This is a genomic window from Psychrobacillus antarcticus (assembly GCF_029533155.1).
GTDB classification, from domain to species: Bacteria; Bacillota; Bacilli; order Bacillales_A; family Planococcaceae; genus Psychrobacillus; species Psychrobacillus antarcticus.
This window is the reverse complement of sequence record NZ_JAIZDB010000003.1, coordinates 57,672-115,342: the sequence shown is the minus strand read 5'-3', so window position 1 is coordinate 115,342 and position 57,671 is coordinate 57,672. Positions and strand designations below refer to the sequence as shown.

The window sequence follows — 57,671 nt, the reverse complement described above, 5'->3', positions numbered from 1 at the left end:
GTAGTACATTATGAATTCATAAAGGAGTATGTATGTTAACTACTAAACAATTAAAGGACATCGAAGCATTACAAAATGAATGTGAAATACATGACAATATTCAACTTAAGCTAAATTGGGATATGTTAAAAAGTCGTTCTGACGATAAGTATGATTTTTTGCTCTATGACAAGGATGAACTAATCGCTTTTATAGGCTTATACCCGTTTGGAACGACTGTTGAGGTTTGTGGCATGGTAAAACCAAATGAACGTAGAAAACATCATTTCACCAAGCTATTTGAACAGGCTATGGCTGAAGCAAGATTACAGGACTTCCATAAAATTTTGTTAAATGCTCCAGCTGGTTCTGAGGAAGGAAAAGCATTTTTGAAAGCCAAAAAAGCGGTTTATAGCTTTTCTGAACATCAAATGAAGTGGGAACAAACAGATTTAGAAGAAGTTACGGGCTTCTCTTTACGGATAGCCGAGCAAAAGGATCTTCCATTACGAATTCGCTTAAATATAGAATCATTTGGGTTAAATGAACAAAGTTCTATAGAAATAGAAAACAGATTAGATGCTGAAATGGACAATAGCGTCTATATTATTGATGTGCCAGGAGAATCTGTAGGTAAAATTAGAGTAAAAGTAGAGGATAACGAAGCTTGGATCTATGGATTTAGTATACTTCCCCACTTCCGCGGAAAAGGTATTGGACGGAAAGTACTGCAGGATATAGTTAAGAAATATTCAACTCGAGGTCATTCTCTCCACTTAGAAGTCGAAACAGAAAATGTACATGCACTAGGTTTATACAAATCGATCGGATTTCAAATTGTACATGCACAAGATTACTACATATATTAATAACAATACCCCTGGTGTAACTTTAGTTCAGTTACACCAGGGGTATTGTTTTACCTCTTCCAATCACTTGCTAGCATTCCATAAACGACGTGATCCACAAAATGGTCATATAGCCACTCCGCTTGTCTTACACGACCTTCTTCCCTGAAACCTAATCTTTCTGGAATAGCTCTACTTTTCTGGTTTCCTACTGCTGCACGAATTTCTACACGATTTAATTGTAAATCTACTAATGCATAATTCACAAATGCTTCTACTGATTTAGTCATTAATCCTAATCCGACATAATCATTCCCTAGCCAATAGCCTATGCTGGTTGATTGGTTATTCCAATCAATTTTATGGAACCCAATTACACCAGCAAGACTCCCATCATACCAAATCCCAGCTTGAAAACCGTTATTCTCACTAAATTGCTTCATGGTCGATTGGATGAAATTCTTCGTATCGTCCGAAGTCCTCGTAAAATCAATAAACGGAAGCCACTCTCTTAAAGTATCTTTTGATTGAATCGTTAATGCGAACAAATGTTCAGTGTCCCGTAAATCGAGCATTTTTAAGTGCGTTGTATCATTTATCTCGTATGAAAACATATAATTCTCCTTGCATCATAATATTTAGTTTACATAATAATATTATATGAAACTGTTTTGTATATGTATTTCTAACATAAGCTCCTATTTACTATTTTTTCGGAGCTACTCCACATGATTGTCTAATAACTAGTCTATGTGGGATGATAATTCGTTTAACGGGATCATTTTCAATTTTTAATAATTGGATTAAATTACTTGCCGCTTGGTAGCCTAGCTCTTTAATATTAATATCAATAGAAGTAAGTGGTGGTCTAGACATCTCAGCAAATAATGCATTATTAAAGCTAATAATAGAGACTTCAGATGGAATATCAATGTGCATTTCCGTAAGTGTATTCACTACTCCAACCGCCATCAAATCATCTGTTACAAGTAAAGCCGTTGGTGGAATAGTTCTTCTGAGTAGTGCTTTGACAGCTTCCTGACCACCTTCACGCAGAAAGTCTCCATGAATAATATAATCCTCATCCAACTCTATATTAGATGACTTAAGCGCATCTTTATAGCCATTAAGACGATCTAATGTAACTGTTAAACTCGGACTTCCACCTATAAATCCAATTTTGTTATGACCGAGTCCTATTATATATTCCGTAGCTTCTTTTGCAGCCATATAATTGTCGTTATCCACATGGGTAATCTTATCAATGAGGTCATGGTCATATGGTTTTCCAATGACGACAAAAGGAAATTTCCTTTTAGTTAAATACTCCATAATTTTATCATCGATCATAGAGTACAGCAGGATAATCCCATCTACTCTGCCGCCTTGAACCATTTGTACGACACCTTCGTAGGAATCGAACTCTGTTTTTCCACTGGTCATTTGGAGTGCATAATGATTATCGTGTACACCCTCGCTTAATCCCTGAATGACCTCTGAAAAGAATGGATTTTGAAAAAATACACCAGATGAGTGAGGCAAAACAAGACCTATCACTTTAGTGGATTGACTCGCTAGACTACGGGCGATAAAGTTAGGATGATATTTTAGTTCATCCATCGCATCCCTTACTCGTTTCTTCGTGTTTTCACTTATACGGGGACTGTTAGCAATCACCCGAGAAACAGTTGAAGGAGCAACATTAGCCAGCTTCGCCACATCTTTGATTGTAATCGCCATTAGATATTCCTCACTCTCTTCCTTAAAACACTTATATCATTTATATAAGTATACTCTTACTTCATATGGATTTAGCGAAATAGTTTCTGTCAGCTGCTCCGGTGCATCTGTATAATTATATAATACAAGTTCTGTGCCGCGTTGTGGGAGATGCTGTAACGTAAGCTCCGAACTATGCTGTCTAAAGTTACATAAAACAATCGCAAACTGATCTTCCCTAGCACGTGTGTAGACGTACACATCCGGATGGTGTTCTAGTAATACATCATATTCTCCATAAATAAATACAGGATTTTCTTTCCTGATTTGAATCATTTTTTTATAGAATTGATAAATAGAATGCTCATCCTCTAGTTGATTAGCTACATTAATCGTCACATAATTTGGATTCACTTTCATCCATGGCTTACCTTCAGAAAATCCACTGTTGAACGAACTGTCCCATTGCATAGGGGTTCTTGAATTGTCTCTACCGTTGCTCCAAATTACTCGCATTACTTCTTCATGCGGTTTACCTTTTGCTATTTCTAAATCATAGAAATTCTTCATGCCAATATCATCGTAATCGTCAATTGATGAAAACTGAACGTTTGTCATCCCAATTTCCTGTCCCTGATAAATAAATGGTGTTCCTTGCATGAGGAAATAGCAGGCTGCTAGCATTTTCGCACTTTCATTCCAATACTCTTTGTCATTTCCCCAGCTCGAAACACTACGTGTCTGATCGTGGTTTTCTAGGAATAGAGCATTCCACCCTTTTTTATGCAACCCTTTTTGCCATTTAGTAAGAATTTGCTTCATCGCAATAACGTCTACTGAGTTATTAAGGGCCTTGTTCCAAAGTCCAAGATGTTCAAACTGAAAAATCATATTGAACTTCCCATTCTCTGCTCCCACCCAGTCATCTGCCTCATCAATTCCTACTCCATTTGCTTCTCCAACTGTCATAATATCGTATTTAGCAAAAGTTTCTTCCTTCAGCTCTTTTAAATACTCCTGAATGCCAGGTTGGTTCGTATGCATATCAAAGGAAGAGACATATTTTTCATTTTTTGGATTTGGCATATCCGGCAATCCATCATACTTTTTAATATGACTAATTGCATCAACTCGGTAACCATCGATTCCCTTATCGAGCCACCAATTGACCATTTTAAAAAGTTCCTGGCGCATATTTGCACTTTCCCAATTCAAGTCAGGCTGTTTCGTTGCAAATAAATGTAGATAATATTGCTCCGTCAGCTGATCACGCTCCCAAGCGCTGCCTGAGAAAATACTTTCCCAGTTATTCGGTTCTTGGTCATCCTGCCCATCTTTCCAAATATACCAATCCCTTTTAGGGTTTTCTTTAGAAGAACGTGATTCGATAAACCAAGGATGCTCATCACTAGTGTGGTTGATAACTAGATCCAGAATTAGTTTCATCCCTCTTGCGTGAATTTCTTCTAATAACTCATCAAAATCCTCCATGTTGCCATACTGCTCTGAAATGCCTTGATAATCACTAATATCATATCCATTATCTGCATTAGGAGACTTATAAAACGGACTGACCCAAACAACATCCACCCCTAAGTCCTTCAAGTAATCTAACTTAGAAATGATGCCTCGTAGATCTCCGATTCCGTCACCATTGCTATCCATAAAGCTTCTTGGATACACCTGATAACTAACAGCCTCTTTCCACCATTTTTCTTTCATGAATAAAGTACCCCTCTCTTGCTGTTCTTGCTTCCTATGTTGCACCAGACTTAATCGACCATTATGCCGATTTATTTTGTTTGAACCTTTTAAACCAAATGAACAGAACTAATAATAATAAAATAATACCGCCTATCAAAACACTTAAAGCTAACCGATTATTTTCTGGTTGTTTTACTAGCTTATATATTTCATACTGGCCACTTTCCAAATGAATCGTATACCCAGCTTCCTCTGACTTAACTAGTCCGCCCTCTAATAATCCGTGTAATTCTTTTCCAGATGTTATTTCTTCTTCCAGCACTACGCTTTGTTCTTTTGTAGTATTGTTGATTGCTACGACAATCGTTTCATCCACATAGGTTCTCTTATAGACAGTCCATCCTGCATCATCAACTAGAAGTTCCATATCCCCTCTAGTTAGGGCTAGCTGCTCCTGTCTAACAGCACCGAGCTTCTTTATATATTCATACAACTCATCATTTGCCTGAAAATTCATCATTCGACGATTATCAGGATCATTTCCTCCATCCAGTGCTATTTCTGTCCCATAGTAAATGATTGGAATGCCTGGAGCAGTATACAAATACGTTAAGCCTAGCTTTAACCTTTCAACTGGATCTTGATTATTCTGGATAGCTAAATTAGTGAATCGTTGCATATCATGATTGTCGAGAAACTGACCAAGCAGTTCGGGGCGCTCAAATAAATTATTATTTCGATCATTATTTGAAAATAACCATCCTAGGGATTGATTGGATTTTTCAAAAGCAGCTTGAAGCGCTCCATTCTGATAAAAGTCCATGAAACCATCAATTCCAGTATCCTCATAACTAACGATGACATTAGGGTTATCATGCCAAACCTCACCGATTAAAAAGAAGGTGTTTTTCACTGATTTCACTTCGGCTGAGAAATCGGTCCAAAATGCCTTCGGAACATGCTTAACCGTATCTAAACGATAGCCATCGATATCTGTTTCTTGAATCCACCATTTTGATGCATCTAAAAGATACTTACTAACCTCTGGATTTTCCTGGTTTAAATCGGGTAAATCATATAACCAGCCTGTTTCCACTTCATGTTGGTCATTCCAATTGGAAATGGACTTGTTTTCATGAAACCACTCTTTTTTTGAAGAATCATTCAGCCATTCATGATTTGGACCAACATGGTTCACGACAAAATCGAGAAATACTTTTATATCTCGTTTATGCGCTTCCTCTACAAGCGTTTTAAATTCTTCCATCGTACCAAAGTACTTATTTGTTTGATATAAATCCTTTATCCAGTACCCGTGATATCCTTTGTCCATATTCTCGAAAATGGGGGTCAACCAAATAGCTGTAAATCCCATATCTTTTATATAATCGAGCTTTTCGGTAATCCCTTTAAAATCTCCACCATGATAGGCAAGTGGATCGTTTATATTTGCATCTCGATCATTACTCGAATCTCCATTATTAAATCTGTCCACCATAATCATGTAAATAACCTCATCCTGCATTTTCCGCTCCTCACTCGCGAGAGCTGTATGCGGATGTAAGATGGCCATTACAAGCAATAGTAAACTGAATATTATTCCACTTTTTGTCCTGGTCATCCTGTGCAACTTCATTCCTTTAGACGTATTAACCTTTCGTACCCCCAGCTGTAAGACCGGAGATAAAATACTTTTGGAATGAAAGGAAAAGTATCGTAATCGGAATAGCTATCAAAACGGAACCTGCAGCGAAAGTAGTAAATTCATTACCAAATTGTTTGGAAACTAATTCGTATAGGCCGACACCCATCGTGAATTTCTCTTCACTACGAAGCATAATACGTGCAAGGATGAAATCGCCAAATGGAGCGATAAACGAGAACAGCGCTACTACTGCAATGATTGGTTTAGATAATGGCATAATGATTTGCCAAAAAATTCGTAAATGACCTGCTCCGTCCATACGTGCAGATTCATCTAGTTCTTTTGGAATTGTATCCAAATATCCCTTCATCAACCATGTATTCATCGGTATTTGCCCACCAACATAAATAAGTATAAGCCCAGCATGCGAGTCTAACAATCCAGTTCGGTTGGCAAGTACAAAGATTGCGATTAGCGCGGCGAAGTTTGGAATCATTTGTAGGACTAAAAACGTAAGAAGTCCATTTTTTCTTCCGATAAACCGGTAACGGGAGAAAGCATATCCAGTAAAGGCTACACTTATAACCGCAAATACCATCGTGATTAAACTAATTTTCATCGAATTTAAGTACCATAAAACATAATTAGATTTTTCTATATCAAATAGGCTTGAATAGTGCTTAATTGTAGGGTTTTCAGGAAACATGGTAGAACCAGAGAGACTTTGCCCAGGGTTAAAAGAAGAACCTATAACCCAAAGCAACGGGTAAATAACTATTGTCACCGCAACTAGAAGAATAAGATAAGAAATGGACAGTCTGATTATTTTTTCAGTCTTGTTTGACATTACATCATATCCTCCTCTTTGAATGAATTAGTTCGTTTGAATTGCCATAATGCTACAACTACAACGATCAGTGATAGAAGCATTGTAATTGCTGCAGCTTTTCCATATTGTCCAGAAGTCATCGTCAATTGATAAATCCAAGAAATTAAGATATCCGTTCCACCAGCATTTTGTCCCGGTATAGCGGGACCTCCGCCGTTGAAAAGGAAGATGACGTTGAAATTATTGAAGTTAAATGTATATTGCGTAATAAGAATTGGAGCAGTTGCATATAAAACCATTGGTAAAGTGATACCTCGGAATTTTTGGGAAATAGAAGCACCGTCTACATTTGCAGCCTCATACAATTCCTCAGGAATGGATTGAAGCACTCCAGTTGTCATAGCGAATATAAATGGGAATCCTAGCCATGACTGTATAAGGATTAGTGCAAATCTAGTCCATAATTCTTCGGTCATCCAAGGGATAGCATCGATGCCTAGCATACTGAGTATTTGCGTATTGACGACACCAAAGGATTCATTGAACATTCCCGAAAAGATTAATATCGATACAAACGCGGGTACTGCCCACGGTAAGATTAAAATCGTACGGAAGAATGCTTTTCCTTTTAAATCTTTTTGATTGATAACAACTGCCAAAAAGACTCCAATGGCAACTTGTAAAGTCGTTGCCCCAAATGTCCAAACAATAGTCCAACCTAGTACACCAAAGAATGTGGATCTCCAAAGATCTAATTTGAATATATCAATATAGTTTTGTATACCTACCCAATCTACTAATTTTGCAGGTGGTGAATGATATAAGTCATAGTTTGTAAATGATAGAAGGATTACAAAGATTATTGGGAAAATAACTACGAAGATTAGTAATAAAAATCCAGGAGAAATCATTAGATAAGGAAATCCGTTATCTAACAGATTGTGATACTGCTCCCTCACGCTATTTAAAAGGAACCCTTCGTCCCGTTTTTTTCCATTGTTATAAGCATCATAAATATTAAAAGCATAAATACCAAGACCGATAATTGCTACCAATAAAGCGATAATACCATCGATTAATAAGAATATAGAGTGATCAAGCAGTGGAATTTCTCCAAGGGTAATGAGCCCCCAAAATCCCCAGTTTAATGTTTGAGAAAAACTACTGAAAAATGCGATTGTTAGTACTAAGAAGATAATTCCTTTAACAAACTGTTTATTATAAAATTGCCCAAAGCCTGGGATGATGGATAATAGCCCAGCATTTTTTCTATGTTTGGTTGTGACATTACTATTCATCATAAATGTCGCCTCCTTCTTTTCCTCAAGTAATCGCTAGTCCTATTATTAATAGAAGCAAAGCCATGCTTCCTAAAAGGAAACATGCCTTTGCTGTAATGGATAATAAGAAAGTGATTGCTTTTCTATTTACTCGGGTGATTCGTTTCGATATTTGTTTTAATATTTTTAACTGCGTCATCCATTGCTGCTTTTGGTTCTGCTTTACCAGTAGCAATTGTTTGAAGAGCAGATGCTGCAGGTCCCCATACTTCTCCCATCTCAGGAATGTTAGGCATCGGTACTGCGTATTGAGATTGAAGTGCTACTGCTTTTGCACCTTCATTATCTGCAATAATTGGATCTGCTATCAAAGTTGTTACCGGTGGAATTTCTTGCGTTAATTCAAAACGAATTTTTGCATTTTCTTCATTTGTTAACCATTCTACTAATTTAGTTGACCAGTATGCATGTTCTGTAAAGGCTGATACATGCCATCCTTTAACTCCCATAAACGTTTTCATATGCTCTCCATTTGGAAGAGTTGGCATTGCCGCAACCCCGATATCAATTCCAGCATCCTTCATACTTTGGAATGCCCAAGGACCGTCCATTACAGAAGCGACTTTACCTTCATTGAATAGACCATCTTTAGCTGAACCGCCACTTTCCCCAATAATTCCTTTAGGGAATAGACCTTCTGCATACCATTTTTGAATATATTCAGCTCCAGCAACAGCACCATCATTGTTTAACCCAATATCATCTCGGTCTAGTGCTCCATCATTTTCTTGGAATACATAACCGCCCATACCTCCAATTACACCATGAGCAAAGTAGAAGTTATCCCATAACGCTAGGAAACCGAACTTTTTGCCATCTGTGAAATCAGTAGAAAATGCATATACTTCATCCATTGTCTCAGGTGCTTCAGGCATTAAAGCCTTATTGAAAATAAATACAGGTGTTTCAGTAGCTTTTGGTAAGCCATATAGTTTACCATCATATTTTTGTGCAGTTACAGCAGATTCACTGAAAGTAGAAAGAACTTCATCACTTACTTCTATTTCTTGAATCAACCCTTCCGTAACAACTTGGCCGATTTGATCATGTGGTAAAGTTACTACGTCTGCACCAGTGCCCGAAGGACCATCTAAACGTAGTTGTTCACGCATTTTATCTGCCATACCCAATTCTTTAAATTCAACTTTAATACCGTATTCCTTTTCGAAAGACTCGATTGCTGGTTTTAGCGCAGCAGATTTATCTGTATCCTCCCAAACAATCAGTTTTTCCGGTTTTGCAGGTTCTTCTGCAGTTTCAGCTTCACCAGTTTCTGTTTCTGTTGTCGTTTCATCCGTTTTCACTGGAGTTGTTTCTTCCCTATCCGGTCCACACGCAACTAGTAAAGCAATTGAAGCAATAAGCATGAACAATAATATTAATGACTTTTTCATCTTTTAACCCCTCCTTTTTTTGTTTGAACTATACATACCCAAAGTTGGACAACCGTTTGCACAACAAGCAAAAAGAAAGCGCTATCATAAAAGAATTAAAATTATTCCACTCAATCTTCCAATAGTTTATATATAAGATTGGTGGAATAATAAAATACTAATAATCTATGAAATCGGTTGCACAACTTATGCTTTTATTATACATTTAATCTATAATGAAACAATCTATTTTTTATAAATTTTTATAATATTTAATTTCTAACTGTAAGTATCTTTATAATGTGAGATAGTGAACGAGTATTGAGTGGGATAAATGCAAATAAATTTCTTAGGAGATGTAGGATGGAAAAAGCAGCTATTTTTCACCGACCGACCGATAATTTTGCTTATTTACTAGATGATAAAACGCTTCAAATACGGATTAAAACAAAACAAAATGATGTAAATACTGTTTCATTAATCATGGGTGATCCTTATATTTGGCTTAATGGACAATGGCAGTATTCAGAAATGAATATGAATTTAGTTGGAAACGATGGTTTGTATGACTATTGGGAAGCGGAAGTTTTTGCAGCAACAAATAGACTACGATATGGCTTTAAGTTGAGTTCATCAACGGAGGATGTTATTTATACGGAAAAAGGATTTTATGACAGCATACCAGTAGATAGTGATTATTATTTTTGTTTTCCATATTTACATGCAAATGAACAGTTCCAAGCTCCTGGGTGGGTGAAAGATACGGTTTGGTATCAAATATTCCCAGAGCGTTTTGAAAACGGTGATCCTACTGTTAACCCCGATAATGTGAAATCCTGGGGAAGCGAAGATCCAGCAGTAAATAACTTTTTCGGTGGTGATTTCGCAGGTGTTACCGCACATTTAGACCACTTGACCGACATCGGAGTAAATGGTATCTATTTTACTCCCGTTTTTAAAGCTTATTCCAATCATAAATACGATACGATTGACTATATGGAATTGGACCCGCAGTTTGGGGATGCAGATGCTTTAAAAGAACTAATCACACAATGTCATAACCGGGGGATTAAAGTAATGCTAGATGCCGTGTTCAATCATAGTGGGTACTACTTCCCTCCTTTCCAAGACTTACTAGAGAAGGGAGATAGCTCAGTCTATAAAGATTGGTTCTACATCCATAGCTTCCCTGTTGTAGGCGGAGAAAAGCCTAATTATGAAGCGTTTGGATTTGTTGAATCTATGCCCAAGTTGAATACAGCTAATCCAGCGGTGAAAAAATACTTGCTAGACGTAGGTGCCTATTGGATAAATGAATTTGATATTGATGGATGGAGACTTGATGTTGCAAACGAAGTAGATCAACCATTTTGGCGAGAGTTTAGAAAAACGGTGAAAGAAGCAAAGCCGGATGTTTATATTCTTGGGGAAATTTGGCATGATTCAATGCCGTGGCTTAGAGGAGATCAGTTTGACGCTGTGATGAATTATCCATTTAAAACGAATGTATTAAATCTACTCGCAAAGAAAAGCATTAACTCGAAGCAATTTGTGGAGAATATGAGTAAGGTGTACTACAGTTATCCAAAGACCGTGTTTGATTATACATTCAATCTTGTAGGTAGTCATGATACAGCGAGAATTCTGACGGAATGCGAAGATAATATTAACAAAACGAAGCAGGTATTTACGATTCTTCTAACATTTATGGGCACTCCTTGCATTTATTATGGGGACGAAATTGGCCTCACTGGTGGCCATGATCCTGGCTGTAGAAAATGCATGGACTGGAACGAAAAAAATCATCAGCTAGAGCTAAAAAATCATATTCGAACTCTAAATGCACTTCGAAAAAATGAAAAACTGCTAGCAAATGAAGGTTCTGTCACATTCCTTCACCCGATCGAGCCTAATGGGATATTTGGATATAAAAAATATAAAGCCCATAAAACTATTTTGGTTTTAGTTAACCCTAATTCAAGTAATCAGAAATTTACTCTTGATAAAGACCGAAAGTATAATACGCTCTATAGTTCAAATGTGGAATTAGAAAGCACTCAAGTAAATATAGATGCAGACGGTTTTGTTATCATTGAATATACACATTAAAACTATAAAAAAATTCCAGACAAGTGAATACACTTATCTGGAATTTTTTTATAGTAAATTTAGTTTACATAATATTATTATAAAAACCTAAATTAAATTTATAAGATGTCAGTATCTTTCTATAGATTTCTGCTGACTTCCTTATGTCCCAGCCTCAAAAGCGAACTATTTTAACCCATTATTTTTCAGATATTGTGTATTTCTTCGAGCTTTGTAACGCACATCATTGTTTTTCCACCATGACCAAATAGATGCAAAAAAAGCAAAACCAAACGTAACCCCAAGCTCGACATCTTCGCTAGAAAAATCAATCGGACTATACCCCTTCATGACAAGAAATTGGTTAAACCACGCAATTAATAGTACGACAGTCCGTACAATCATCATTTTTTCAAAAGGTATAGAAGACTGTTTATTTGCCAAATGAGGCCCCCCCTTCAGAAATGATTCTTAGTTTCACTATCTATTTTATGCTTTATAAGTTTGTCCTTATTCCACATTCTGTAATATACATTAACCTAAAAGATTGAACGGATTGTTTTCAATCACTTGGCGTATTTCTTTATCCTCCACATGCGTATAAATCTGTGTAGTTGATACACTGGCGTGACCCAGAATATGCTGTAGACTTCTAATATCTGCCCCGTTTTTATACATAATAGTTGCAGATGTATGTCTTAGCTTATGGGGAGATAGTTTTTCCTTGTTTAAACCGGAGTCCTGGTTAATTTGTTTGATAATTTTTGCGATGGTTTGCCGTGTTAATCTAGTTCCTTTTTGGGATAGGAAGAGGGCATCATTTGTAGTTGCCCCTTGTATGTATTGGCGTTCTTTTTCCATATATGTATGAAGTGACACGATACAAGCCTTGTTCAGGAAAACGGTACGTTCTTTATCCCCCTTACCTACTACTCGCAATATATTGTCTTGGATAGAGTTGAGATTTAAGCTACAAAGCTCCGAAACACGAAGACCTAAATTTAAAAAGAACATGATCATACTATAATTGCGGTAGTAATGATTGCTTTTTTTAATGCCTGCAATAAATAATTCAGCCTCTTGTTGATCCATATAAATAGGCTTTTTCTTACCAATTTTTGGCGTCTCCAATTCATCCGCTGGATTTTCATCCAATAATCTTCTTTTTCCCTTCAAATATTTAAAAAAGGATTTCAGCGTAGCTGCCTTTCTTGCCCGAGAAGCAGCACTATTACTACGTTGCATTTCACAGTACTCCAAAAACAAATACATATCTTCCAATGAAATTTCTTTTATAAAATCGATCGTTACATCTTTAATAGAGATTTCGTCCATTTTAGTTATTTCTAAATCTTTTTCCACTGCTATTAGAAATCTTAAAAATAAAGTGATGTCATATTCATACTCTTTTCGTGTTCGCAAAGATTTCCCTCTAATCGTCGTTAAATAGACTAGAAAATCTGTCACTATTTTAGGTAATTCTCTTTTCATTACTACACCTCTTCTACCTCCTATTTTATCACAAAATAAGGTTCCCAAATATGTATTTGGGAACCTTATTTGAAATTAAAGAGAATCCACCTTAAAAAGTCCATATATATTGTTTTTTCTACTTAAATTTGGTGTGCTTCAAATTCGCTCTGAGAGTCTTTTAACTTTTGTATCGCGAGTGATTGTCCATAACTCACTTCTAAACTTGATATTGGTTTTTCTTGTAGGTATATTCAAAATTCCAGTAAATAACCGCTTCCTAATAATAAGTTGACAGAATCACCATTCTTTGTTGAATTATCAGAAAATCTTATCGAACATTCCCCATCAAAATTTCAAACTTCAAAATACTCACTTCTCATTCTCTTAGACAAATTTTCAACACCCAAACCTTTTTCCAATGTTAACAATTCATTTATTCTAATGGAGGTTAATAAATGGAGAAAATTCTCGGTCAAATTTTACGAAATACAAGATTTAAAAGAAGGACAAGGTCGTATTGAAACTAAAGTGGATAATCATGGAATTCGATTTGATCAATTAGAAACTAAAGTCGATAAAATTGAAGCTGATGTAAGTATACTTAAAACAGACTTAGCGGTACTAGATAAAAAAGCAGATAATCTTGATAAGAAAATTGACAATCAAAATATATTCATAATTCAAGGATTAGAACCTTACTTTGCTACTCTAGAAAAGAGCATTGAAAAGCATCAGGAATCGATTGATATACTTTCCGCTCGTAGTTTTCAACATGAGGTAGATTTTAAATCAATAAAAAGATTGCTAATCTCTCCATAATTACTTAAAGGGAACTTTTTCAAACAAAAGTTCCCTTTCAAAATTATTATCCCCTAATTCCCCTCTGCTAATTAATTTCAGGAATGGACTTTAATACGTTTTGTAGCCAACTAATAATAGGAATTTATGAAGCCTGGCCATCTTTTTTTAATCGCTTTTTTCGTATAGCATATACAATTACCATTAACAAAGGTAAAGCAATTCCAATCGTTAAAGAAAAGTATTTACTAATAGTCTTATCAAAAATATGTTGATCCACAACACTTGGAAAAACCGCGAGAGATAGGACAATGGCGATCATCCCTAACGGATACGTTAATGGGCGATAATCTTTCAAATTTAAAATTTGGGCTAACCCATAAACAGATGCGTAAAAAAAGAGTACCATCTTAAAATAGAGACAAAGAATCCAAAGTGCGCCCATCAATGCCTCTACTCGATTCACAAAGTTCCCAATGTTTATCATTTTAGCCAAACCATAGCTAGGAAACTCCTGTCTAGAGGTTAAATCAGCCCCTAATACCATAATACACAATAATGTGACGATAACAATGACTAGTCCACCTACTAGATTTCCAATAAAAAAATATTTCCTTGCAGATTTAGGTTGGTTAATAAAGGCTGGGAATATCATTAATAAACTAACGGCATTAACCGTGGAAATCACAAGCAAAGTTAACGACCCTTCAGCAATACTTTTCATATCTGCCTCAAATACAGGTTGAATGTTCTCAATTTGAATCTTAGGTGCTATAAAAACCACTAATATAATAAAAAGCAGAAAGAAAACAACAATAAAAATTTCCGAAGAACGAGCAATGGTTTCAAGTCCAAGGCGAACGCCCATTATCATTATTATACCCATCAATATATTAGTGGCTACCATTGGTGTATTTGGCATAATATGCGTGGTAAGGAATGTACCAGAATGATACAAAATCAAAGCAGCATAAATAAAATTCATGAATAAAAATAATAAAGAAAAGACTGTACCTATCCATTTTCCAAAAAGAGTTTCATTCATCTGAACAAAGGTTCGATCAGGAAACCAAAGTCCTATTTTCGTGAATAGCCACACGATTAATAGACCAATTCCTGTGCCAATTATTGCGGCAATCCAAGCATCTTGCTTCGCATAGCTTGCTAAAGCTGATGGTACAACTAAGATGCTCGTACCAATCGTAAAAAAGAAAACTAAAACTAGAAATTGATAAGAACTTATTTTAACGTTTTGCATCATAATATTTACCCACCTAACTTTTCTTTAATTCATCTAACGAGTTAATGCATCGTGCAATGGTTTATAAATGAAAGTTAGAAGATCAATTGGGTTGGGTATAGATTTTCCAAAACTATGTGCAATACCAAGACAAACTCCAATAGCAAGAAGAATTGAAAACACAACCAGCTCTTTTTTATACTTTTTTTCCATAAGGGTAGGAACTTCAATAAACACGACGACGGCAGCTACTAGAATTATTCCTACGCTGTTCAGCATATATAATTAGTCCTTCCATTTTTCCGTTATAGAATTATTTACGGTGCCAGTTTTCAAAATCTTCACGTCCACTTTAACATTCGCAGTCATTTTAGCAAAATGCTCATCCCATTGTTTTTTTAATGTTTTCCATTCTTTTGGATTTGAGCGATGAATAGCATTACCGAATCCAAAAATGTCTGTCTCATATTTTTCCTGTACGCTGGTAATAGAATGGTTAATCGTATTTTCCACTTCTTTTTCGTAGAGCTTCTCTAGTGTTTTAATGGAATCGGGTTTATTTATATTGAGAGAACATTCTATTGCACCTATATTTCCTTCTATTTGAACATTAATATCGACTTCCGGCCTTCCATTTTTAATTTTACCTTTCAATTTTGATTTATTACTAAGAACCTCTATATCAATAGTTCCCCCTTCAGGACACGAAACTGTGCCTACCGTACTTTTCACATGATCGATGATGTCATTATAAGCTCTACTTTCATCTTCTGTTAAATAACCAACTAGTTTGTCGTCTTTAAACACTGCTAAATCATCAAACTTAATAATAGCACTAGGAGTGATAGTCGCCACATTTTCTTTACTTGAACCTATCTCTTTGTTTCCTGTCACCATAATTCCTGTTAAGACAGCTTCTTTTCCGTCACTTAGCAAATCTACCATTAACTCATCTAATGTAACTCCGACAGTTGCAGCCCAGTTTTCTTCTGACACTTTAAGCGTGTTAAAAATCCTATTGGCTGGTATGATTTCTAACGTAGTTTGAACGTTCAAAATTTCTATTGCTGTAGAGTCCTTAGCCACAGCAACGTAGAAATCCGATCGTACCTCCCAATCCCTTGATATTAAATCTAAAGCGTCTCCAATTCCTTCCTCGGCTAATGACTCACCAACTATAAGTGTCCGAAGATGCCCAGGATAAATTTTTCTTGGAGAGCTCTTTGTCATTTTTCGTATTGCCTCATACACCGTTTTACCTTTCTCTTGGATGAGCGTTACTGGCGCTGCTCCTTTACCAGCGTTCATGGAGACTTCTGAAGGTACTACGACCTGAGCCGAAACCAAGTATTCATCATCTACTTTATCAATCCCTATCGCCATAGTAATAGCTAACTCGTTCAATTCTCTACGATTCCAACATCCTGTAAGAAAGACGCTAACAATCAGCAATATTAATATTTGTTTTTTCATTACACCGCTTACTCCCTTACTTTCACTCAGTGGGTTTTGGAGGTACTGGTTTTGCAGCAGTTGGATTTTGCTGTTTATCAATGTTTTGTTGACTGATTAAATCAGGACGAGTGAACATTTTCCAAATAGATAAACGAATAATTGTATCTTTTTGAGCAGATATATTAAATGGTGCTAAAGGATACATATATGGAATCCCAAATGAACGTAGACTGCATAAATGCAATACTAATGCAATTAAACCAACTGTTACGCCAAATAATCCAAATGATGCAGCAAGTCCCATAAAAATAAAGCGAAGCATACGAACAGACATTGACATATCATAAGTAGGTGAAACAAAATTGGCTATAGCTGTTAAGGAAACAACAATTACCATTGCTGCAGATATCAAACCTGCTTCGACTGCTGCAGTACCAACAACAAATGCCCCTACAATCGACATAGCTGAACCGATGGCCCTTGGCATCCTTAAACTAGCTTCTCGCAAAATTTCAAAGGTAATTTCCATTATGAGAGCTTCAATAAATGCTGGGAACGGCACACCCTCTCGTTGAGCGGCCAGACTAATAAGGAGTGAAGTAGGTAACATTTCATGATGAAAAGTAGTAGCCGCTATAAATAAAGCAGGAGCTAGTAAAGCAATTCCAAATGAAAAAAATCGTAGGATTCGCACTAGACTAGTTATCTGAGAACGTTGATAATAATCCTCTGAAGATTGGAAGAACTGGACAAACAAGGCAGGGACGGTTAATACAAACGGTGTACCATCGATTAAGATAGCAACTCTGCCTTCTAAGATGGCTGCTGCCACTACATCAGGACGTTCCGAATTATATACTGTTGGGAACATTGACCTTGGGGCATCTTGGATCAACTCTTCAATATAGCCACTTTCAAGTATTCCATCTATATCAATTCGATCTAGTCGAAAATGAACTTCTTTCACTACTTTGTCATTGGCTATGCCTTTGATATACATTACCGCAACATTCGTTCTCGTACGTTTTCCAATTATTTTGGTTTCCATCCAAAGCTGAGGGTCTTTTATCTTTCTCCGTATTAAAGCGGTATTTATACGTATATTTTCTGAGAACGCTTCCCTTGGTCCTCTTATTACTGTTTGGGTCGTACTTTCTGTAACACCACGTTCAACCCAACGACTATTACCAATAATTAGACCTTCCGAATAACCATCTATCAAAAAAATTACATCCCCTGATAAGAGGGAAAGGAATAGCTGATCAAATTTGGTCACTTCTTTTATTTCTCCTGTGGTCATGGCAAAATCTTTAATCATCTCTATAATTTTCGGATTAGGAGTAAGCTCCACTTTTAATTCGGCATCTTTAATATCTAGCATTAACGACTCCAGAATGAAGTCCTGTATAGAATTTGTATCGCTTAAACCGTCTGTATACATTATTCCCGCTTTCAGAACCCCTCCTTTACCAATTTGAATCTCTCGAATTATAATATCAGAGCTATTACCTAGCGTATCCTTAACTATTTTTATATTATCTTGAAGTTTTGTTTTTAATGTTTGTTTATCATTGGACTCCTTCGTTTGACTCTGTGGAGGAGTAGTGGATTTTAACTGTTCCTTTTTTTTCTTATAAAAAAAACCCATGTTATTCCTCTTTTTCTGTAAATTATTTTATGTACTCTATAAGTTTGTCCAAATACAGGCAAAAATATTCTTTTCCACCAGACTAAAAAAGTCGACATTCCTAATTAAAGGAACCTCGACTTTTACTGAAAATATTACATACGCATTAATTTTTAGCGAATTGCCCAACAACTTCTACTGTTTCAAAAATATTGATAAAGGCTTGCTCATCATGTCTGCGAATAATTTGTTTTATTTGCCCCATTTCGTAGCGAGTCACAACCATGATCAAAATGTTCTTTTTCTCTAGCGTGTAACCACCGAATCCTTCTGTGACTGTAACGCCCCGATAAATGCTTGCTAATAATTCCTGCCTAATCGGTTCAGCTGCAGTCGTTATTATTTGCATCGTTAGTTTTTCATGATTGGTATAAATTGTATCAATTGCTCTGCCTGTCAAATATATCGATAATAATGTATATAATGCTATTTCCCAGTTAAAAATGGCTCCTGCAATAAGTACAATCACACTATTCATCGCTGTAAGAAGTAAACCAACACTAAGATTACTTGATCGAGATATAATAATAGCTATTATATCAATTCCTCCAGAGGTACCAGAGTATTTCATTATTAGACCTATACCAATACCGCCAATTGCTCCGCCAAATATAGCTGAAAGTAAGATATTATCCGAAATTGATTCAGCTGGAATAATATATAAAAATATTGATAAAGATAAAACACACACAAGTGTATTCAGTGTAATTTCTTTGCCAAGCTTGTAATATCCTAATATTAAAAGAGGTACATTCATGACAAAGTTTAGTATACCAGTATCAAAAGGGGTTATAAGTCCCAGCAAAATGGCTATACCACTTAATCCACTGCTTAAAATCTCATGAGGCACTAAAAATGAATTAAACGCAAAAGCAATTATAAAGGAGCCCACAACTACTATTAAATATTTTAACAAAAGACTGCTCCTTCCTCATAAAAAAAATCGCCCACTAGGGACGAGTTTTTCTTGCTAGAATTTTCTCTTCACAAATGATATAGGAACAATTTAACAAAGATTACCGAACTCGTCAATATAATACTGGAATTTCTTTATTAATTTCCCTTTTTGACTGATATTATTCCATTATCTGTTTTTAATTTAATCAAGTTTTTCCCATTTCCAAAAATGGTCTCTTCATTAGCAGAACCAAAAATATCAATTCTTCCATTATCTAGTTCAGCTTGAATAGTAGCGTTTTTTGGTTCAGAAGTTGAACGAATATTAATAAGTCCATTATCTGTTTCTAAGGATATTGCCCGGTCCAGGTTATCTGTTACCATGGTAATTTGGCCATTATCCGTCTCGGCTTCTATATCCCCATTCACATATCGAAAATCTATTTTCCCATTGTCTGTTTTTACATGGATCATCTTACTATCCAAATCTTCTAATTCAATTTTCCCATTATTTGACTCAATATGAACAACGTCGATTTGAAGATCATTTACGATAATTTGGCCATTGTCTGTTTGTGTTATTAACTCTTCGTATTTTTCATCCGGAACAGATACGACAATTCTATTGCCTGAAGCATTGAAGCCAAAATTGATGACATTAAAGAACTTCTTTTTCATTTCTACATATAAAGTGTCGCCTTTTACATATGTCTCCACTATACTACGTGAGCTCTTCTTGCTTATAAATTCAACTTCCCCATGCGAATTGGATGTTGGAACAACCTCAATAGTCGTGTTATCCCCTGTAATGTTTATCCGTGTAAACTCTTCATCCACTAACTCAATTTCTTGTTTGTTTTTCGTAAATCCACCAGCAATACTCATCCCAATGTTTATAACTGCTCCTAAAATTATTACTATAATTGCGATGATACCAATCTTTTTTATATTCACTGTTTTGTCCTCCTATTTGTTTATCTTATATATTTCATTATAAAGAAATGAATGCCATTTCCTATGGTCCTAAGATGGGAAGTTCTCTAAGCCTTAAGACGTATACCACTTAGGGTTAATCTGCTGAAAATGTTCGAACTGGTTAATAGTAAAACGACTATACGCTTGAAATTTGTCTTTCTGTTCTATACCACCTTCATGTCCCCATACCTCTGCAGACACGATATGAATAGCAGCATATAATCGGTGCAACTCCCAAAAATGAAGTGGTATTTCAGCGTGATTATGGTAGCCATCTAAAATTCCTTTCGCATAATCCTGACTGACTTGTACATTAAAATATTCCATTTTGTAAAATTCATGAATGGGATCCGCATATGTAATTTTTTGCATGTCAATTAAACCTGTAAATTGGTCGTTTTCTATTAAGATATTTCCAGGATGAAAGTCATAATGTTGGATACAGCTGGGTCTATTCTTTAAAAGATGCAAATTTTCCTGGATAAACGGCAGAATGCATGTATACTCAGGATGACGTTCTACAATAGCTTTAAATTTGGGAGTTAGCCTGTTTATCCTTTCTAACCATCTTACTTCCCAAATTGGATAATCACTTGGTGCTCCAATACTATGCATGTTTTTTAACGTGAACCCCACTTCGTTCCCGATTTTATATTGGACATCCCTGTCTAGACTAGGTAACATCACTTCGCCATTTTCTCCCGGAATGTAATCTAACAGAACAAAGGGTTCTTCGTTAATCTTACCCACTTCATGTACTTTTGGGACATGCTTATCTGTCGCATGTACTTTGTTTGTTAATAAGGCTTGGTTCTCTAAATGATGTATATCGGCCCCTGGAGATATACGGAGCAAATACTTGCTATCTACACACCATTTTTGATCATTCGAATATCCTTCTTCTATTAACTTGAATTCCTGTGCATCTTTTAGTATTGCAATTTTTGAAAAGTCCATATGTATGTATGCCTCGTTTCCCGTAAGATATATATGTTAAAGGCACCAATGTCGCTCAGTGCATTTATAGGTAAATGAAAATTATGCTCTCACATTTTGTAAAACATTAAAAGCAAACATGATTACACTAAACACAACTAAAACTCCACCTATAGCGATAATTATCGTTGCTTCCTCGGCTGCAGCTAATATTAAAAAACACAGTCCTATGGAATACCTATATTAGCGTTTCAAAAATGCAGTTTTGCATACAAATTTTTAGCAATTGCAGGAAAAAGATGATACACAATCCCAACGAGTGCAAACGACGCCCACCCTAATAGGCAAATGTGTACGTGAACACCTGTGAATGCATAATCATGAGCCATAGACATATACATTCCTAACGAAACCCCAATCGCAAAATAAACAACCGAAATTTTAATCATCCTTACTCTCATTTCTTTCTCCCTTCGAATAATAGAATTATTAAAGCACTATATTCTCTGTAAGGATGGGAATTATTACGAAGAAGAATCTTGAAAAAGGTATTTGTTATTTAATGTCGAATAATATAATGAAAGGAGTGTTTATATATGGATATAGCTAGTATTCTATTTGGACTTTTGTTTATTGTCTTAATCGCTCGTATAACATATAAGATAATCAAGAAGAAACGACTTCCTCCGATGAATTATCAACCATTTGATGATGCCATGTCTGGAATTGTTCCTGAGGAAAAACATAACAACCAAGTACTGAAAGATTCCAAACACGAAAAGAACTATGAAGAGCGAACTTCTCGATCAGAATAATTTCATTTTACCTTTTTGTATGCAATCAACTTATGTTTTACTTGAAATCCCGATGCCGTATAAAGAGCAATTGCAGCATTGTTGTTAGCCTCAACACTTAATTTGATTTCTGCCATTCCTTCATATGAAAATAAATGATGAAGCGCAGCTTTCATTAATTTCGTTGCTATTCCTTGCCCTCGAAAAACTGGCGAAACAGCAATATATTCAATTGTTCCTTCTCCATGGAGAGGATTAGCCTCTACATACACATATCCTTTTATCTCATAATTGTAATGGATGATCAATAATCGATTGTCTTCACTCATTCGCGAAAGAATCTGGTCACTACTATAATAGGTATTTGGAAAAGCCAGAGAATGAAGAGCACTAAACGATTTGTGAAAGGTAGAATCATAGGTTTTAATATGTATATCTTGTCCATCCGTTAAGCTATTTTTATCTGCCCTTAAGATAAGATGATATCCATTTTCAACGCCATTGTTATTTTCAATAAATTTCCTAGCAAAAGTATTTTTTTCATTCACATAAAACAGGTATTCCTCTAGTATAAAAGGAATAGTAGTCTCCAATACTTGCCATAAATCATTTGCAATTCGGAAAAAGCTTTGGCCATTTTTGACAAACGGCCCCCATACCTCGGCACTTCTACTTTCTACGTCTATATCAAATCCTAATGCACCTACTATATTGTCTTTATCATAGGCAACAACAAATGATTTTTCTATGGCTATATCCGAAAAATCCGTAGAAAGCGTATTGGAAATTTCTTTCTTCTTTTCCCCGCAATAACCAATATGCGAAGTGTTCTCTTTATTTATTCTTTCTAAGAAAGAAGATAACTCATTTAAATTTTTGGCTGGGCTTATATAATATGACATATGAATCTCCTTTCTAAATTCTTCGTTATCAAAATATTTTATCATTAACATAATTGTATAGATATACATAAATGGTAAAAAGATCTATTCTTTTCGCAAAAAAAATTTGACAAAACTTGAACTTTTCTTTATATTTTCTAATAGACCGGTTGGTATAATTTATGAGGTGATTTAAGTTGTGTGCGAAAATTAACTCGAAGGATATTCTTATTGAAACTGCATCTCGGCTTTTTCGGTTAAGAGGATACTATGGAGTAGGACTTAAAGATATCATTGAGGAAAGTGGAGTTCCTAAAGGATCTCTTTACCACTACTTTCCACAAGGTAAGGAACAACTAGCCATTGCAGCAATTAATCATACAAAAGAAATTGTAATAAATGAAATTCAAGCGTTGTTTGCTGAAATTGAAGATCCTATCATAGCGTTTCAAACACATATAGAACATTTATCCGAAATCATTATAAATAGTGATAGCATAGGTTTCCCAATTGGCACAATCGCTGGGGAAACCCATTCAACGAGCGAACCAATCCGACTGACTTGTCAATTAGCATTTCAAGAATGGCAAGCTATTTATATGCAGAAATTACTTAAATCTGGATATGACAAAAAACGGGCAACTGACTTAGGTATTACTGTGAATCTAATGATAGAAGGTGCTATTCTTTTGTCTTTAACCAATAAGAGTAATAGACCACTTGAAGTTGCTAAAAAGCAAATAACAATATTATTAAGTAAAGATTAATTTAAATTCATCAGAAAATGTATTATATGGGCGGTCTATGTAGATATTTATTGGAGGAATTTGTTCATGATTGAAAATGCACCACAGCAGGAAAAACAAGTATTTAAAACAACCCCTATATTAATTTCTTTTTTAATAGCAGGGTTTATCGGATTATTTAGTGAGACAGCATTAAATATGGCGCTTGGAGATTTAATAAGAATATTTGATATTAGCCCTCCCTCCGTTCAATGGTTAACAACGGGTTACTTATTAACCCTAGGTATATTAGTACCAGTCTCAGGCTTCATCATGCAGTGGTTTACTACAAGACAATTATTTATCGCATCTCTATTATTTTCTATTGCTGGAACGATTATCGCAGCACTTGCTCCAAGTTTTACAGTATTACTACTTTCACGCATTATTCAAGCGATAGGAACAGGATTACTATTACCTTTAATGTTCAATACTATTTTACTCATCTTCCCAGTTCATAAAAGGGGAGCAACAATGGGACTCATGGGATTAGTCATTATGTTTGCCCCTGCTATTGGGCCTACTATTTCCGGTTTGGTTCTTGAAAATCTTACTTGGCATTGGATATTCTGGGTTTGTTTACCTTTTCTAGTATTTGCATTATTCTTTGGTATTAAATTCATGCAAAATGTGACAACGTTGACGAAACCGAAAATTGATATACTTTCCATTCTTTTATCGACGATTGGATTTGGAGGAATTGTGTACGGTTTTAGTAGCGCAGGAGAAAATGGTTGGGGTAGCGGCGTAGTTATTGTTACAACAGTTGTTGGTATTATTGCACTCATCTTGTTCTCCGTGAGACAATTTAAATTGGAAAATCCTTTGATTGACTTACGTGTGTTAAAATTCCCAATGTTTACTCTTGGTTTATTGAGTGTGTTTATTACATTTATGGTGATCATGTCGACGATGATTCTATTACCGCTATATTTACAAACAGGGCTTGCTTTAGCAGCTGTGACAGCTGGGCTTGTGCTTTTACCTGGTGGAGTTCTAAACGGTTTTATGTCTCCATTAACTGGTCGAATTTTTGATAAGTATGGGCCGAGAGGACTTGTTACTCCTGGTTTTGTAATTATGATTATTATGTTATGGATGCTGTCCAATATCACTGTAGACACTTCTATTACTATGGTTATTATTATGCACTCCATTTTATTTGTTGGTGTATCAATGGTTATGATGCCTGCTCAGACTAATGGACTTAATCAGCTTCCAAGAAATCTGTATCCTGATGGGACAGCATTGATGAATACATTACAACAAGTATCCGGTGCAATTGGAACTGCTGTTGCAATTACCATTATGTCCACTTCTCAAAATGCTTATTTAAAGAACGCGACAGATTTACTTGACCCAGAAACGGTGAGTGCTTCATTAACTGCTGGTGTTCAAGATGCCTTTATATTTGGTTTTGTCCTAGCAATTATAGGATTAATCATGTCCTTATTTATCAAAAAAGCGTAAATAACTAAATTATAAACCCCATCCTATGAGTTATTTGCTCAGGATGGGGTTTAGTTTTAGGAATATATCTTTAAAGTATATTATTAAATTATTTAATTTCCTTCACTTTATACATGCGGATGAAGTGAAGATTTCCTTCTAAATCAATTGACCAGAATAAATTAGTGATCGCACACGGTATTCAATCCAAGCATCAGAATCTCCAAGAAAAAGAACAGCTCGTATTTTCTCAACACACGAGCCGCTACTTAGAGTATTAATTTTATACTCTTTTTTTGGCAGCTTGTATTAGGCCAGTTATTTTCTCCATGTCATTTTGGTGAAAAGCCTCGACGATCGAACTTCCTACAATCACACCATCTGCTAATGCTCCCATATTTTTTACTTGCTCTGGAGTGGATATACCAAAGCCTGCTAGTACTGGTATATTGCTCAGCTCAGATAATTGACTAAAATGCTGTTCTAATTGGTCACCAAATCCATTTCTAACCCCTGTGATACCATTTACCGTCACTGCATAGATAAATCCTTCACCGGACGCCGTTATTTTAGCCACTCGGTCTGGGGGACTTGTTAAAGATACAAGTGGTACTAAGGCAACATCAGTATGGGCAAGTGCTTTATGGAGCTCTACCGTTTCCTCCACCGGTAAATCAGGAACGATTACTCCTGCTATCCCTAGTTTCTCACATGCTTGTGCAAACTGCTCCAATCCGAAACTAAGTAGCGGATTATAATACGTCATAAAAACAAGTGGGACGGTTACTTCTTTATAAAAAATTTCAAGTTCCTGTAGGATTAAACGTAGTGTTGTCCCATTTGCTAGCGCTCGTTCGCCCGCCAGCTGAATGGTAGGTCCATCTGCGACAGGATCGGAAAATGGTATACCTAGTTCAATCGCCGTTACACCCGCTTCTTGTAAAAATAATATTTTAGACTTTAATGTCTCTAGTCCGCCGTCCCCAGCCATCATATATGCAACAAAAGCTTTATCCCCTTGTGCATTTACTGATTGAATAGCATTTAATAATTTCACTTTAGCCAATGTTATTCACCCCTAACGCATCTCGAACGGTTTGGACATCCTTATCTCCACGTCCTGATAAACAAATAACCAAAATCTCTTCTGGAGACATTTTTTTTGCAAGTTCCCCACCAAAATGAATCGCATGTGCACTTTCAAGAGCTGGTATAATGCCTTCTCTTTTCGATAAAAGCTGTAAACCCTCTAACGCTTCAGCGTCTGTTACAGAAGTATATTTCACTCGACCGATATCATGTAAATACGAATGCTCTGGGCCCACGCCAGGGTAATCTAGCCCCGCAGAAATCGAATGCGCTTCCTGGATAAACCCATTATCATCCTGCAAAATGTACATATAAGCACCGTGTAGAACTCCTTCTTTTCCTCCAGCAACCGCCGCTGCATGAAGTCCAGTCGAAATACCACTTCCTCCTGCCTCTACGCCGTACAAAGCAACATCTTTATCCTCCACAAATGGATGGAACATACCAATTGCATTACTACCACCACCAACGCAGGCCACTATTGCATCCGGTAATTTACCAACCTTTTCTACTATCTGACGTCTAGTTTCAACTCCAATTACCCGTTGGAAATCACGAACAATTCTAGGGAATGGATGTGGTCCTAACGCAGACCCTAATATATAATGTGTCTCTTCTACATTGGAAACCCAATACCTAAGTGCCTCATTCACTGCATCTTTAAGTGTGCCGGATCCCTTATCTACCGAAACAACTTTTGCACCAAGCAATTCCATACGAAACACGTTTAGTTCCTGTCTACGCACATCCTCTTTTCCCATGAAAACAACACACTCTAAGTCAAATAGGGCACACACAGTTGCAGTTGCAACACCGTGCTGACCTGCTCCTGTCTCAGCTACAATTTTCTTTTTGCCCATACGCTTTGCAAGCAATGCCTGGCCAATTGTATTATTAATCTTGTGGGCGCCTGTATGGTTTAAATCTTCCCTTTTCAAATAAATTTGAGCTCCGCCAAGTTCTTTTGTTAGTCTTTCTGCAAAATATAATGGTGTCTCTCGACCAACATAATCTTTTAAATAGTAATTTACTTCCTCTATAAAAGACGAATCCGAAATAGCGTCCTCATAAGCACCTTCAAGTTCTTTCAAAGCAGTCATTAATGTTTCTGGAACATACTGACCGCCAAATCTACCATATCTACCAATTCTTTGTTCCTCTGTTGTATTAACCATCATTCTACACCCCTGTCTTTTACAGCACTTATAAACGATTGAATAAGTTCTTTATCTTTTCTTCCATTTCGTTCTACTCCACTAGAAACATCTACCATATAAGGATTTACTCTCCGTATTGCATCTCTTACATTGTTAGGATTCAACCCGCCCGCTAAAATAATTTTTTCACTCGGAATATGGTTAACCTTCATCAGCTTCCAGTCAAATACTTCCCCACTTCCACCTTCATAATCGGTACCTGGAGCATCAAACAAATAAAAATCAGTGTCATATTGTTTCGCTTGAAGAACGTCCTCCTCGTTTTGAACCGATAATGCTTTTATCGATGGTAGATCGTTTATCCGGACAAGTTCTGGAGTTTCTTGGCCATGATATTGTATGTAATCTAGTGGGACCTCTTGGATTGCCGTACTTACCTCTTCTAATGTCGGGTTTACAAAAACACCTATTTTCCAAACCCCCGAAGGAACGTCTTTTGCTAGTTCATGTGCTTGCGCTATTGTTACCTTTCGCTTACTAGGAGCAAAGACAAAACCAATCGCATCTGCACCAGCCCTAACGGCGATTTTTACATGTTCTTTTTCCATTAGTCCACAAATTTTCACCTTTGTCATGAGATAATTACCTCTCTTTTTACCTGTAAGCTACGAAGAGCATTTCCAACATCTCCACTACGCATTAATGATTCCCCGACAAGCACTCCGCTAGCACCAAAGCTTGCTACCTTTGTTGCATCGGTAGAATTCCAAATACCACTCTCGCTTATAAGCACGCGTTCTTCTCCGAACGGAAAGATAGCTGCGATTTCTGCAGTTCGAGCCAAGTCTACATGGAAATCTCGAAGATCGCGGTTATTCACTCCGATTAGTTTCGCATTCAGCTGTAACGCACGATCTAGTTCGACAGAATCATGAACTTCCACTAATACTTCCAAACCTTTATTTTTCGCATATTGATATAAGGTTGAAAGTTTTTCTTGGTCTAGTGCTGCAACAATCAGTAACACGACAGATGCTCCCGCATGCTTTGCATAATCGATTTGTATCGGATGAATGATAAAGTCTTTGCAAAGTATTGGAATAGATACTGTGCGAGCTACATCAGCTAAATCATCAAATGTTCCCTGGAAAAATGGTGTATCAGTTAATACAGAAATGCATGCTGCTCCTGCTTTTTCATATTGTGAAGCTTGTTTTGCTGGGTTAACTCCTTCTGCGATCAATCCTTTGGAAGGGGAAGCTCGCTTAATCTCTGATATTACTTGTAATTTATTAGACTGATACAGCGAATCAAATAAAGATGGTCTATCAACATTGTCAGCTTGGCCGGATTTCGTCTGAAGGAGCATCTGCTCAATTTGACCTTGTTTTGCATCCAATATCTTATCTAGGATTGTTGTCATAATGCCACCTCATGTTGTACAGATTGTTGACTAAATGTAATAACCGCTTCCAACTTCTCTAATGCTTTTCCAGATTGGATAGAATCAGCGGCCATCTTAACTCCTTCTTGGATAGAGCTAACGATTCCAGATGCAAATAATCCAATTCCACTATTAAAAAGAACGGTATCTAGATAGGCACTTGCTTCCCCTTGGAGGACGTTGCGCATTATTTGGGCATTCCTGTGTCCATCCCCTCCACGTATGGCTGAAATAGGTGCATAAGCTAAACCAACATCATCTGGCGTCAACTTAAATGGTATTAAATCTCCATTGTCTACTAAGACTAATTGATTTACGCCTGCAAGAGACGCTTCATCCATTCCACCAGCACCACAAACAACTATGGCCCTCTTTCTACCTAAAATTCTTAATACTTCTGCATATTCCATTGTGAAATCTGGTCGATTAATTCCCGTATATTGTGTTTTTAAATTAATCGGGTTTGTCAGTGGACCAACCAAGTTAAAAATAGTCGGCTTTCCAATCATTTTTCGAGCAATTCCAATTGTCTTTAATTTTGGATGTACATTTGGTGCGTAAAGGAAAGTTAATCCCTCTTGCTTAAGTAATTCGATTGATGCCTCAGGGCTAATGGATGTATGGATCCCTATTGCCTCCAGCACATCGGAGCTCCCAGCTCTACTTGAAATTTTTCGATTACCGTGTTTTGCAATTGTTGCTCCAGCTCCTGCTAACACAAATGCAGAGGTAGTACTAATATTAAAGCTATTCAAGCCATCCCCACCTGTACCGCAATTATCCATATAATCGCCAACTGGTTCATTTAAATTAATGGCAAAGGACTTCATAACTGTTGCAAGTGCAGCAACCTCAATGGAAGTCTCTCCCTTTTTTGAAAGTGCATTTAAAAAACCGACTATATGTTGGACTTCCGTATCTTCCGCAAACATTAACTTAGAAGCAATAATCATTTCCTCATACGATAATTGCTCGTGCTTCTCTACTTTCTCTATAAACTCTCTCATCTTTAATCTCTCCTCTGCTCGTCTCTGCTAAATAAAAAAAGTCCTCTTCCAAGGGAGTTCAGAAAAAACCCTTGGAAGAGGACGGTATTGACCGCGTTGCCACCTCTAGTTGGAGTGTAACACTCCCGCTTAAGCTCCTGTAACGTAGGAAACACGTCTACCTCTAAAACCATTGATGAATGTTCTCGAGGAAGCTCTCATAAGTCCATTCACATCGGTAACAAATCAGTTCACACCAACCACTGACTCTCTTAATTGTCCACCAAAGCTACTATTCTTATTCAAACAATTTCTCCGCTATACTAAACTAGTCTCAGCTCATCTGTTCTTAGGCGACACTACTATTAGCGTCTTCAACCCTTTATCCGAACATGAAAGTTAACTATTATGATAGTAGGAATAATTCTAATTGTCAAATAATTTTTATCTTTTTACATCTTCTTTGCATAATATAGGTATTAGTAAGAGAAGGAGTCGTTGAATTAGTGGTAAATCCAATGTATGGGCAGCGGATTACTTTGGAACAAGCAACGAATATTGTCTTACAGAGAGTCTCTGGAGAAGTTGTACATGTAGACTTGGATATGGAGGATGGTCTTGTTGTATATGAAGTGTTCATCATGACACCAAGCAACCAGGTTTTTGAAGTGGATGTCCATGCAAGAACAAGGAATGTAATGAAAATTGACCAAGAAGAAGACTTTGATTTTGATTGATCCAACAAGCATGTCGGAAAAACAGAAAAAGTATATATTTTAGAAAACCTATTCCATTGATTCCCTTCTGGATAGTTGGTATAATAAAGGAAATACAGGTATACAATAAAATACCGACCGGATGTTAGTAGCATCCAATCGGTAATATAGACTGATTCCCTTCAAGGGGGTCGGCAAGATTGATTAAGTAATCCATCCGAGCGCTAACTCATAGGTGGATTACTTTTTTCGTGTCATTGAAAAAGTCAGCGTAATCAATGCAATGATTAGCGTAGAAAAACTAATCATAATTACGAGCGATTCAAATATCGTCAAAAGCAGCACCCCCTTCTGTAACAGTCGTTAAACAGAAAGTAAAAAACATGCCTTCCACCCATGAGATAATCAATCTATACATCTAATTATACCATACATACGTTCTATTTTAACCGTTTTCCAATAAATAACTACGTTATTCTTTCGATAATTTTTCATAATATTTTTGTGGGTCTGTTATTTCATTTTCCACAAAAAATCGTGCCATTTCCTTAAAGATCTTCACATAATCCATTTCTAAATCTCTTTCGCTCATTACATATGCCATTTGGTTTGTGTCCCCATCCACCTTCACATTATCATTTAATAAATCTACTTCAATAGTCAGTATCACTTGATCAAGCAAAGATATCGTACCGATCATTCTTTTACGATAAAGATCGATTTTTTGAAAATGAGTTTGTATTTCAGATTTTTTATAAATAGTATAGCCTGAATTATTTCTACTAAAGTTTTTATCCACTCTCTTCACCTGTATCAATTGCTGTTCATAAAAAGTGAGTTGATAAATGTCAGGCATTTCAAGCTGCTCCCAAAAACTAAAATCATAGGTTGGATCAAAGTAATTCATGATTAAAACCATTATATTGCCATGTGTCCCTATTGCGATATTTTGTCCTTTATATTTCTCTAAAATCTCTTTTGTTGCATGGACACCTCTAGCTTGAGCTTGATGATTAGATTCCCCACTTGGAAATGAAAAGTCAAAATCGGCCCATACCTGGAGTATTGCTTCGTTGAAATCAGCAACAGGCTGTTCAGATAAAAAGCGTTCTTTGAAAGCATCCATCATTACTATTTCTTTCTCTAAATATTGTGCAATTCCTTCAACGGTTTGAATCGCACGTTTATAAGGACTTGATACAACTACATCGATATTTTGTCTTTTTAATAGATCCGTTATTTTTTTTGCATCGACGAAGCCCTGCTCTGACAATGGCCTACCTAACTCATCCGCCGAATAATGGGAGTGCGCATGTCGAACAAAATATAAATTGGTTATCATTTCTAGTCACCCCCTATTTAATACGCCTAGTAAATATACTTTTAACAAATGGTTCCTTCAAATCTGTATACGTATTTATATTAATATCCTCTTGTTTTGCACTGGTTGTTTTGATCTTTCGGTATTCCTCTCGGGCTTCTACGTTTGAATTTAGATAATCACGAAAGAACAATTGGTTTCTCCATAACTCTTTATCAAAATCTACCATGTGAATGAAATGCGTTTTTACTTCGTACGTATCATCCGTAAACATAGCAAGAACTATTTCATCCGCTCTTTCTACTCTAAGTCTCAGAAACCCAATATTCTGTAATTCCTTGAATAGTGTCTTTTCTATTTTTGCTAGATCATCCACCCCTACCAATAAATCGATGATTGGCTTGGCAGGCATGTCTTTTATAGCGGTACTTCCTATATGTTGAATTCGTTCGGCTTCAAGTCCAGTAACATCCATTATTTGCTGCTTCACTTTGCGGAACTCATTTTGCCATTCCTCCGTGTAAGCATATAACTTAACCTCGTTTTTTGCTAAGCCAATCTCCAAGATAACGCCTCCATTGTTAATTTCGCTTTTTTGGAATAGATAATGTTGTCCATTTCTCTTCAGTAGTCACCTGTTTGGCAATATAAATCACCTGACCAACATGTGAGGATGTATGTGAGAGACTTCTTATAACAGCTTCCATGACAGTGTGTGGCTCGTTTCGAATATAAATTGTTTGGAGCAGATGTTCTGATTTTATAATATCTATTGCATTTAAAAATACTTGGCAGCCTTCAGACCAGATTTCCAACAATTCCTTACGAGTTTCTATTGTACTTTCAAATTCTTCGTCTCGATTTCTAGTTGCTTTTTCACCATCCGTCGTCAAAAAGTCTGTCCAGCGTGAAATCAGATTCCCACTAATATGCTTAATGATTACATCTACACTATTTGAATGATTATTTGGAGTCCAGAATAGCTTATCCTCATCCAATTGCATCATTGCCTTTTCGGTATCTGTCATTAAATCTGAAAACTTCTTACGAACTACTCGAATAAAATCAGTGTGCACATCAGATATTTCTGTCAAACTAACCCTCACCTTTCTAAATTCTAGTTTTCTATATTATAATAGAAATATTCAGAGAATAGGAGTTGTTTCTATAATAATGAGAAATCTAGAGGAAATTGGTCGTACTGGCCTAATGGTAAATCCAATTGGTCTAGGAAGTAACGCAGTAGGCGGACATAATCTATTCCAAAATTTAAACGATGAAACCGGGAAGAAAATTGTGCGAGCAGCAATTCAAAATGGCATCAATTTTTTGGATAGTGCTTTTATATATGGAATGGGAAGATCTGAGGAACTTATTGGAGAAGTATTGAAGGAATCTAAAACGCGGCAGGATATTATTATTGCAACAAAAGGGGCGCATAGGATAGAGGATGGAAAGGTTATAGTTGATAACTCTCCCAAATTTCTAAGAGAAACAGTTGAGAATAGTTTACGTAGACTACAAACAGATTATATTGATCTATTCTATATTCATTATCCAGATGAAGGAACTCCAAAGGATGAAGCTATTGGAACACTCTCACGTCTAAAAGAAGAGGGGAAAATTAGGGCAATTGGTGTCTCTAATTTTACAATGGATCAATTAACAGAAGCCAACAAAGACGGGAATGTAGAAGTTATCCAAGCAGGCTATAATCTGTTTAAAAGAGAAGCCGAAAATGAGTTAATACCCTATTCTGCCCAACACCAAATTTCATTCATCCCGTATTTCCCTCTTGCTTCTGGTCTCTTAACAGGGAAATTCAGTAAAGATACAATGATTGAAGATGGCCGGTCGAATAATCCTTTATTCCAAGGAGAGGCTTTTCTTCAAAACCTTGAAAAGATAGAACTGCTTCGTACTATCGCAAACGATAAACAAGCGGATATTTCTTCAATTGTCCTAGCATGGTATTTAACCCAAGCAACCATCGATACAGTAATTCCTGGAGCTAAAAAGCCTGAACAAGTGTTGCTTAATATCAAAACACTTGAAATAGAGCTGACTACAGAAGAAATACAGGAAATTGATCGAATTTTTATGGCTTAAGATAAGATTATATAATGACCATTTTTTAACAAGCCACAAACAATAAAAGGTTGGTAGTGATGTTACTCTAACCCGTTCAGTTCAGTGGTAGAAACATTTAAAATAACATACGTATTAGCAGTATATTAATATGTAAATTACAATCGAATTTAACATAGCAATTAGCTATATTTTTGACACTTAAAATGGCTTAGTTCTCCTTTAGCAGAACTAAGCCATAACTATTTTGATATTCGAATATTTAACAAAAACACCCGTTATTTTAAGTACAACAGTTCACAAACTCTGTAAATTAAGCGAGTTATTCTCCATTTGTATCTCTATTAATTTAAACCTACAATCTAAACTGTTGCGTTAGATAAATAACTATTCATACCCACCTTTGGACTCCGGGAGTGATTTATATTCACTCTTGGTTTTAATTATATTAAAGACATAATCTCTTAACTCAATTAGCTGTTTTGCATCGTTCGTTGGTTCGCAGTATTCCTCTGAAAATAAATGTCTTATCGTTTCACCTTTGATTATAATTTTCCACTCATCTTCTCCATGCGGTTCTGCCATACAAGTAGTTCCGTTTATAGGTTCAGGTGTAAACTCCTTCTTTTCGGCTATATTAATTTCTAGCATTTTCTCATAAATATCTTTCATTTCTTCTTCCGTTAAGATAAACTCTGTTGTTGCAGTACCATCTGCTATTAAATCCTTGGTCACCGTTCTTTCAAAAGTATTAATTTCATTCTTTTTTTGAACACCGAACTGAATAGAAAAATCAAAATCGGAAGGCATATCTATTGGCATATTTTGAGTAGTAGAGTTGGCTACATTTTTAGAAATCTCGTTGTCTAGTCCCTCCTCTTTACCGCTTTGTTGACAGCCAAATAACCCTATTGACAAAAATATTAAAAATAAAATTAAGCTAAGTTTTTTAATATCATCCCTCCTTTTATAACTAGACAGAATTTCATAGTTTTCGTTTCAATAAATCTCGTGGTAATTTGTCAACTACCCTCTGTTTTTGTTCAATAAGACAAAAGGCTTTACACCCTCCTGAAGTTAAGCAACAGTTAGTTGAAGAACAATTATCTTGTCCTTTCAAGTTTTAAAAAAACAATAATTAATCAAACTGGGCGAAAATTAGTTGTAAGCAATTGGTGAGATTTTTGTGTATTTAGAGACGTATCAAGAGATAGATATGGGACATCTTCTTTAGAAATTATAATTGGACGGAGAAGACTATTATTCCATCCAAGTTCTTCCAATCTCTTCTTATAAAACGTATAATAGCTTTCTTTATGTATGGGTCCAGCATGCAAAATTCCATTAAATTTTATTTTGGTCAATTCAATAATCGCATTTGATAAATCACTAACATTTACAAAAGTTCTATACACATTTGTCCATGCCTCAAATGACCGATTCTCTGTTATTTTCTCGATTATCTGTACGGTTCGTTTTTCAATTACTTGATTCCCATTACCATAAAGTGGTCCAGTTCGAAGTATCACATGATTTGGATGTTTATTAAGAATTAGGTTTTCTGCAGTATATTTACCATTCACATACTCCGCTAGGGCTGCTTCTTTAGGCAACGTACCAATTGGATCTGATTCTTTGTAACCTCCTACTCCTTCAACAAAAACTGCATCCGTTGATAGAAATATAAGTTATATTTCACTCTCTATTTCTGACAATAAATTATTGAGCCCCAATTTAATTAATTGGGTTTCTTCTTCAAAACTCATAAGGGTCCATATAACTACTTCTGGATTTATTTTCCTAATGGCACTTTCCAATGATTGCTTGTTTGTAACATCTACTTGCATAATAATACAGTTTTCATTTTGAAAACGTGAGGTACCAAACACTTTTAGTCTTTTGTTCTCTGAAGCCAGTTGGAACAAATTCGAACCCAAAAACCCTGTTGCTCCTAATACAAGTATCCTCATATAACCTTCCTTTGCACATGAAATTCACGATTTAATTGGGTTTACTGGAAGATGATTTAACTCATATTTCAAGTAAGATATCCAATAATCAATAATAATTCTGGAAAAGTGGAAACTATTTTCCTTCTTTTTGAATAAATAATCCTCTTTCATCAAAAATAACAATGGTGATAATAAATAATCCCTGTTAAAACGGGTATTAATATAAAAAGGAGATGAATGAATGAAGGTTCGAATATTCAAGTGGTTGTTGCTTGCCGGGTTTTTATTTTATTTTCATATAACAGTTGTCTTGACTGTTTATGCGAATGAGGATCCCTTGGTAAATGTATCGCGGCAATGGATACGAGATAATCCGGAAGAAAATTTTCCTGACTTTAAAGGAGGATATGAAAATCCAGAGCCGGAACGTCAGCAGCCTGTTGACCTGAGAATTTTACAACAACGGTATCCAGATATATTTTTCTTACAAGGTCCTACTGATCAAAAACGTGTTGCTTTAACTTTTGATGATGGTCCTGACCCTCGTTTTACAAATGATGTATTAGATGTATTAAACCAGTATAAGGTACCAGCAACATTCTTCACGTTAGGTTCAAAAGCTGTTTCTAATCCCGAAATTGTAAAGCAAATTCAAAACGGGGGTCATGTAATCGGAAACCATACGTACTCCCATCCTAACCTTGTCGAAGAATCCGACCTCGAAACCCTAGAGCGGGAAGTAACTAGAACGGAAGATGCTCTTAACGACATTATTGGTTACCGAACAAAGTTATTTAGACCACCATATGGCTTCTTATACAATGAATTAGTTGAAAAGCTTGGCGAAATGAACTATTACGTGATTGCCTGGTCGGTTGATTCGTTGGATTGGCAGGAAGACCCGCCGGAAGTTATTGCTTCGAATGTATTAGACAACATTCATCCAGGCGCGATTATTCTGATGCACGATGGGGCAGAATCGGGTGGCGATCGAACCAATACAATAAAATCTCTTCACCAAATTATCCCGACACTGCAAGAGCAAGGCTACGAGTTTGTCACGGTTCCAGAATTGTTGAATATTCCATTTGAGAAATAGAATGTATCTCTTCTATTTCTTTTTATTACTGGTTTTATTAAATTCCCAACCCAAAGATAGTCTGCCTTGTATCTAAAAATGTACCCTATATATAAAATGATTTATTGGATATTCTACACTTAGTTGGACAATTAAGTTAAGAGCGAGAACACAATAAGTTAGGAGAATCTACTATGTCCCAAAAAAGAAGCCGGACGTTTTTTTGCCTGATCTTTCTTAGTCATTCCCATTCATAAGGAGTTTCTTGGTATACATAATAATTCAGCCAATTGGAAAATAGTAGATGCGTATGCGAACGCCATGAGTTTATTGGTTTTTGGGTTGGATCATCGTTTGGAAAATAGTTTTCTGGAACATCAATGTCCACACCTTTTTGGATATCTCTTTGATATTCGTCTGCAAGTGTAGTTGCATCATACTCCAAGTGACCAGTAATCATAATATTCTTTTTATCTTTGGAAATTACGAGGAAAACACCTGCATCATCTGATTTAGAAAGCAATAGTAATCGAGGATCTTGTTTAATCTCGTCGTAAGACACGGCAGTGTAACGTGAAACTGGCGCATTAAATTCATCATTAAATCCTCGGACTATACGGATGGTTGGATCGGATAACCGGTGACTAAACACCCCGAAACATTTTTTAGGTAGGTCATATTTTCCAATGCCATAATGATGATATAGAGCAGCCTGTGCCCCCCAACAAATATGCAGAACAGAGGTCACATTCGTTTTGGACCAATCCATTATTTTCGTCATTTCACTCCAGTAATTAACATCTTCAAATGATAAATGCTCAATTGGCGCACCTGTGATAATCATTCCGTCATACTTTCGATGTTTGATATCCTGGAAGGTTGTATAAAAAGTATCCAAATGTGTTTTACTCACATTTTTTGAATCATGTGTTGCCATATGTAAAAAGCTCACGTTTACTTGTAAAGATGTATTCCCTAATAGTCGTAGTAATTGAAGCTCGGTTTTTTCTTTTTCTGGCATTAGATTCACAATAATGATGTTCAATGGGCGAATATCTTGGGCTATCGCTCGATCAGTATCCATGATAAATATTTTTTCTTTTTTTAGATGTTCAGCTGCAGGCAATTGTTTTGGTATATTTATTGGCAACTAATTCTCCTCCTTTAAATTCAAAAACCCTCTTTTCCTAGTAATAAGAAAAGAGGGTGAACATTTTGCTCTCAATTCTTATCTTTCAAGAAATTATCTTGTAGGAGTTAGCACCTTTCTGACAAGTCAGAGGTTGCTGAAGCTTCAACGGGCCATGTCCCTTAGCTTCTCTTGATAAGAGTTATTAAATTATACTGTTCTTCATTAGAAAATATTAACACTTGTTTTCAAATATTTCAACTTCTTTTAAACTTTAAAACGATTAACTGCATCCGCTAGATTATCACTAAGCTCTGTTAAGGTCTCGGATGCTTGAGCTACCGATTGAATTGCTCGTAGCTGCTCATCTGATGATGCACTTACTTCTTCACAGGCTGCAGCAGTTTGCTCCGATGTTGCAGCCATTACTTGAATCGTGTCTACTACCTGATCTTTATAGCTAGAAACCTGTTCGATTTCTGCGGACACTGCATCAATGGAAGCTTGTAAACTATTCATCAGTAAAGATATGTCACTGAATGTCACTTCTGTATCGGTTACAACAGATCCTTGCGCACGGAATGTTGTGATTGTATCTACCATTTGTTCCCCTACAATATGTGATTCACTCTGCAGCTCTGTAATAGTTTGTTTCACTTCCTCTGTCGCTTTGGCAGATTGCTCTGCAAGTTTTCGTACTTCATCTGCAACAACTGCAAATCCCTTTCCATGCTCCCCTGCACGAGCTGCTTCAATACTTGCATTCAATGCGAGTAGATTCGTCTGTGCAGAGATTTGCATAATTGTTTCCATGACGCTACCAATTGCATTTACTCTAACTTCCAAAGTAGTGAACAAAGTAGACATAGAAATAAGATTGGACTCCCAGTTTTGGAAGGAAGACTTCAATTCTCTCATTTGGTTTTGTCCATTTACGTTCATCGAGTTTGCTTTAGTAGCAATCTCAGACATCATTTCTGATTTTTCATTGATGAGATTTATTTGCTCACTTAAGTGAACGGAGTTCTCCGTTACTTCCCCAGCATCTTCCGCAGATTTAGAGGCACCTTCCGCAATCTCGCTAACAGCTAATGATACTTGCTCTGCAGAAGCATTTGTTTCTTCGGCTACCGCACTTAAACTTTCGGAATTCGATTGAACATTACTAGCAGACTCTTTTACTACTTGAATGATTTCTTTCATGTTTGTAGCCATTTTATTAAAGTTGGTTGCTAACTGACCGATTTCGTCCTTGGATTTTATATTTGCTTGAACTGTTAAGTCTCCAGCAGCCATTGAATCCATTAACTTTTTCAATTGTTCGATTGGTTTTAAGATATGACTTATTAAGAAAAATAATACAACAAAAATTAACACCTCAATAGTTAAAGCAACCGTAATGATAAGTGAACGAATACTATCCGCTGTTTGTTGAATCTTAGCTTCCTCATAAACAGCTCCTACCTTCCAATCTAAACCTGGTAAAGTTGTGTATATAGTAGTTGTATGAGTGCCATCCGTTAAGCCAGTCACATTTCCACTTTCATAGGTACTAGAAAGCATTTTTTTCACGGATGAAACCTCAGATAAGTTTTCTCCAAATAATATTGGATGTACAATCGCATTACCATCTCCATCTACAATAACCGGATAACCATCGTACCCTAACTCACTGTCTGCTAACGTTTCTGTTAACTTTGACAATAAAATATCAATGGCAAGTACACCGACCACTTGGCCATTTTTAATTACTGCTTTCGCACCAGAAATAGCATATTCACCAGAAGCTACATCTACAAAAGGTTTAGACCAGCTGAAATTATCTTTGTCGGAGATGGCGTTTTTATACCATTCTCTTGAAGTTGGATCAAAATCTGATCCCAGGTCTGCTTCTGGTATTATTTCAATTGATTTATCTGGAAAAGCTATATATACAGAAGCTACAGCATCATATATTGAAGCAAATTCATTGAATCTAGTATCTAAGTTTTTTTCTAATTGATTGGCTAATGCTTCATTTGTAGCTTTAGTGTTATTTTCAAAATCAACAACATCATTTGAAGTGGATAGTTGCAATACCCCTTTTTCATAAGCGGCTAAATAATTCTGAATGGATGAGGACATTTCTTTTACAATAACTTGGCTCTGATCAATTAAGTCTTTTTCAGTTTTTTCACTTATAGATTTCGTACTAATACTTATTAATGATGCCATACTAATGAATATTAATAACATTACAGAAACAATTATTTTCCACTTGATCGATTTTCTCATTCCACATCTTCTCTCTATATAAAAGTTGGATACCCTACAATATACCTACTTCATTTTGCGGGGTATTTATCTCATTATATAGGACCAAGGTATGAATATTAATATTTTGAAATATACATTTATTTGATAAATAAGTAAATTCATAATTATGTCTTTTTAACTATATTGTCTATTTCATTACATATCGTCCTCGGACTCTATCCATTCGATTGTTAGATTTTCTAGTTCGCGTTCTTTTACCTGGATAGATTCCAAAAGACTCTCATATGTTGCCCAATCACTTTCTATTTCCATTCGCTCTTTTAATAGGGAAATCTCTTTCTCTAATGAGTGAATTTCTTCCTCCATATTTCTCTCTACTATTCGTTTGTTCATTGGTTTTATTACTTTATCTTTTTTGACAGGAATTTCAATGACTACTTTCTCCTCCCACTTTTCTCGAGCCCACTCGTATGGTCCTTCAAAAGTAGATAGCTTTCCTTCTTCCAACCAGGCAGTTTTCGGAAATAATTTATTTAAAAAATAGCGGTCATGAGATACAGCTAAAATAGTTCCATCAAAATCAGCTAAAGCATCTTCAAGCACCTCTCTGGAATCGATATCTAAATGGTTTGTTGGTTCATCGAGAATTAGTAGATTAATATCCTGGTGCATGAGCTGCGCTAGGCGAAGTCTCATCCGCTCACCTCCGCTTAAATCACCAATCCTTTTAAATACTTCTGGTCCGTAAAACATAAACTTCGCAAGAATATGACGAGCGTCTCCTTCCACCATATTTAACTCACTTCGAAACACATCAATTAGTCTCGCTTTTGGATCCTGGATTTCAAAATGCTGGGATAGATAACCTACACGGACATTACTACCTAACCGCGCTTCTCCTTGATCGATAGATATCTCACCACGTAGCAGGTTTAATATAGTGGATTTTCCAGAGCCGTTTCGGCCGACAATCGCCACCCGCTCCTTCCAATAAACATTAAGCTGCGCATTTTCTAACAAGACCTTATCACCAAATGATTTGTATATATTTTTCATCAAAACTACTTCTTTCCCACTTCTAGATGCAAATTCAAACGAAAGCTCCATCTTTTTTGGATCGATTAGTGGTTTTCTTACTTTCACCATCCGCTCTAGCGCTCTTTCCATATTTCGTGCTTGACGAAATAACTTTGGATTTGGTGGCATCGCTTCATTTGCCCATTGTCTTAAACGTCTGATCGCTTCTTTCATTTTTTTGATCTTTTTCTGCTGTTCCTCATACTCTTGGAACTCACGCATTAATCTTGCTTCCTTTTCCAAAATAAAGGAAGAATAATTACCATGATAAAGAGAAATCTCGCCATCCTCTAAATCAGCAATTTTGGTCACAACCTTATCTAAAAAGTATCGGTCATGCGCGATGATTACAACAGTTCCTGAATAGCCAATCAAATATTGTTCCAACCATTCAACTGCGAATATATCTAAATGGTTGGTTGGTTCATCCAATAACAATAAATCTGGATTCGACAGTAATATCTTTCCTAGCATTATTTTCGTCTGTTCCCCACCACTCAAACTTGTAAAGGATTGGTTAACGAATCCTGAAAGCTGAAGTCCCTGGACTACTTTTTCAATTTCAGCATCCATTGTGTAACCGCCTAACAGCGTAAACTGTTCTTGAATTTCTCCGTATTGTTGGAGCAGTCGCTCCATCTCACCTGAGACGACAGTTGCCATTTGTTGCTCCATCTGAATCATTTTCTTTTGTAACTCTGTAATACTTTGAAAAGCAGTATGGAGAACGTCCAGACCAGTGATATTCTCAGAATACGTTGGTATTTGAGCCAAATAACCGATCGATGTACCTTTCTTAAAGTGAATAGACCCTTCGTCAGGCTTTTCACTGCCCGCTAATAATTTAAATAATGTAGTCTTACCTGTTCCATTTCGCCCAACAATGGCTAACCTGTCTCCAGTTTTTATTTCTAGCGACAAGTTTTCGAAAATGGTATTTCCTCCGAGCATTTTAGTTATATTTTGTATAGTACAGATCATGATGAACGCTTCCCTTCGATTCTTTATGAGCTGGAAGCAAGTCTTTTTTCGCAACAAAAAAAGACTGTCTAAAAAGCACAGTCTTTTCGTTACCTTGTTGGATCCGAAAGAATGACTTCTCAGCTATGATTATTACTATGGAAATGGCTAAAAATAGACAGAACTATCCCGTTGTTAGCATTTTCATGAGTAATCGCACAAGAGGTTGATAAAAATTCCAACATAAATAATTGTGCATTCATAGCATTTTTCATTCTTTCTTCACCTCCGTTCGAATTAGTTAAATAAATAATAGCATAACTATTCATACAATTCAATCGTTATTTTCTTTCGGTTTTTCAATAGTGGCATCATTGAAACCATCCATTTTAGGAATACCTACATCATTTTCTTCATTAACCTCTTCATTCCCAGTGTTTGGAATATTTTGATCTAGGTTGTTTACTTTCGTCTCTTCTTTAGGATGATCATTGGAATTCCTTTGGTCTCCACAGGCTGTAAGGATGAAACAGGAAATAATAAGTATCGTAATCAATTGTTTGATCATTGTAAGTTTGCCTCCTAATTTATAATTAGAATGGTCAACTTTAAAGTGTTTATACAAACAAAAATTATGTAATTGACGTACGCAATTCAATGGAAATGGGTAACTTTCCCTTTCCGCAAGTAAACCCAACTTACGAGCAAGTAAACTACCAGCGAGCGCAAGTTATTTGAAATTGTTAGCGTGTAAACCCAACTTGAACGCTAGTAAATGGCTCTACTTCACTCACTTAGTAAAATTACCCAAAAGAAAAAACTCCAGCTCAATGCCGGAGTTTTAAAAAATTATTCTTCAATATCAAAATATATTTCATCTTCATCGTTAAACTCAGATCCATTTTCAAATAACACGGTCGTTCTTAAAATAAGTTTCGTTACATCCTCCGTACTAACTGGAATCCATCTTTTATCTGGCATAATCTCAAAAGGAATCATTTGCATATCCTTTGATGCAGCTCCTCCTACTAGCTCAATAGAGTGCTTCGATACAATTTTCGGTGATCCGTCAGTAGAAAGTTTAAATACTTCTAATTTAATATTTTCCACTGATTCATCATGAACTCCTTCAATATAAATTGTACCCGACAGATTAATACCATGCTCAATATAAGGATGATCAACAATAGTATCTATCTTTATTGATTGTACTTCTATGGAAGATTCAAACTTCTTCGTCATTATTCTCAGTCCACCTTGTGATTTGTATACTCGTAATGATTTTCAATAACTGGTTCAAACTTATTATAACGCTTTTTAAACATAGAATAAAAGTGTGAAACAATAACTTTTACTATGGCATATCCTGGAATCCCTAAAATTACACCTGGAACACCAAATAAGGAACCTGCTGTAATAAGAACAAAAATAATGGTAATTGGATGCACATGTAATGATTTACCCATTATTTGAGGTGAGATAAACTTACCTTCTATTAACTGAACGACTGTCCAAACGACTGCCAACCCAGCAAGTAATAATGGTGAAGTTACTAGCGCTATTATTACTGCGGGGGTAATAGCAATTACCGGACCTAGATATGGTACCACACTTGTAACCATCGCAATAACTCCGAGTAAAAGTGCATACGGCATACCAATAATTGTAAATCCAATAAAAATCATAAATCCAATACACATAGACACGAGTATTTGTCCTTGAATATATGAGCTAATTTGTCTATCTATACCTGTAAATACTTCCTGTAAATCATCCCGCATTCTTGGAGGAAATAATTTCATCACGTATTGAGGTAAATTTTCACCATCTTTTAATAAATAAAAGACAATAAACGGAACAGTTACAATCGCTAACACGAAGCTTGTTAATACTCCTACTATAGAGGAAATTCCAGTTGCTATCCCTGTCACAGTATTTTGCATAAATTGCCCAATTTCATCTGGAAGTCCATTTAATACAGACGAAACGTCATTTTCAATTTGCAAATAATAGTCCTTAAAAATAGATGTTCTTAAGAATGCATCTAGGTCATTGAATAACTGGATAAAATATGAAGGCAACTCATCCACTAGTCTGGAAATTTCACCTTTTAAAAAAGGAAAGACTAAAAATACAAGTAAAGTGACTAAACCGACCAATACTAAGAAAATAATAAGAATTCCCCAGATACGTTTAATTTTTATCTTTTCCAATAAACGCAGAATCGGTCGTAATAAGTAATACACAATTACAGCTAAAATTATTGGTAAAATGACGTTGCCTAGAAATACCGTTAAAGGAACAAATATAAAGGAAATTTCATCATAAATCATAATAACCAAACCAATCATAAGTAAAAGAACTAATGAAAAGACTGTATTACGTCCACCTAAGAATTTTATGTATCTTGTAGAAAAAAAAGAAGGTTTTTCTGGCTCCATTTCTATCAAACTTCCTTTCTATATATATTTATATTACGGAGGAAAAATAAATATGGCAACGTTAAAGCAAGTTATTTTTCTAAAAACTCTGTAATTGCTGCTTTATTCACTTCTTTGTCGAGTACAATGACGGATCCAGCATGACTATAGTTCTTGAATGTATAAGTCCCTTCGACTGGGATTGTCATTTTTTCCATTTCTAACTTCCCACTTACAACTGCATCTAACACACGTTTTGTTTTGTCAGAACGTGAATAATCAGTTTGGATATATCCTTCCGTAGCACCAATGAATTTAGGTAAATTCGGAATGTTTTCATACGATAACAGTTCATCCTTTAAGATTTCCATCACCATTTGTTGTCTACCAACTCGTCCAAAGTCTCCTTCGTTATCCGAACGGAAGCGAGCATAACCGAGTAGTCCTTGTCCATTTAGGTTTTGTTGTCCTTTCGTTAATGTGACACCAATTTTTTCAGACATATCCTTCTCTACATTTACCGGAATACCATCTGGTGCAATAATGTCAACTAAGGATTCAAAGCTACTAAAATCGATTAATGCATAGTGATGAATGGGTAAGCCGAACATCCCTTGCATAGTATCTTTAAGTAATTGTACTTTTCCTAGATAGAAGGCTGTATTTAATTTATAAGATTCATAACCCGGAATTTCAGCATATATATCACGCATGAATGAAATTACTTTCACATCATTATTTTGCTTATCCCAAGAAAAAATCATCATCGTATCTGTCCTTGCTTTATCTTGACCTCTGGAATCCACACCGAGAACCAAGATATTTTCACGTTCCCCTTTTTTAAGTTTATCTCCCTTAAAATCCATTGGTACTTTTTGTTCTGTATCTGCTAATTTATAACCACTAGAATATTGAGTGAAAGTGTAAATACCAATTCCTATTGCTAGAAACAATAATAGCGTAAAAAGTATGCGTCCAATTCTAGGACGTCTTTTTCTTCGACTTCGTCTAGTCTGCTGTAGTTCTTCTTCCATCTTGTAATCTCCCCTTTATACACTAATAATAACGTATTTCAGCCAATATAGTTTCAGATTTTTGTACAACTACTTAACTAGTGGTAATATTTATTTTACATTATGAAAAATACAATAAGTGAAATTAATAGGAGGAATACATATGATAGAAAAAGCAACATTTGCAGGAGGATGTTTTTGGTGCATGGTCAAACCATTTGATACTTGGGAAGGCATACATAAAGTAACTTCTGGATATATGGGCGGACATCTCGATAACCCAACATATGAAGATGTGAAAAAAGGTAATACCGGCCATCTTGAAGTCGTAGAAATACAATTTGATCCAAGCATCTTCTCTTACAATCAATTATTAGAAATTTTTTGGCAACAAATTGATCCTACAGATGATGGTGGTCAATTCCAAGATCGAGGAGAAAGTTATCGAGCTTCCATATTTGTTCATTCTGAGGAACAACGAGAGCTTGCGGAGCAATCGAAACAACAGCTTGCTGCAAGTGGAAAGTTCTCTAAGCCTATTGTTACCGAAATTCGTGATGCTAAAACATTTTATGAAGCGGAAGAGTATCATCAAGACTTCTATAAAAAAAGCCCTTCTCATTACAAAGAGGATCGTGCACAATCCGGTAGAGATGAATTTATAGAGAAAAACTGGAAATAGATTAATTATAAACATTTATGAACATTGCAAAATTTTCATTTAACTTTTTGCTGATATTTCCAATATAAATAAGAAAAACCGGAAAAAAAACGCCTGGTCCTCTAGGATCTAAACCTGTTTCTACTGTTTTCGAAGGGCTTTGTACAGATTTATTGCTATATAATTACCATTTGATTTTTTAAAGATGCTGGTCGTGACTCAAGTCACGATCAGCATCTTATTTTCTCGGTAATCTTATGGCTATTAACTGTCCGTCTCCCTTCTACAACTTTTAGAAACGGGTTAGTTCATTTTTGGGGTAACTAGAGAAAAGATACTACCCTAATAATTGAGGATAGATGATGACAGTCTAAGTACGCGACATCGTGGTGCTCCTGCGCAAAGCTCGTCGCAAAATAAAAAAACATTTCGCAACGACTGCCTGACCCGCATCGTGCAGTTCTTCTGTCGCTATTAAATCGAGAGAAATCTATTTTATTTCACCATGTAAGTTTCTGTGGCCTTGGAAATTTGTATTGGACCCATTCTCAACAAAGCAAAACGATTTATTCCTTTATTTAAAGGCATAAAGGAATAAGCCTAAATATAATGGTCCGACAAAGAATATTGAAGTGAGTCCAAAAATCACAATTTTTATGGCTTGCGGTCCATCATCATGAATTACTTCTTCATTGAACTTTTTAAAACCAAATACGAAATCCCATAATAATCCAATTACGAACACACACTTCCAAAGAAGAGGAGTAAGAATCTGATTATTCGTAACATAACCAAATAAACCTATCCAAGTTATTACGGAAAAAATAAAGTCAAATATTTCAAAAGAAGTTTTAAAACCTTTAAAAATTATTCCAATTGTACCTATTGCAAGAACCCCTAAATAGAACAACCAAAAAATAGTAATCATTTTATACCAACTTCCTAATATCTATCCCATTTGTTTTATACAAGTAAATCTTTTATTAATGACATCTTTATATCTTAATATATACATGTACTATGGTCTGTTTATCAATCAATAAAATATTTTTAGAATTTTTATTATTATTCTAAAAAATTATATAGTTTCCAGCAATCGAATCGTGCAGGGATCTTTTATTACTTTAAAGCCCAATCATGATTGACCCACAATCATTATTAAGATAGAGGGACTTACCATGTTACTGTTTCCGTTGAAAGTCATTATTGATATTTTTCAAAAATTCTGCAATTTCACGTTCGCCCGACTGAACTGCGACCATATGTGCTGTCATACCTTGGGAATCTTTTATGTTGGGATCCGCACCTAGATCGAGGAGTAGCTTGACAGTTTCCAAATCAGAACTGTATATCGCATAAAATAATGCTGTCATTCCGTTGTATTCTTGGTAATTTGGATCCCCACCCCCTTCAACAAGGATTCTAACCATATTCGGATCCCCTATTTCACCAGCCGTCATTAAAGCAGTCATTCCATAACTGCTTTCATAATTCGAATCGGCACCTGAGCTAAGCAACAATTCTACCATTTTGGGGTTACCGCCTTTAACTGCCCAGTCTAGTGCCGTATTTCCATAAAAATCTTCCTGATTTACGTCTTCTCCTTTTTCAATCAACTGATTTACCTTATCTAGTTTATCACTCGCCACTGCGGCGATAAAAGACGAAATTTCTTCTTCAACTACAGCTATCTCTTCAAACTCTTCCATCGAATAAGATAAGGGGAATTCTCTTACTAAATAGTAAGATCCTACTGATAAAATCAACAATGAAATCAACGATACAATGCCAAAAACCCAGCCTGTCTTTGACTTTTTCGGATGAATCAATACCTGTTCTGTTTCTCCAAACAGATGGTTGATCTCGTTTATTCGTTTTGGCAATGGTGGATGGGTAGATAAAACCTCACTAAGCCAGACAAAGAACCCTTTTTCATGATTTAATTGCTCCAAATATTCACCCCGGTTGACATGTAAATAAAGGTTTTTTCCAATTGCAAGCATGGTCAGACTGTTTTTTGATGCCTCATGATTTCCTGTATAAAAGGCAGCATATCGGTCACAAGTATATTCACAAGCCTTTAAATAAAGTTCCGAGATTCCCGGTATCCACATTGCAGGCAATATAAACATTTGCTTAGACAGATGATTTCGCTTAATATGAGCAAGTTCATGAGCAAGGATAAAATTTAGCTCATCTTCATTATTAGTATTAACAAGCTCAAAGATTTCGGCATAGATGACTACCATATTTCTTCTGAAAAAACGGGTTGCAAAGGCATTTAGCATTCCTCCAGACTGCATGACATAAATGTCAGGAACTTTAGAGATACCCATTTTTGCACATAACCCCTCAGCTGTTTTATAGACCTCAGGAAACTGCACTGCACTCAATTTAACAGCGTTTGTCCGAATGTTTCCAATCATTAGGGCATTAAGGAACAAAGAAATTATAGATATACCTAGCAAAATTAGAATCCCGAAAATCGACAGGGTCAAGGCGATATAAGAGAAAATACTAATTATAAATACAATCCAAAAATATTTATTCTCATTTTTATAGATCAAGTCTTTTGGTAAAAGCGTATGTTCATTCATTATGTATCTCCTTAAGTAGTTAAGAATATCGTGACCGATTATACTCCTTTGAATAAGTAAATTTAAGTTTTGTTTATGAAAACACCAAAAAAATTATTCATAAAAAACTGCAGCAAAACTCGTGGATCTATGAGTTTTGCTGCAGTAAAAAATCACTTTATTATTGCACGTCTAATATGTCAAGATATTTCCAGTTACCAGAATCATCTTTTTCTAAAAGATAAACGAAAGTAATTTCAAGTTCTTCTTTTTCATCGATAGTCGACTTTTCATCTTGGATTACAAGTGCTATTCCATCTGTAATATATTGAATCTCTAGACCTAGAGTTTCGTATTTTACGTCAAAGTCTTTAAATGTTGTTTCTATTTCTGTTTTAAGGTTTGCATAATCAGGATATTCTTCGCTATATAGGCCAAACATACCCTCTAGATCTTCGGCACTCGCGTATTCATCTGATTTTTTAAAGAATTCTATAATTTCTTTTTCTTGGGCAATAAAGTTTGAATCTCTTTTAATACTTACTTGGTAAGCATCATATAAAACGCTATTGATCGCCTCATCTTCAATTTTATCCAACAAGTTGAAGAATTCTATAACATGTGTCTCTACTGTTTTTTGATCTGTATTTTTAGTGATCATCTTGTCTAGTTCATCTACGTGCATCTTCGCAGTAATTACATTTTTAGAAGATTGAAGTGCCTTTTCTCCAGGAGTTTTATATTGAGTAAGTATTGCATCACGAGTAGATTTACCGTACACACGATATAGTAAAATTGCTTGTTTACGAATCTCGCTCGATAAATCATGGTAACTTCTTTCGGTCAAATCTGATGTTGGATTTGCTGCGTATAGAGAACTAAAATGGTTTGCTTTATCTACAATTTTCTTTCCAGAAGTAATTGCATCAATATATCCTATTGCACGGTTATATTGTTTCCCAACATTTTCTTCAAGACGTTTTTCTAACTTTACTTTATCCTTCACACTTGCTTTAGCAATCTCATTTTTTGCCTTTAAATAAGCATCTTTTGTTAAGTTAAAAATTTTCATATCTGGATATTTAATTTCTTTAGTAAGCTCATAAGAGATTTGCCATTTTAATGCTCCTGCATGTTGTTCTGCTGTTCTCACGAAAGATTCGGCTTTTGTGATTGATTCTGCTTCTACAGTAGAAAAAGGTGTGACCACGCTCGCACCTATAATTACTGTCGCTAATAAAACTGATAATATTTTTTTCATACATACTTCTCCTACAATATAATTAGTCTTACAAAAGATATCTTTATATAAGCCTAATTTAGATTATAGTACTTTTAAATTTCCATCTAGTTAAACATAATGGTTAAGTATCCATATGATGGAAATAGAAATGTTTCAAAGTCTAATTTTTGATTAGTTAAATCACCTCTCACACCTTAGTAAATAGTTAAAATATAGATTTCTAATCCTATTTTTACAATATAGGAATTCTTTTTTGGAAGATGAGGAATTCTTTACAGATTACAATTTTAAATTACTCACTCACTTTAAATGCTTTAATTATAAAAAGTTGTGATTTTTCATATCTTCCAACGAGCTATAATCTTACTCAAACATCCTCTTGGCGCAAACCTAATTGAAATAGTTCTACATTAGAGGAAACTCTCTAGTTGAAAATCCTCGTGTAAGTTATGCCTCATTAGACTGACCACAAAATTTAAATAGTACAATACCACTACAATGTCCTCCGTTAAATTCCAATAAGATTTACTATTGGGAATAATATAACTAAAAATATATTTATTTTACTATGTATAAGAATTCCTAGTAACCCTAAATTCATGCTATAATAAGGTCATTGTGAATTTTAGGAGGTACTAGCATGATTGCAGTAAGTAACATAAGTCTTCGTTTTGGTGACCGTAAGTTGTTCGAAGACGTAAATATAAAGTTTACACCAGGAAATTGTTATGGATTGATTGGTGCAAATGGAGCAGGTAAGTCAACATTTATCAAAATTTTGTCTGGTGAGATTGAGGCCCAAGAAGGCAATGTCATTATGAACCCAGATGAACGTTTAGCTATTTTAAAACAAAATCACTTCGAATACGAAGAATACAATGTTTTAGAGACAGTTATGATGGGGCACAAACGTTTATATGAAGTAATGAATGAAAAAAATGCTATCTACATGAAAGAAGATTTTTCAGACGAAGATGGTATGCGTGCAGCCGAGCTAGAAGGCGAATTCGCTGACTTAAACGGTTGGGAAGCAGAATCAGAAGCAGCAATCCTTTTACAAGGTCTTGGTATTCCTGATGAACTTCATCAAAAGAAAATGGCTGATTTAACTGGTTCGGAAAAGGTAAAAGTTCTTTTATCTCAAGCCCTTTTCGGTAAACCAGATGTACTTTTACTAGATGAGCCTACTAACCATTTAGACATTAAAGCTATTCAATGGTTGGAAGATTTCCTTATTAACTTTGATAATACTGTTATCGTAGTATCCCATGACCGTCATTTCTTGAACAAAGTATGTACACATATTGCGGATTTAGATTTCAGTAAAATTCAAGTTTACGTTGGGAACTATGATTTCTGGTATGAATCTAGTCAACTTGCCGGCAAATTAGCTAACGATCAAAATAGTAAAAAAGAAGAAAAAATTAAAGAACTTCAAGCATTTATTGCTCGATTTAGTGCCAATGCCTCTAAATCTAAACAAGCAACATCACGTAAGAAAATGCTAGACAAAATAGAGCTAGATGATATTAGACCTTCATCTCGTAAATACCCATATGTTAACTTCTCTATGAAACGTGACATCGGGAATGATGTATTACAAGTACAAGATCTAGGCCATTCTACAGCAGACAAAAAACTCTTCTCCAACTTCAGCTTCACATTGAATAAAGAAGACAAAATTATTCTTATAGGCGATGAATTAGCAAAATCTGCATTATTACGTATATTAGCAGAAGAAGAAGAGCCAAAAGAAGGTTCCATACGTTGGGGTGTCACAACAACACGTGCCTACTTCCCACTTGATAATGCAAAATACTTCGAAGGCAATGAACCATCATTAGTAGATTGGTTACGCCAGTATTCACCAGATGATGAAAGTGAAACATTCCTACGAGGATTCCTTGGACGTATGCTTTTCTCAGGGGAAGAAGTGAAGAAAAAACCTTCCGTTCTTTCAGGTGGAGAAAAAGTACGTTGTATGCTTTCTAAAATGATGCTTTCGGAATCGAACGTATTATTACTAGATGAGCCAACAAATCACTTGGACCTTGAGTCTATTCAAGCATTGAATAATGGTCTTACCGTATTCAAAGGCGCAATGATCTTCACTTCACATGACCATCAGTTTATCCAAACAATTGCTAATCGTGTAATTGAAATCCGTGAAGACGGGTCTATCTTAGATAAACAATTATCGTACGATGAGTTCCTAGAGTGGAAAGATTCGCAAAACTTATAAGCATTAAAAGAGTACAGGATTGTGACGATGTCATGATCCTGTACTCTTTTTTTGTATTAATGTAGTTAATCTGCATGAGCCAATCTCTTGTCGTTTTCTATTTTTGACAAGGAAGAAAACATAAAGATTTAGACATTAATTACACACTGATGCTACAATAAGTAATTATTTTTTATTTTTTAGTTCTAAAAATACAGGTGCTAAATTTAGTACGATAGAAAAAATTGTTAGAAACCATAACGCCTTTTCCATAGTAGGTACAACATCCAATAAAGCCGACCAATCTTCACTTTTTACCCAACTAGCAGCAAGGCTATGTTCTGCACATAGTGTCAATGCTGTAAATGATAATCCCAAAGCCATCGCAAGTTTATAATCTTTTCCTTTTTTGTACATATAAAGATTTATAAAAGTTGCTACCACAGCAATAATTCCTAATATTAACCACATAATTATACCTCCTTATATTTTCATTTGAGATAATATTTATCTGCGGAAATTTATTATAAGGTACAGTTATCATATTTCGAAATTTGACCCGTTTATTGAATATACAGTCCTCTTATCATCTATTTAAGCACAAAGTCCCTTGTCCCCTTCAACGTTTTCAATTATTTCAGAACTACTTTCAAGGAAACTGAGGAAGTTTAAGTACAATATTTCACAAACTAGCTTCTGAATATCAAAATGCCATCGGATAATGGTCAGGATTTACTATGTCTAAAACTCTTCTACTTCGCGAATTTTATCGTTACTCTTTTAAGTAACTGATGATTCCGAAAATTAATTGACATTTGTTTCCATGATCATTACTATAAAGAGGAACCTTGTGTTCATTCCTAATTTCTAAGGAGGATTAAGGGCTCATGATACTATTTTCACAAAATCACTTTCAAAATTAATAATTTTCCCGAGAATATTGTGTTTACAATGTTACTTTGCCATTTGCAATACTACATTTGAGGGAGTTTTAAAAATGAATGATAAAATAATAAATACTTCGGATAAAACAAATTTGCATTTACTTTTAGAAAAAGCAATTGAATTGCGTGAAGAAGGGCGCGCTAAGCAAGACCAAGACATTCTGAAGAAAGCGCGAACTCTGCTTTTAGAAATGGTCGCTACCTATCCAGATCACGCTGAAGTCAACTATCAGACAGGAATTGTTCATGATAATTCTGGATACTCGAAGGAAGCTATCCTCTATTATGTAAAGGCTCTCGAGCTAGGTCTCACAAAACAGGATCTTCAAAGATGTTTACTGGGTCTTGGCAGTACCTACCGAGCTTTGGGTTACTATCCAGAAGCAGTTGAAACTTTACGACGTGGTGTGACAGAGTTTCCGGAACATCGCGGCCTACAAATTTTTTACTCAATGGCTCTGTACAATTCAAAAAACTATAAACAGGCAATGGAAATTGCTTTGACCAACTTGATGGAAACAACGTCTGATGAACATCTTCAGTACTTCAAAAGAGGGATTTCCTACTATGCTCAACACCTTGATGAAACCTGGTGATAATTGAAAATTATAAAGCCAGAGGTTCTTATTTGATTCTAATTAGTTCTCTTTTAACATAGTTAAATAACATATTTTAATGCAATTAAACTAAAACGCAGTGCAATTCGTGAATGAATTCCTACTGCGTTTTTTATGTATACAAAGTTGTTTTATAAGGGTTGTTTTCAACAAATGTGTTCCAATAATTTTTTCCATATTTTTCACTGCCTATATCTTTTTCTTTAACTAAACGCCTCGATAGTTTAAGTAGCACCTTCACAATCTTTATTACTACATTTATATCTTACCACATCGTTACTCAATTCCCTTTAATTGTCAATAAATTTAGAAGGACGCAAAAAAAGCACTGCTAAAACAGTGCTAATTTCACAAAAATATTGTGTTATTTATATCCATAATTGGTTTGTTATTTGAGTGTTTTGTACCCCTCAACTGAACGGGTTGTAAAAAGATAGCATTTCTTTTTTATACTGAAGTTCTATTCTATTTGTCCAAGGACTAGTTTTTAGACAACTTAGCCTGTTTTGAAGTCTTCATAAATCGACCCAGTAGAGATCTAGCTGGTAATTTACCTAGCATTGTATCACTTGTTTCAGATACCTTCTTCAATACATTTAATAATTTTTCATCTCCAGCCCAGTTTTCTTCTATCACTTCTGGAGAAAATTTATTTATTAACATATTCACTACAAAAGTAGCTACAATAATATCGTCTATAAAACCACCTGGTCCAATTAAACCTTCCGGTAATATATCCACGGGAGCGATGAAATACAATATCCCACTGCCAATGAGTGTTTTACTCTTAGCATCTAATCGATCATCAAACATTGACTTAACCAATAAGTGAAATAGATCCGGTGCAAACAGAAGATATGGAGTAAACTTCCCTGCTTTACCCGATTTACTGTCCACATATTTTGTGATTTTAGAACGTAATTTTATATAGAAGTCTTTCTGTTCCTCGTATGTTGGTAGTTCTTTTTTGAGTTCTACATTCATGGTCATATCCCCTTCCTCTATTCACTATACCAAAAAAAGACAAATTGAAACATTATAAGCCTTCCATCGTCTAATCCTCAAGCAATGATCTTGTTTAGAAACAAAGCTTATACTATAAGGAGGAGGAAATATCATGAAAAAACTTATGGTAACGCTAATTCCAATTATCCTTCTTATTTCATGTGCGAATGAACTGTCGTGAAAAGCACCATTTCATCGAGAAATGGTGCTTTTAGGGTTTTGTCTCAACCTTATTCTTTATTAATTAGGTATTTATTCAATGCTTGTTGCAAAGTCCCAAAGGTTTGTGTTTCTTTATCAAATTTAATGCCCAATTGAATCATTTGTCGAACCACATCCGGTCTTAAACCAGTAATAACTGCACGGCAGCCCATCATCGAAGTACCATAGATGATTTTCATTAAATGATCTATTACTTCTGTTTCCATTTCCTTAATTCCGGATAAATCTATTATTAGAGTTTGAATATGTAAACGACCAATCTCCGTTAACACCTTTTCCTCTAATATACTTGTTCTAAAAGTATCTACTGACCCGATTAACGGTAAGATACATATAGATGGTGTAATCGGTATAATTGGTACAGAAAGGGATTCCACCACTTTCCGTTGTGAAGAAATAAGTGCATCTTTATAAGTAGAGTAGTTAATAAAGAATTCATTTAAAAAGTAATCTATTTGATTGTTAATCTGTTTTTCTAACTCAAAAAATGTAACAATTGAAATCGCCTGTATTTCATTACTATATTTTTGTATGAAAATCCACAATGTTCTTCTTATCGCCTGAATCCATTCCAATTTAAACGATAGTGTTAAAGAAAATGTAGCCCACGCAACACCCTCTTGCTTTGCAAATGCACTTAATTTATCCTGTTTATTTCCGTCAATAATAAAATGAGTAAGATTATGAGCATTATTGATCAAGTCAATATCTCCAACCCTCAAAATATCATTGATTTTCTCTCTAACATTTACAGCTTGGTTTAATAAATATTTTTCGAAATTGTTTTTATTTTCCTCTAAATACTCTTTTAACTTATGGTCAAGTAATGCCTCATCCAAAAAAATTGCCCCCTAACAAAGTAGTACACACTAACTTTTATACCCTTAGCGAAAAATTAATAAACCTACTACTAATTACAATTGAGCGGTTATGTATCAGATAATGAAAGAGAAGCCCATCCTAAAGATGGGCTTCTCTTTCCGCTTATAGTTTTGTAACGTTCGCAGCTTGGGGGCCGCGGTTACCTTCAACTACTTCAAATTCAACTTTTTGTCCTTCTTCAAGTGATTTGAATCCTTCTCCTTGAATTGCTGAGAAGTGCACGAATACATCATTTTCACCTTCTACTTCGATAAAACCAAATCCTTTTTCTGCGTTAAACCATTTTACTGTACCTTGTTTCATTCAATTACCTCCAAAAAATTAATCAATACGTGAAAAAATTCACATATCCCATGAAGTACCGACTCACATCGATCACTTCATAGGATATGTGAATAATTATTTCGGTATTTTTCACTTTAATTGTTACATAAATTATATCAACTATTACAATTTAGTCAATGAATATTTTTATAATTCAAAATATTTCAACGTAAGTCATTCCATATTAAACCATGATATATTTGTAAATCATCGTCACATGATTCACAAAAGCATACTTCTTTCTCTGACCAGAAAGCCCAGTATTTGTTATGCTTTCCTTTTTCTTTTGGAAATCTGTCACGTAATTCTACTAATTTTGCTTTTAGAAAAAGTTGTGCCTCTGTTTCATTTTCAAAAACATGTTTTTCCACAATTTGCTTTTCCCAACCTTCAAATAGCCACCATGGCTCATAGTCTGCTTTCATATAAATTACTTCAAACATTTGCATCGCCTCTAACATTTTTTATTAACTCATATTCTACTGCTCTTATATTAAATGTCTACTTAAACGGCTTAGGAATTTATAAATTGAAAATTGGTACTTTTTGAGTTAAGTTATAGATAATGATTATACTATTAACTACTGATTAGGAGACTATGTGATGAAAAAGCGAGCTTATATTCAAATGCATGGTGATGTGGATGGAGTAGGTTTTCGATTTTTAGTGAAACAAAAAGCTCAATCACTCGGATTAAAAGGTTACTGCAAACAAACGGTGGACAAACTGATCGTTATTGATATAGAAGGCGATACAAAACAATTAAATCATTTTTTAGAATATATACAAAAAGGTGTCTCTCCTTTATCTCTAACAAATGCTTTTAGACTGGAATTGTTTGAGGAGTTAAAAGGATATACCTCTATGGAATCAGATATCGTTTAATATTATTTGTAAATGAAACCTTATTCCCATTGAAACGTATATAGTAGTATAGAAAAAGGAGGTAAAATCATGACTGAAGTAATTCAAACCTTCATACGCCATTGCATATTAAATATACCGATCATGATCACTTCTTGGTTAATTTTCTATTTTTCAATTAATAGTGGATTTTTGTGGAGCTCGGCTTTAGCAATAGGTGTATATATTATTTCTAATTTTACGATTAAAAAAATACAGCAAAGAAGCATTATGAAAAAACATCAAATGTCTCTTTCTGAGTATTTTCACATTCAACAACAATTAAAAGAAGCAAATAAAAAGATAAAAGCTTTAAATAGTCAGTATTTGAAAGTGCGTTCTATCAGCTCATTTAAACAATTATTTGAAATGAATCGTTTAGCAAAACGGATTATTGCACTTGTTAAATCTAATCCAAAGAAATTTTATCAAGCTGAAAAATTCTTTTATGCACATTTAGATTCTGCGGTCGAGCTAACATCAAAATATACG

General features: G+C 35.4%; 57 protein-coding genes, 2 pseudogenes, 1 riboswitch and 1 other annotated feature (1 of these 61 only partly in view). Of the genes and pseudogenes, 14 read left to right on the top strand and 45 right to left on the bottom strand.

Annotated features, from left to right (window positions below; translation table 11 throughout):
* The first annotated feature begins 32 nt into the window (after window positions 1–32).
* A complete protein-coding gene (locus LDK52_RS02715) occupies window positions 33–848 on the top strand; it encodes a GNAT family N-acetyltransferase (RefSeq protein WP_277584417.1) in 816 nt (271 codons plus the stop codon).
* A gap of 50 nt (window positions 849–898) precedes the next feature.
* Here LDK52_RS02715 and LDK52_RS02710 read toward each other — a convergent pair whose 3' ends face one another.
* The 7 genes from LDK52_RS02710 to LDK52_RS02680 form a co-directional block, all read right to left on the bottom strand.
* Window positions 899–1,441 carry a GNAT family N-acetyltransferase gene (locus LDK52_RS02710; protein ID WP_277584416.1) on the bottom strand — a complete coding sequence of 181 codons (543 nt, stop codon included), beginning with the start codon at window positions 1,439–1,441 and terminating at the stop codon, window positions 899–901.
* A gap of 91 nt (window positions 1,442–1,532) precedes the next feature.
* The gene (locus LDK52_RS02705; RefSeq protein ID WP_277584415.1) at window positions 1,533–2,567 is read right to left on the bottom strand and encodes a LacI family DNA-binding transcriptional regulator; all 1,035 of its coding nucleotides are present in this window, start codon (window positions 2,565–2,567) and stop codon (window positions 1,533–1,535) included.
* A gap of 36 nt (window positions 2,568–2,603) precedes the next feature.
* Entirely contained in the window at window positions 2,604–4,268 is a 1,665-nt protein-coding gene (locus LDK52_RS02700; RefSeq protein ID WP_277584414.1) for a glycoside hydrolase family 13 protein, read from the bottom strand.
* A gap of 61 nt (window positions 4,269–4,329) precedes the next feature.
* On the bottom strand, window positions 4,330–5,871 hold the full coding sequence (locus tag LDK52_RS02695) for an alpha-amylase family glycosyl hydrolase (protein WP_277584413.1): 1,542 nt from the start codon (window positions 5,869–5,871) through the stop codon (window positions 4,330–4,332).
* 28 nt (window positions 5,872–5,899) lie between these two features.
* A complete protein-coding gene (locus LDK52_RS02690; RefSeq protein ID WP_277584412.1) occupies window positions 5,900–6,742 on the bottom strand; it encodes a sugar ABC transporter permease in 843 nt (280 codons plus the stop codon).
* Window positions 6,742–8,025: a carbohydrate ABC transporter permease gene (locus LDK52_RS02685; RefSeq protein WP_277584411.1), complete on the bottom strand. Its 1,284-nt coding sequence runs from the start codon at window positions 8,023–8,025 to the stop codon at window positions 6,742–6,744. Before LDK52_RS02685 ends, LDK52_RS02690 begins: the two co-directional genes overlap by 1 nt.
* 122 nt (window positions 8,026–8,147) lie before the next feature.
* Window positions 8,148–9,458, bottom strand: coding sequence for an extracellular solute-binding protein (locus LDK52_RS02680; protein WP_277584410.1), 1,311 nt, complete (start codon window positions 9,456–9,458; stop codon window positions 8,148–8,150).
* A gap of 342 nt (window positions 9,459–9,800) precedes the next feature.
* On the opposite strand from LDK52_RS02680, the gene LDK52_RS02675 reads away from it, so the two are divergent.
* Window positions 9,801–11,546 carry a glycoside hydrolase family 13 protein gene (locus LDK52_RS02675; RefSeq protein ID WP_277584409.1) on the top strand — a complete coding sequence of 582 codons (1,746 nt, stop codon included), beginning with the start codon at window positions 9,801–9,803 and terminating at the stop codon, window positions 11,544–11,546.
* A 165-nt stretch (window positions 11,547–11,711) separates the two neighbouring features.
* Here LDK52_RS02675 and LDK52_RS02670 read toward each other — a convergent pair whose 3' ends face one another.
* Both LDK52_RS02670 and LDK52_RS02665 read right to left on the bottom strand, forming a co-directional pair.
* Window positions 11,712–11,969: a phage holin gene (locus LDK52_RS02670; protein WP_277584408.1), complete on the bottom strand. Its 258-nt coding sequence runs from the start codon at window positions 11,967–11,969 to the stop codon at window positions 11,712–11,714.
* Between the two features lie 90 nt (window positions 11,970–12,059).
* On the bottom strand, window positions 12,060–13,016 hold the full coding sequence (locus tag LDK52_RS02665) for a tyrosine-type recombinase/integrase (RefSeq protein ID WP_277584407.1): 957 nt from the start codon (window positions 13,014–13,016) through the stop codon (window positions 12,060–12,062).
* A gap of 270 nt (window positions 13,017–13,286) precedes the next feature.
* Here LDK52_RS02665 and LDK52_RS02660 point away from each other — a divergent pair, with 270 nt between their 5' ends.
* Window positions 13,287–13,817: a hypothetical protein gene (locus tag LDK52_RS02660; RefSeq protein ID WP_277584406.1), complete on the top strand. Its 531-nt coding sequence runs from the start codon at window positions 13,287–13,289 to the stop codon at window positions 13,815–13,817.
* Between the two features lie 124 nt (window positions 13,818–13,941).
* Here the strand turns inward: LDK52_RS02660 and LDK52_RS02655 are convergent, their stop codons facing one another.
* The 8 genes from LDK52_RS02655 to LDK52_RS20010 form a co-directional block, all read right to left on the bottom strand.
* Window positions 13,942–15,057 (bottom strand): GerAB/ArcD/ProY family transporter, encoded by a 1,116-nt coding sequence (locus LDK52_RS02655; RefSeq protein WP_277584405.1) that lies wholly within the window; start codon window positions 15,055–15,057, stop codon window positions 13,942–13,944.
* Window positions 15,058–15,090: 33 nt separating this feature from the next.
* Window positions 15,091–15,315 (bottom strand): hypothetical protein, encoded by a 225-nt coding sequence (locus LDK52_RS02650; RefSeq protein WP_277584404.1) that lies wholly within the window; start codon window positions 15,313–15,315, stop codon window positions 15,091–15,093.
* A 6-nt stretch (window positions 15,316–15,321) separates the two neighbouring features.
* A complete protein-coding gene (locus LDK52_RS02645; RefSeq protein WP_277584403.1) occupies window positions 15,322–16,509 on the bottom strand; it encodes a Ger(x)C family spore germination protein in 1,188 nt (395 codons plus the stop codon).
* 22 nt (window positions 16,510–16,531) lie between these two features.
* Window positions 16,532–18,139 carry a spore germination protein gene (locus LDK52_RS02640; RefSeq protein ID WP_277584402.1) on the bottom strand — a complete coding sequence of 536 codons (1,608 nt, stop codon included), beginning with the start codon at window positions 18,137–18,139 and terminating at the stop codon, window positions 16,532–16,534.
* 145 nt (window positions 18,140–18,284) lie between these two features.
* Window positions 18,285–19,094 (bottom strand): YitT family protein, encoded by an 810-nt coding sequence (locus LDK52_RS02635; RefSeq protein ID WP_277584401.1) that lies wholly within the window; start codon window positions 19,092–19,094, stop codon window positions 18,285–18,287.
* A 137-nt stretch (window positions 19,095–19,231) separates the two neighbouring features.
* Window positions 19,232–20,029: a DUF4097 family beta strand repeat-containing protein gene (locus tag LDK52_RS02630; protein WP_277584400.1), complete on the bottom strand. Its 798-nt coding sequence runs from the start codon at window positions 20,027–20,029 to the stop codon at window positions 19,232–19,234.
* Between the two features lie 93 nt (window positions 20,030–20,122).
* Window positions 20,123–21,007 (bottom strand): aminoglycoside phosphotransferase family protein, encoded by an 885-nt coding sequence (locus tag LDK52_RS02625; protein ID WP_277584399.1) that lies wholly within the window; start codon window positions 21,005–21,007, stop codon window positions 20,123–20,125.
* Window positions 21,008–21,237: 230 nt separating this feature from the next.
* Complete coding sequence (locus LDK52_RS20010) at window positions 21,238–21,447, bottom strand: hypothetical protein (RefSeq protein WP_320415333.1); 210 nt, start codon at window positions 21,445–21,447, stop codon at window positions 21,238–21,240.
* A gap of 135 nt (window positions 21,448–21,582) precedes the next feature.
* On the opposite strand from LDK52_RS20010, the gene LDK52_RS02615 reads away from it, so the two are divergent.
* Window positions 21,583–21,801, top strand: a complete 219-nt coding sequence (locus LDK52_RS02615) for a hypothetical protein (protein ID WP_277584398.1) — start codon at window positions 21,583–21,585, stop codon at window positions 21,799–21,801.
* 2 nt (window positions 21,802–21,803) lie between these two features.
* On the opposite strand, the gene LDK52_RS02610 is transcribed toward LDK52_RS02615, so the two are convergent.
* On the bottom strand, window positions 21,804–22,682 hold the full coding sequence (locus LDK52_RS02610) for a GNAT family N-acetyltransferase (protein ID WP_277584397.1): 879 nt from the start codon (window positions 22,680–22,682) through the stop codon (window positions 21,804–21,806).
* A gap of 176 nt (window positions 22,683–22,858) precedes the next feature.
* Between LDK52_RS02610 and LDK52_RS02605 the strand changes: the two genes are divergently transcribed.
* Complete coding sequence (locus LDK52_RS02605) at window positions 22,859–23,428, top strand: TetR/AcrR family transcriptional regulator (protein WP_277584396.1); 570 nt, start codon at window positions 22,859–22,861, stop codon at window positions 23,426–23,428.
* A 66-nt stretch (window positions 23,429–23,494) separates the two neighbouring features.
* The gene (locus LDK52_RS02600) at window positions 23,495–24,916 is read left to right on the top strand and encodes a DHA2 family efflux MFS transporter permease subunit (RefSeq protein WP_277584395.1); all 1,422 of its coding nucleotides are present in this window, start codon (window positions 23,495–23,497) and stop codon (window positions 24,914–24,916) included.
* 262 nt (window positions 24,917–25,178) lie between these two features.
* Here LDK52_RS02600 and trpA read toward each other — a convergent pair whose 3' ends face one another.
* From trpA to trpD, 5 genes are read right to left on the bottom strand one after another with little or no spacing between them, the layout of a single operon-like run.
* Window positions 25,179–25,961: a tryptophan synthase subunit alpha gene (gene trpA / locus LDK52_RS02595; protein ID WP_277584394.1), complete on the bottom strand. Its 783-nt coding sequence runs from the start codon at window positions 25,959–25,961 to the stop codon at window positions 25,179–25,181.
* On the bottom strand, window positions 25,954–27,159 hold the full coding sequence (trpB, locus tag LDK52_RS02590; protein WP_277584393.1) for a tryptophan synthase subunit beta: 1,206 nt from the start codon (window positions 27,157–27,159) through the stop codon (window positions 25,954–25,956). The genes trpA and trpB overlap by 8 nt, the downstream gene beginning before the upstream one ends.
* Window positions 27,159–27,776, bottom strand: a complete 618-nt coding sequence (locus tag LDK52_RS02585) for a phosphoribosylanthranilate isomerase (RefSeq protein ID WP_277584392.1) — start codon at window positions 27,774–27,776, stop codon at window positions 27,159–27,161. The genes trpB and LDK52_RS02585 overlap by 1 nt, the downstream gene beginning before the upstream one ends.
* The gene (gene trpC / locus LDK52_RS02580; RefSeq protein ID WP_277584391.1) at window positions 27,773–28,564 is read right to left on the bottom strand and encodes an indole-3-glycerol phosphate synthase TrpC; all 792 of its coding nucleotides are present in this window, start codon (window positions 28,562–28,564) and stop codon (window positions 27,773–27,775) included. Before trpC ends, LDK52_RS02585 begins: the two co-directional genes overlap by 4 nt.
* Complete coding sequence (gene trpD / locus LDK52_RS02575; protein ID WP_277584390.1) at window positions 28,561–29,592, bottom strand: anthranilate phosphoribosyltransferase; 1,032 nt, start codon at window positions 29,590–29,592, stop codon at window positions 28,561–28,563. The genes trpC and trpD overlap by 4 nt, the downstream gene beginning before the upstream one ends.
* 74 nt (window positions 29,593–29,666) lie before the next feature.
* Window positions 29,667–29,886, bottom strand: a binding site (T-box leader).
* Window positions 29,887–30,077: 191 nt separating this feature from the next.
* Here trpD and LDK52_RS02570 point away from each other — a divergent pair.
* Window positions 30,078–30,308 carry a PepSY domain-containing protein gene (locus tag LDK52_RS02570; RefSeq protein WP_277584389.1) on the top strand — a complete coding sequence of 77 codons (231 nt, stop codon included), beginning with the start codon at window positions 30,078–30,080 and terminating at the stop codon, window positions 30,306–30,308.
* Between the two features lie 219 nt (window positions 30,309–30,527).
* Here the strand turns inward: LDK52_RS02570 and LDK52_RS02565 are convergent, their stop codons facing one another.
* The 4 genes and pseudogenes from LDK52_RS02565 to LDK52_RS02550 all read right to left on the bottom strand — a co-directional run bounded on the left by LDK52_RS02565 (window position 30,528) and on the right by LDK52_RS02550 (window position 32,702).
* The gene (locus tag LDK52_RS02565) at window positions 30,528–30,623 is read right to left on the bottom strand and encodes a putative holin-like toxin (protein WP_277584388.1); all 96 of its coding nucleotides are present in this window, start codon (window positions 30,621–30,623) and stop codon (window positions 30,528–30,530) included.
* Between the two features lie 454 nt (window positions 30,624–31,077).
* A pseudogene (locus LDK52_RS02560) lies at window positions 31,078–31,626 on the bottom strand (histidine phosphatase family protein); the annotation flags it as partial.
* Window positions 31,627–31,642: 16 nt separating this feature from the next.
* Window positions 31,643–32,173: a GrpB family protein gene (locus LDK52_RS02555; protein ID WP_277584387.1), complete on the bottom strand. Its 531-nt coding sequence runs from the start codon at window positions 32,171–32,173 to the stop codon at window positions 31,643–31,645.
* Between the two features lie 16 nt (window positions 32,174–32,189).
* Window positions 32,190–32,702 carry a DUF1572 family protein gene (locus tag LDK52_RS02550; protein WP_277584386.1) on the bottom strand — a complete coding sequence of 171 codons (513 nt, stop codon included), beginning with the start codon at window positions 32,700–32,702 and terminating at the stop codon, window positions 32,190–32,192.
* Between the two features lie 79 nt (window positions 32,703–32,781).
* Here LDK52_RS02550 and LDK52_RS02545 point away from each other — a divergent pair, with 79 nt between their 5' ends.
* Entirely contained in the window at window positions 32,782–33,717 is a 936-nt protein-coding gene (locus LDK52_RS02545; RefSeq protein ID WP_277584385.1) for an aldo/keto reductase, read from the top strand.
* Between the two features lie 366 nt (window positions 33,718–34,083).
* Here LDK52_RS02545 and LDK52_RS02540 read toward each other — a convergent pair whose 3' ends face one another.
* Entirely contained in the window at window positions 34,084–34,614 is a 531-nt protein-coding gene (locus LDK52_RS02540; protein ID WP_277584384.1) for a hypothetical protein, read from the bottom strand.
* A 224-nt stretch (window positions 34,615–34,838) separates the two neighbouring features.
* Window positions 34,839–35,666: pseudogene (locus LDK52_RS02535) on the bottom strand (sugar nucleotide-binding protein).
* A 223-nt stretch (window positions 35,667–35,889) separates the two neighbouring features.
* On the opposite strand from LDK52_RS02535, the gene LDK52_RS02530 reads away from it, so the two are divergent.
* Complete coding sequence (locus LDK52_RS02530) at window positions 35,890–36,747, top strand: polysaccharide deacetylase family protein (RefSeq protein WP_277584383.1); 858 nt, start codon at window positions 35,890–35,892, stop codon at window positions 36,745–36,747.
* A 220-nt stretch (window positions 36,748–36,967) separates the two neighbouring features.
* Here LDK52_RS02530 and metA read toward each other — a convergent pair whose 3' ends face one another.
* The 8 genes from metA to LDK52_RS02495 form a co-directional block, all read right to left on the bottom strand.
* Entirely contained in the window at window positions 36,968–37,876 is a 909-nt protein-coding gene (gene metA / locus LDK52_RS02525; protein ID WP_277584382.1) for a homoserine O-acetyltransferase MetA, read from the bottom strand.
* Window positions 37,877–37,951: 75 nt separating this feature from the next.
* Window positions 37,952–38,057: riboswitch (SAM riboswitch) on the bottom strand.
* A 65-nt stretch (window positions 38,058–38,122) separates the two neighbouring features.
* Window positions 38,123–40,129: a methyl-accepting chemotaxis protein gene (locus LDK52_RS02520; protein ID WP_277584381.1), complete on the bottom strand. Its 2,007-nt coding sequence runs from the start codon at window positions 40,127–40,129 to the stop codon at window positions 38,123–38,125.
* A 177-nt stretch (window positions 40,130–40,306) separates the two neighbouring features.
* On the bottom strand, window positions 40,307–42,169 hold the full coding sequence (gene abc-f / locus LDK52_RS02515; RefSeq protein WP_277584380.1) for a ribosomal protection-like ABC-F family protein: 1,863 nt from the start codon (window positions 42,167–42,169) through the stop codon (window positions 40,307–40,309).
* 119 nt (window positions 42,170–42,288) lie between these two features.
* A complete protein-coding gene (locus tag LDK52_RS20005; protein ID WP_320415335.1) occupies window positions 42,289–42,411 on the bottom strand; it encodes an RAxF-45 family protein in 123 nt (40 codons plus the stop codon).
* A 71-nt stretch (window positions 42,412–42,482) separates the two neighbouring features.
* Window positions 42,483–42,716 (bottom strand): hypothetical protein, encoded by a 234-nt coding sequence (locus LDK52_RS02510; protein WP_277584379.1) that lies wholly within the window; start codon window positions 42,714–42,716, stop codon window positions 42,483–42,485.
* Between the two features lie 281 nt (window positions 42,717–42,997).
* A complete protein-coding gene (locus tag LDK52_RS02505; RefSeq protein WP_277584378.1) occupies window positions 42,998–43,390 on the bottom strand; it encodes a sporulation protein in 393 nt (130 codons plus the stop codon).
* Window positions 43,391–43,395: 5 nt separating this feature from the next.
* Window positions 43,396–44,589, bottom strand: coding sequence for an AI-2E family transporter (locus LDK52_RS02500; protein WP_277584377.1), 1,194 nt, complete (start codon window positions 44,587–44,589; stop codon window positions 43,396–43,398).
* A 71-nt stretch (window positions 44,590–44,660) separates the two neighbouring features.
* Complete coding sequence (locus LDK52_RS02495) at window positions 44,661–45,602, bottom strand: LCP family protein (RefSeq protein ID WP_277584376.1); 942 nt, start codon at window positions 45,600–45,602, stop codon at window positions 44,661–44,663.
* Between the two features lie 142 nt (window positions 45,603–45,744).
* On the opposite strand from LDK52_RS02495, the gene msrA reads away from it, so the two are divergent.
* Entirely contained in the window at window positions 45,745–46,263 is a 519-nt protein-coding gene (msrA, locus tag LDK52_RS02490) for a peptide-methionine (S)-S-oxide reductase MsrA (RefSeq protein ID WP_277584375.1), read from the top strand.
* Window positions 46,264–46,816: 553 nt separating this feature from the next.
* On the opposite strand, the gene LDK52_RS02485 is transcribed toward msrA, so the two are convergent.
* The 3 genes from LDK52_RS02485 to LDK52_RS02475 form a co-directional block, all read right to left on the bottom strand.
* The gene (locus LDK52_RS02485; RefSeq protein WP_277584374.1) at window positions 46,817–47,170 is read right to left on the bottom strand and encodes a hypothetical protein; all 354 of its coding nucleotides are present in this window, start codon (window positions 47,168–47,170) and stop codon (window positions 46,817–46,819) included.
* 253 nt (window positions 47,171–47,423) lie between these two features.
* On the bottom strand, window positions 47,424–48,839 hold the full coding sequence (locus LDK52_RS02480; RefSeq protein WP_277584373.1) for a M48 family metallopeptidase: 1,416 nt from the start codon (window positions 48,837–48,839) through the stop codon (window positions 47,424–47,426).
* Between the two features lie 160 nt (window positions 48,840–48,999).
* Window positions 49,000–50,079, bottom strand: coding sequence for a hypothetical protein (locus LDK52_RS02475; protein WP_277584372.1), 1,080 nt, complete (start codon window positions 50,077–50,079; stop codon window positions 49,000–49,002).
* 622 nt (window positions 50,080–50,701) lie between these two features.
* Between LDK52_RS02475 and LDK52_RS02470 the strand changes: the two genes are divergently transcribed.
* On the top strand, window positions 50,702–52,303 hold the full coding sequence (locus LDK52_RS02470) for an ABC-F family ATP-binding cassette domain-containing protein (protein ID WP_277584371.1): 1,602 nt from the start codon (window positions 50,702–50,704) through the stop codon (window positions 52,301–52,303).
* 165 nt (window positions 52,304–52,468) lie between these two features.
* Here LDK52_RS02470 and LDK52_RS02465 read toward each other — a convergent pair whose 3' ends face one another.
* Window positions 52,469–52,753, bottom strand: coding sequence for a hypothetical protein (locus tag LDK52_RS02465; RefSeq protein WP_277584370.1), 285 nt, complete (start codon window positions 52,751–52,753; stop codon window positions 52,469–52,471).
* A 526-nt stretch (window positions 52,754–53,279) separates the two neighbouring features.
* Between LDK52_RS02465 and LDK52_RS02460 the strand changes: the two genes are divergently transcribed.
* Window positions 53,280–53,822 carry a tetratricopeptide repeat protein gene (locus LDK52_RS02460; protein WP_277584369.1) on the top strand — a complete coding sequence of 181 codons (543 nt, stop codon included), beginning with the start codon at window positions 53,280–53,282 and terminating at the stop codon, window positions 53,820–53,822.
* Window positions 53,823–54,323: 501 nt separating this feature from the next.
* Here LDK52_RS02460 and LDK52_RS02455 read toward each other — a convergent pair.
* The 4 genes from LDK52_RS02455 to LDK52_RS02440 form a co-directional block, all read right to left on the bottom strand.
* The gene (locus LDK52_RS02455; protein ID WP_320415332.1) at window positions 54,324–54,827 is read right to left on the bottom strand and encodes a YkvA family protein; all 504 of its coding nucleotides are present in this window, start codon (window positions 54,825–54,827) and stop codon (window positions 54,324–54,326) included.
* Between the two features lie 251 nt (window positions 54,828–55,078).
* Entirely contained in the window at window positions 55,079–55,909 is an 831-nt protein-coding gene (locus tag LDK52_RS02450) for an STAS domain-containing protein (RefSeq protein ID WP_277584367.1), read from the bottom strand.
* Window positions 55,910–56,054: 145 nt separating this feature from the next.
* Entirely contained in the window at window positions 56,055–56,255 is a 201-nt protein-coding gene (locus LDK52_RS02445) for a cold-shock protein (RefSeq protein ID WP_090561394.1), read from the bottom strand.
* A gap of 185 nt (window positions 56,256–56,440) precedes the next feature.
* Window positions 56,441–56,719: a DUF1033 family protein gene (locus LDK52_RS02440; RefSeq protein WP_277584366.1), complete on the bottom strand. Its 279-nt coding sequence runs from the start codon at window positions 56,717–56,719 to the stop codon at window positions 56,441–56,443.
* Window positions 56,720–56,879: 160 nt separating this feature from the next.
* Here LDK52_RS02440 and LDK52_RS02435 point away from each other — a divergent pair, with 160 nt between their 5' ends.
* Both LDK52_RS02435 and LDK52_RS02430 read left to right on the top strand, forming a co-directional pair.
* Complete coding sequence (locus LDK52_RS02435; RefSeq protein ID WP_277584365.1) at window positions 56,880–57,161, top strand: acylphosphatase; 282 nt, start codon at window positions 56,880–56,882, stop codon at window positions 57,159–57,161.
* Between the two features lie 69 nt (window positions 57,162–57,230).
* Window positions 57,231–57,671: the 5' portion of a 5-bromo-4-chloroindolyl phosphate hydrolysis family protein gene (locus LDK52_RS02430; RefSeq protein WP_277584364.1), read on the top strand. 240 nt of this gene lie beyond the right edge of the window; 441 of the gene's 681 nt are visible here — the first part of the coding sequence; the start codon lies at window positions 57,231–57,233; its stop codon lies beyond the right edge, outside the window.

Bases quoted from the DNA above. Each gene is read 5' to 3' on its own strand.
- LDK52_RS02715 (WP_277584417.1), top strand. From the start codon at position 33: ATGTTAACTACTAAACAATTAAAGGACATCGAAGCATTACAAAATGAA.
- LDK52_RS02625 (WP_277584399.1), bottom strand. From the start codon at position 21,007: ATGGACTTTTCAAAAATTGCAATACTAAAAGATGCACAGGAATTCAAG.
- LDK52_RS02510 (WP_277584379.1), bottom strand. From the start codon at position 42,716: ATGATCAAACAATTGATTACGATACTTATTATTTCCTGTTTCATCCTT.
- trpB (WP_277584393.1), bottom strand. From the start codon at position 27,159: ATGGTTAATACAACAGAGGAACAAAGAATTGGTAGATATGGTAGATTT.
- LDK52_RS02435 (WP_277584365.1), top strand. From the start codon at position 56,880: ATGAAAAAGCGAGCTTATATTCAAATGCATGGTGATGTGGATGGAGTA.
- LDK52_RS02465 (WP_277584370.1), bottom strand. From the start codon at position 52,753: ATGTGGTTAATATTAGGAATTATTGCTGTGGTAGCAACTTTTATAAAT.
- trpD (WP_277584390.1), bottom strand. From the start codon at position 29,592: ATGAGAGAGTTTATAGAGAAAGTAGAGAAGCACGAGCAATTATCGTAT.
- LDK52_RS02475 (WP_277584372.1), bottom strand. From the start codon at position 50,079: ATGAAAAAAATATTATCAGTTTTATTAGCGACAGTAATTATAGGTGCG.
- LDK52_RS02685 (WP_277584411.1), bottom strand. From the start codon at position 8,025: ATGATGAATAGTAATGTCACAACCAAACATAGAAAAAATGCTGGGCTA.
- LDK52_RS02650 (WP_277584404.1), bottom strand. From the start codon at position 15,315: ATGCTGAACAGCGTAGGAATAATTCTAGTAGCTGCCGTCGTCGTGTTT.
- LDK52_RS02690 (WP_277584412.1), bottom strand. From the start codon at position 6,742: ATGTCAAACAAGACTGAAAAAATAATCAGACTGTCCATTTCTTATCTT.
- LDK52_RS02460 (WP_277584369.1), top strand. From the start codon at position 53,280: ATGAATGATAAAATAATAAATACTTCGGATAAAACAAATTTGCATTTA.
- LDK52_RS20010 (WP_320415333.1), bottom strand. From the start codon at position 21,447: ATGAGAGTAAGGATGATTAAAATTTCGGTTGTTTATTTTGCGATTGGG.
- LDK52_RS02440 (WP_277584366.1), bottom strand. From the start codon at position 56,719: ATGTTTGAAGTAATTTATATGAAAGCAGACTATGAGCCATGGTGGCTA.
- LDK52_RS02700 (WP_277584414.1), bottom strand. From the start codon at position 4,268: ATGAAAGAAAAATGGTGGAAAGAGGCTGTTAGTTATCAGGTGTATCCA.
- msrA (WP_277584375.1), top strand. From the start codon at position 45,745: ATGATAGAAAAAGCAACATTTGCAGGAGGATGTTTTTGGTGCATGGTC.
- trpC (WP_277584391.1), bottom strand. From the start codon at position 28,564: ATGACAACAATCCTAGATAAGATATTGGATGCAAAACAAGGTCAAATT.
- LDK52_RS02675 (WP_277584409.1), top strand. From the start codon at position 9,801: ATGGAAAAAGCAGCTATTTTTCACCGACCGACCGATAATTTTGCTTAT.
- LDK52_RS02495 (WP_277584376.1), bottom strand. From the start codon at position 45,602: ATGGAAGAAGAACTACAGCAGACTAGACGAAGTCGAAGAAAAAGACGT.
- LDK52_RS02585 (WP_277584392.1), bottom strand. From the start codon at position 27,776: ATGACAAAGGTGAAAATTTGTGGACTAATGGAAAAAGAACATGTAAAA.
- LDK52_RS02520 (WP_277584381.1), bottom strand. From the start codon at position 40,129: ATGAGAAAATCGATCAAGTGGAAAATAATTGTTTCTGTAATGTTATTA.
- LDK52_RS02610 (WP_277584397.1), bottom strand. From the start codon at position 22,682: ATGTCATATTATATAAGCCCAGCCAAAAATTTAAATGAGTTATCTTCT.
- LDK52_RS02695 (WP_277584413.1), bottom strand. From the start codon at position 5,871: ATGACCAGGACAAAAAGTGGAATAATATTCAGTTTACTATTGCTTGTA.
- LDK52_RS02680 (WP_277584410.1), bottom strand. From the start codon at position 9,458: ATGAAAAAGTCATTAATATTATTGTTCATGCTTATTGCTTCAATTGCT.
- abc-f (WP_277584380.1), bottom strand. From the start codon at position 42,169: ATGATCTGTACTATACAAAATATAACTAAAATGCTCGGAGGAAATACC.
- LDK52_RS02665 (WP_277584407.1), bottom strand. From the start codon at position 13,016: ATGAAAAGAGAATTACCTAAAATAGTGACAGATTTTCTAGTCTATTTA.
- LDK52_RS02505 (WP_277584378.1), bottom strand. From the start codon at position 43,390: ATGACGAAGAAGTTTGAATCTTCCATAGAAGTACAATCAATAAAGATA.
- LDK52_RS02705 (WP_277584415.1), bottom strand. From the start codon at position 2,567: ATGGCGATTACAATCAAAGATGTGGCGAAGCTGGCTAATGTTGCTCCT.
- LDK52_RS20005 (WP_320415335.1), bottom strand. From the start codon at position 42,411: ATGAATGCACAATTATTTATGTTGGAATTTTTATCAACCTCTTGTGCG.
- LDK52_RS02640 (WP_277584402.1), bottom strand. From the start codon at position 18,139: ATGGGTTTTTTTTATAAGAAAAAAAAGGAACAGTTAAAATCCACTACT.
- LDK52_RS02530 (WP_277584383.1), top strand. From the start codon at position 35,890: ATGAAGGTTCGAATATTCAAGTGGTTGTTGCTTGCCGGGTTTTTATTT.
- LDK52_RS02455 (WP_320415332.1), bottom strand. From the start codon at position 54,827: ATGAATGTAGAACTCAAAAAAGAACTACCAACATACGAGGAACAGAAA.
- LDK52_RS02485 (WP_277584374.1), bottom strand. From the start codon at position 47,170: ATGATTACTATTTTTTGGTTGTTCTATTTAGGGGTTCTTGCAATAGGT.
- LDK52_RS02445 (WP_090561394.1), bottom strand. From the start codon at position 56,255: ATGAAACAAGGTACAGTAAAATGGTTTAACGCAGAAAAAGGATTTGGT.
- LDK52_RS02600 (WP_277584395.1), top strand. From the start codon at position 23,495: ATGATTGAAAATGCACCACAGCAGGAAAAACAAGTATTTAAAACAACC.
- LDK52_RS02645 (WP_277584403.1), bottom strand. From the start codon at position 16,509: ATGAAAAAACAAATATTAATATTGCTGATTGTTAGCGTCTTTCTTACA.
- LDK52_RS02615 (WP_277584398.1), top strand. From the start codon at position 21,583: ATGGATATAGCTAGTATTCTATTTGGACTTTTGTTTATTGTCTTAATC.
- LDK52_RS02470 (WP_277584371.1), top strand. From the start codon at position 50,702: ATGATTGCAGTAAGTAACATAAGTCTTCGTTTTGGTGACCGTAAGTTG.
- LDK52_RS02655 (WP_277584405.1), bottom strand. From the start codon at position 15,057: ATGATGCAAAACGTTAAAATAAGTTCTTATCAATTTCTAGTTTTAGTT.
- LDK52_RS02500 (WP_277584377.1), bottom strand. From the start codon at position 44,589: ATGGAGCCAGAAAAACCTTCTTTTTTTTCTACAAGATACATAAAATTC.
- LDK52_RS02545 (WP_277584385.1), top strand. From the start codon at position 32,782: ATGAGAAATCTAGAGGAAATTGGTCGTACTGGCCTAATGGTAAATCCA.
- LDK52_RS02480 (WP_277584373.1), bottom strand. From the start codon at position 48,839: ATGAATGAACATACGCTTTTACCAAAAGACTTGATCTATAAAAATGAG.
- LDK52_RS02710 (WP_277584416.1), bottom strand. From the start codon at position 1,441: ATGTTTTCATACGAGATAAATGATACAACGCACTTAAAAATGCTCGAT.